Origin of the sequence: Bacillus sp. GB_SG_008 (assembly GCF_052038115.1) — a bacterium.
Classification (GTDB): Bacteria; Bacillota; Bacilli; order Bacillales; family Bacillaceae_G; genus Bacillus_A; species Bacillus_A rhizoplanae.
Map to the genome: position 1 here is coordinate 1 of NZ_JBPZSK010000014.1, position 51,377 is coordinate 51,377.

The 51,377-nt window shown below is 36.7% G+C and carries 48 protein-coding genes, 2 tRNA genes, 3 pseudogenes and 1 riboswitch; of the genes and pseudogenes, 34 read left to right on the plus strand and 19 right to left on the minus strand.

The features are described from left to right. The first annotated feature begins 2 nt into the window (after nucleotides 1-2). The 12 genes and pseudogenes from ACTDJC_RS21355 (at nucleotide 3) to ACTDJC_RS21410 (ending at nucleotide 10,369) form a co-directional block, all read left to right on the plus strand. Nucleotides 3-77, plus strand: a tRNA-Gly gene (locus ACTDJC_RS21355). Between the two features lie 6 nt (nucleotides 78-83). Further along, a tRNA-Ala gene (locus ACTDJC_RS21360) sits at nucleotides 84-156 on the plus strand. A gap of 296 nt (nucleotides 157-452) precedes the next feature. Continuing rightward, the gene (locus ACTDJC_RS21365) at nucleotides 453-1,604 is read left to right on the plus strand and encodes a glycerate kinase (protein WP_098309330.1); all 1,152 of its coding nucleotides are present in this window, start codon (nucleotides 453-455) and stop codon (nucleotides 1,602-1,604) included. Nucleotides 1,605-1,763: 159 nt separating this feature from the next. Further along, the gene (gene rocF / locus ACTDJC_RS21370; protein ID WP_440604623.1) at nucleotides 1,764-2,657 is read left to right on the plus strand and encodes an arginase; all 894 of its coding nucleotides are present in this window, start codon (nucleotides 1,764-1,766) and stop codon (nucleotides 2,655-2,657) included. 205 nt (nucleotides 2,658-2,862) lie between these two features. Next, nucleotides 2,863-3,687, plus strand: coding sequence for a diadenylate cyclase CdaA (cdaA, locus tag ACTDJC_RS21375; RefSeq protein WP_098309328.1), 825 nt, complete (start codon nucleotides 2,863-2,865; stop codon nucleotides 3,685-3,687). Beyond that, on the plus strand, nucleotides 3,680-5,020 hold the full coding sequence (locus tag ACTDJC_RS21380; protein WP_440604624.1) for a CdaR family protein: 1,341 nt from the start codon (nucleotides 3,680-3,682) through the stop codon (nucleotides 5,018-5,020). The genes cdaA and ACTDJC_RS21380 overlap by 8 nt, the downstream gene beginning before the upstream one ends. A gap of 2 nt (nucleotides 5,021-5,022) precedes the next feature. Beyond that, nucleotides 5,023-6,369, plus strand: a complete 1,347-nt coding sequence (gene glmM / locus ACTDJC_RS21385) for a phosphoglucosamine mutase (RefSeq protein WP_440604625.1) — start codon at nucleotides 5,023-5,025, stop codon at nucleotides 6,367-6,369. Between the two features lie 485 nt (nucleotides 6,370-6,854). After that, nucleotides 6,855-8,657, plus strand: coding sequence for a glutamine--fructose-6-phosphate transaminase (isomerizing) (gene glmS / locus ACTDJC_RS21390; RefSeq protein WP_440604626.1), 1,803 nt, complete (start codon nucleotides 6,855-6,857; stop codon nucleotides 8,655-8,657). 208 nt (nucleotides 8,658-8,865) lie between these two features. Beyond that, nucleotides 8,866-9,399 carry a chloramphenicol phosphotransferase CPT family protein gene (locus ACTDJC_RS21395; protein WP_440604627.1) on the plus strand — a complete coding sequence of 178 codons (534 nt, stop codon included), beginning with the start codon at nucleotides 8,866-8,868 and terminating at the stop codon, nucleotides 9,397-9,399. A gap of 262 nt (nucleotides 9,400-9,661) precedes the next feature. After that, a pseudogene (locus ACTDJC_RS21400) lies at nucleotides 9,662-9,790 on the plus strand (SDR family NAD(P)-dependent oxidoreductase); the annotation flags it as partial. Between the two features lie 2 nt (nucleotides 9,791-9,792). Then, nucleotides 9,793-9,975: pseudogene (locus ACTDJC_RS21405) on the plus strand (iron chaperone); the annotation flags it as partial. 22 nt (nucleotides 9,976-9,997) lie between these two features. Continuing rightward, nucleotides 9,998-10,369, plus strand: coding sequence for an iron chaperone (locus ACTDJC_RS21410; RefSeq protein WP_440604628.1), 372 nt, complete (start codon nucleotides 9,998-10,000; stop codon nucleotides 10,367-10,369). 273 nt (nucleotides 10,370-10,642) lie between these two features. Here ACTDJC_RS21410 and ACTDJC_RS21415 read toward each other — a convergent pair whose 3' ends face one another. Then, nucleotides 10,643-12,079, minus strand: a complete 1,437-nt coding sequence (locus ACTDJC_RS21415; RefSeq protein ID WP_440604629.1) for an APC family permease — start codon at nucleotides 12,077-12,079, stop codon at nucleotides 10,643-10,645. A gap of 351 nt (nucleotides 12,080-12,430) precedes the next feature. Between ACTDJC_RS21415 and ACTDJC_RS21420 the strand changes: the two genes are divergently transcribed. The 3 genes from ACTDJC_RS21420 to ACTDJC_RS21430 all read left to right on the plus strand — a co-directional run bounded on the left by ACTDJC_RS21420 (nucleotide 12,431) and on the right by ACTDJC_RS21430 (nucleotide 15,615). Continuing rightward, nucleotides 12,431-13,615, plus strand: coding sequence for an FAD-dependent monooxygenase (locus ACTDJC_RS21420; RefSeq protein ID WP_440604630.1), 1,185 nt, complete (start codon nucleotides 12,431-12,433; stop codon nucleotides 13,613-13,615). Nucleotides 13,616-14,085: 470 nt separating this feature from the next. Next, complete coding sequence (locus ACTDJC_RS21425) at nucleotides 14,086-14,466, plus strand: VOC family protein (protein ID WP_098309319.1); 381 nt, start codon at nucleotides 14,086-14,088, stop codon at nucleotides 14,464-14,466. Nucleotides 14,467-14,757: 291 nt separating this feature from the next. After that, entirely contained in the window at nucleotides 14,758-15,615 is an 858-nt protein-coding gene (locus tag ACTDJC_RS21430) for a putative protein N(5)-glutamine methyltransferase (protein ID WP_440604631.1), read from the plus strand. A 138-nt stretch (nucleotides 15,616-15,753) separates the two neighbouring features. Here ACTDJC_RS21430 and mug read toward each other — a convergent pair whose 3' ends face one another. The 4 genes from mug to ACTDJC_RS21450 form a co-directional block, all read right to left on the minus strand. Continuing rightward, entirely contained in the window at nucleotides 15,754-16,260 is a 507-nt protein-coding gene (gene mug / locus ACTDJC_RS21435) for a G/U mismatch-specific DNA glycosylase (RefSeq protein WP_440604632.1), read from the minus strand. 421 nt (nucleotides 16,261-16,681) lie between these two features. Then, a complete protein-coding gene (gene scfB / locus ACTDJC_RS21440) occupies nucleotides 16,682-18,088 on the minus strand; it encodes a thioether cross-link-forming SCIFF peptide maturase (protein WP_440604633.1) in 1,407 nt (468 codons plus the stop codon). Between the two features lie 103 nt (nucleotides 18,089-18,191). Continuing rightward, nucleotides 18,192-18,341, minus strand: a complete 150-nt coding sequence (gene scfA / locus ACTDJC_RS21445) for a six-cysteine ranthipeptide SCIFF (protein WP_440604634.1) — start codon at nucleotides 18,339-18,341, stop codon at nucleotides 18,192-18,194. Between the two features lie 376 nt (nucleotides 18,342-18,717). Next, nucleotides 18,718-19,788 (minus strand): TRAP transporter substrate-binding protein, encoded by a 1,071-nt coding sequence (locus ACTDJC_RS21450; protein ID WP_440604635.1) that lies wholly within the window; start codon nucleotides 19,786-19,788, stop codon nucleotides 18,718-18,720. Nucleotides 19,789-19,876: 88 nt separating this feature from the next. Here ACTDJC_RS21450 and ACTDJC_RS21455 point away from each other — a divergent pair, with 88 nt between their 5' ends. The 3 genes from ACTDJC_RS21455 to dctP all read left to right on the plus strand — a co-directional run bounded on the left by ACTDJC_RS21455 (nucleotide 19,877) and on the right by dctP (nucleotide 23,566). Next, nucleotides 19,877-21,478 (plus strand): ATP-binding protein, encoded by a 1,602-nt coding sequence (locus ACTDJC_RS21455; RefSeq protein ID WP_440604636.1) that lies wholly within the window; start codon nucleotides 19,877-19,879, stop codon nucleotides 21,476-21,478. Beyond that, complete coding sequence (locus tag ACTDJC_RS21460) at nucleotides 21,468-22,166, plus strand: response regulator (protein WP_098309312.1); 699 nt, start codon at nucleotides 21,468-21,470, stop codon at nucleotides 22,164-22,166. The genes ACTDJC_RS21455 and ACTDJC_RS21460 overlap by 11 nt, the downstream gene beginning before the upstream one ends. A 122-nt stretch (nucleotides 22,167-22,288) precedes the next feature. After that, entirely contained in the window at nucleotides 22,289-23,566 is a 1,278-nt protein-coding gene (gene dctP, locus ACTDJC_RS21465; protein WP_440604637.1) for a C4-dicarboxylate transporter DctP, read from the plus strand. 294 nt (nucleotides 23,567-23,860) lie between these two features. On the opposite strand, the gene ACTDJC_RS21470 is transcribed toward dctP, so the two are convergent. After that, nucleotides 23,861-24,868 carry an alpha/beta hydrolase gene (locus ACTDJC_RS21470; protein WP_098309310.1) on the minus strand — a complete coding sequence of 336 codons (1,008 nt, stop codon included), beginning with the start codon at nucleotides 24,866-24,868 and terminating at the stop codon, nucleotides 23,861-23,863. 307 nt (nucleotides 24,869-25,175) lie between these two features. Between ACTDJC_RS21470 and ACTDJC_RS21475 the strand changes: the two genes are divergently transcribed. From ACTDJC_RS21475 to ACTDJC_RS21485, 3 genes are all read left to right on the plus strand, one after another. Then, complete coding sequence (locus ACTDJC_RS21475; protein WP_440604638.1) at nucleotides 25,176-25,709, plus strand: hypothetical protein; 534 nt, start codon at nucleotides 25,176-25,178, stop codon at nucleotides 25,707-25,709. A 197-nt stretch (nucleotides 25,710-25,906) separates the two neighbouring features. Continuing rightward, nucleotides 25,907-26,230, plus strand: coding sequence for a YbjQ family protein (locus ACTDJC_RS21480; protein WP_098309308.1), 324 nt, complete (start codon nucleotides 25,907-25,909; stop codon nucleotides 26,228-26,230). Between the two features lies 1 nt (nucleotide 26,231). Continuing rightward, nucleotides 26,232-26,456 carry a hypothetical protein gene (locus ACTDJC_RS21485; RefSeq protein WP_098309307.1) on the plus strand — a complete coding sequence of 75 codons (225 nt, stop codon included), beginning with the start codon at nucleotides 26,232-26,234 and terminating at the stop codon, nucleotides 26,454-26,456. A 373-nt stretch (nucleotides 26,457-26,829) separates the two neighbouring features. On the opposite strand, the gene ACTDJC_RS21490 is transcribed toward ACTDJC_RS21485, so the two are convergent. From ACTDJC_RS21490 to modA, 8 genes are all read right to left on the minus strand, one after another. Next, on the minus strand, nucleotides 26,830-27,291 hold the full coding sequence (locus tag ACTDJC_RS21490; protein ID WP_098309306.1) for a YusW family protein: 462 nt from the start codon (nucleotides 27,289-27,291) through the stop codon (nucleotides 26,830-26,832). 227 nt (nucleotides 27,292-27,518) lie between these two features. Then, a complete protein-coding gene (locus tag ACTDJC_RS21495) occupies nucleotides 27,519-29,159 on the minus strand; it encodes an ABC transporter substrate-binding protein (protein ID WP_440604639.1) in 1,641 nt (546 codons plus the stop codon). A gap of 148 nt (nucleotides 29,160-29,307) precedes the next feature. After that, nucleotides 29,308-29,413, minus strand: a riboswitch (SAM riboswitch). Between the two features lie 158 nt (nucleotides 29,414-29,571). Beyond that, a complete protein-coding gene (locus ACTDJC_RS21500; RefSeq protein WP_098309305.1) occupies nucleotides 29,572-30,405 on the minus strand; it encodes an aldo/keto reductase in 834 nt (277 codons plus the stop codon). 1 nt (nucleotide 30,406) lies between these two features. Beyond that, a complete protein-coding gene (proC, locus tag ACTDJC_RS21505; protein WP_440604640.1) occupies nucleotides 30,407-31,210 on the minus strand; it encodes a pyrroline-5-carboxylate reductase in 804 nt (267 codons plus the stop codon). Between the two features lie 135 nt (nucleotides 31,211-31,345). After that, nucleotides 31,346-32,197: a GRP family sugar transporter gene (locus tag ACTDJC_RS21510; protein ID WP_440604641.1), complete on the minus strand. Its 852-nt coding sequence runs from the start codon at nucleotides 32,195-32,197 to the stop codon at nucleotides 31,346-31,348. Nucleotides 32,198-32,637: 440 nt separating this feature from the next. After that, the gene (locus tag ACTDJC_RS21515) at nucleotides 32,638-33,126 is read right to left on the minus strand and encodes an NUDIX hydrolase (RefSeq protein WP_440604642.1); all 489 of its coding nucleotides are present in this window, start codon (nucleotides 33,124-33,126) and stop codon (nucleotides 32,638-32,640) included. Between the two features lie 101 nt (nucleotides 33,127-33,227). After that, a complete protein-coding gene (gene modB / locus ACTDJC_RS21520; protein WP_440604643.1) occupies nucleotides 33,228-33,902 on the minus strand; it encodes a molybdate ABC transporter permease subunit in 675 nt (224 codons plus the stop codon). A gap of 5 nt (nucleotides 33,903-33,907) precedes the next feature. Beyond that, entirely contained in the window at nucleotides 33,908-34,705 is a 798-nt protein-coding gene (gene modA / locus ACTDJC_RS21525; RefSeq protein WP_440604644.1) for a molybdate ABC transporter substrate-binding protein, read from the minus strand. Nucleotides 34,706-34,841: 136 nt separating this feature from the next. Here modA and ACTDJC_RS21530 point away from each other — a divergent pair. The 3 genes and pseudogenes from ACTDJC_RS21530 (at nucleotide 34,842) to ACTDJC_RS21540 (ending at nucleotide 38,326) form a co-directional block, all read left to right on the plus strand. Beyond that, nucleotides 34,842-35,799 (plus strand): annotated as a pseudogene (locus tag ACTDJC_RS21530) (substrate-binding domain-containing protein). A gap of 448 nt (nucleotides 35,800-36,247) precedes the next feature. Further along, the gene (locus ACTDJC_RS21535) at nucleotides 36,248-36,856 is read left to right on the plus strand and encodes a lysophospholipid acyltransferase family protein (RefSeq protein ID WP_440604645.1); all 609 of its coding nucleotides are present in this window, start codon (nucleotides 36,248-36,250) and stop codon (nucleotides 36,854-36,856) included. Between the two features lie 711 nt (nucleotides 36,857-37,567). Next, nucleotides 37,568-38,326, plus strand: coding sequence for a TatD family hydrolase (locus ACTDJC_RS21540; RefSeq protein ID WP_440604646.1), 759 nt, complete (start codon nucleotides 37,568-37,570; stop codon nucleotides 38,324-38,326). Here the strand turns inward: ACTDJC_RS21540 and ACTDJC_RS21545 are convergent. After that, entirely contained in the window at nucleotides 38,314-38,577 is a 264-nt protein-coding gene (locus tag ACTDJC_RS21545) for a hypothetical protein (protein ID WP_440604647.1), read from the minus strand. The genes ACTDJC_RS21540 and ACTDJC_RS21545 overlap by 13 nt on opposite strands. A gap of 272 nt (nucleotides 38,578-38,849) precedes the next feature. Here ACTDJC_RS21545 and ACTDJC_RS21550 point away from each other — a divergent pair, with 272 nt between their 5' ends. After that, the gene (locus ACTDJC_RS21550; protein WP_098309334.1) at nucleotides 38,850-39,383 is read left to right on the plus strand and encodes a transglycosylase SLT domain-containing protein; all 534 of its coding nucleotides are present in this window, start codon (nucleotides 38,850-38,852) and stop codon (nucleotides 39,381-39,383) included. A gap of 18 nt (nucleotides 39,384-39,401) precedes the next feature. On the opposite strand, the gene ACTDJC_RS21555 is transcribed toward ACTDJC_RS21550, so the two are convergent. Further along, nucleotides 39,402-40,169 carry a DUF4931 domain-containing protein gene (locus tag ACTDJC_RS21555; protein ID WP_440604648.1) on the minus strand — a complete coding sequence of 256 codons (768 nt, stop codon included), beginning with the start codon at nucleotides 40,167-40,169 and terminating at the stop codon, nucleotides 39,402-39,404. 34 nt (nucleotides 40,170-40,203) lie between these two features. Then, the gene (locus ACTDJC_RS21560; protein ID WP_440604657.1) at nucleotides 40,204-40,404 is read right to left on the minus strand and encodes a YciI family protein; all 201 of its coding nucleotides are present in this window, start codon (nucleotides 40,402-40,404) and stop codon (nucleotides 40,204-40,206) included. Between the two features lie 245 nt (nucleotides 40,405-40,649). On the opposite strand from ACTDJC_RS21560, the gene ACTDJC_RS21565 reads away from it, so the two are divergent. From ACTDJC_RS21565 to abc-f, 3 genes are all read left to right on the plus strand, one after another. Further along, entirely contained in the window at nucleotides 40,650-40,790 is a 141-nt protein-coding gene (locus tag ACTDJC_RS21565; protein WP_253631210.1) for a hypothetical protein, read from the plus strand. A gap of 315 nt (nucleotides 40,791-41,105) precedes the next feature. Beyond that, complete coding sequence (locus ACTDJC_RS21570; protein ID WP_098309333.1) at nucleotides 41,106-41,240, plus strand: RAxF-45 family protein; 135 nt, start codon at nucleotides 41,106-41,108, stop codon at nucleotides 41,238-41,240. Between the two features lie 132 nt (nucleotides 41,241-41,372). After that, nucleotides 41,373-43,256 carry a ribosomal protection-like ABC-F family protein gene (abc-f, locus tag ACTDJC_RS21575; RefSeq protein WP_440604649.1) on the plus strand — a complete coding sequence of 628 codons (1,884 nt, stop codon included), beginning with the start codon at nucleotides 41,373-41,375 and terminating at the stop codon, nucleotides 43,254-43,256. A gap of 105 nt (nucleotides 43,257-43,361) precedes the next feature. Here abc-f and ACTDJC_RS21580 read toward each other — a convergent pair whose 3' ends face one another. Continuing rightward, nucleotides 43,362-43,562: a hypothetical protein gene (locus tag ACTDJC_RS21580; RefSeq protein WP_377882309.1), complete on the minus strand. Its 201-nt coding sequence runs from the start codon at nucleotides 43,560-43,562 to the stop codon at nucleotides 43,362-43,364. A 283-nt stretch (nucleotides 43,563-43,845) separates the two neighbouring features. Here ACTDJC_RS21580 and ACTDJC_RS21585 point away from each other — a divergent pair, with 283 nt between their 5' ends. The 6 genes from ACTDJC_RS21585 to ACTDJC_RS21610 all read left to right on the plus strand — a co-directional run bounded on the left by ACTDJC_RS21585 (nucleotide 43,846) and on the right by ACTDJC_RS21610 (nucleotide 49,941). Further along, nucleotides 43,846-43,983: a hypothetical protein gene (locus ACTDJC_RS21585; RefSeq protein WP_440604650.1), complete on the plus strand. Its 138-nt coding sequence runs from the start codon at nucleotides 43,846-43,848 to the stop codon at nucleotides 43,981-43,983. 279 nt (nucleotides 43,984-44,262) lie between these two features. Continuing rightward, a complete protein-coding gene (locus tag ACTDJC_RS21590) occupies nucleotides 44,263-45,987 on the plus strand; it encodes an ABC transporter substrate-binding protein (protein ID WP_440604651.1) in 1,725 nt (574 codons plus the stop codon). A 107-nt stretch (nucleotides 45,988-46,094) separates the two neighbouring features. Continuing rightward, complete coding sequence (locus ACTDJC_RS21595) at nucleotides 46,095-47,051, plus strand: ABC transporter permease (RefSeq protein WP_440604652.1); 957 nt, start codon at nucleotides 46,095-46,097, stop codon at nucleotides 47,049-47,051. A 13-nt stretch (nucleotides 47,052-47,064) separates the two neighbouring features. Continuing rightward, nucleotides 47,065-47,988 (plus strand): oligopeptide ABC transporter permease, encoded by a 924-nt coding sequence (gene opp4C / locus ACTDJC_RS21600; RefSeq protein ID WP_440604653.1) that lies wholly within the window; start codon nucleotides 47,065-47,067, stop codon nucleotides 47,986-47,988. A gap of 10 nt (nucleotides 47,989-47,998) precedes the next feature. Next, nucleotides 47,999-48,979, plus strand: a complete 981-nt coding sequence (locus ACTDJC_RS21605; protein ID WP_440604654.1) for an ABC transporter ATP-binding protein — start codon at nucleotides 47,999-48,001, stop codon at nucleotides 48,977-48,979. Beyond that, nucleotides 48,976-49,941 carry an ABC transporter ATP-binding protein gene (locus tag ACTDJC_RS21610; protein WP_440604655.1) on the plus strand — a complete coding sequence of 322 codons (966 nt, stop codon included), beginning with the start codon at nucleotides 48,976-48,978 and terminating at the stop codon, nucleotides 49,939-49,941. Before ACTDJC_RS21605 ends, ACTDJC_RS21610 begins: the two co-directional genes overlap by 4 nt. A 182-nt stretch (nucleotides 49,942-50,123) precedes the next feature. Here ACTDJC_RS21610 and ACTDJC_RS21615 read toward each other — a convergent pair whose 3' ends face one another. Continuing rightward, nucleotides 50,124-50,993 carry a Cof-type HAD-IIB family hydrolase gene (locus tag ACTDJC_RS21615; RefSeq protein WP_440604656.1) on the minus strand — a complete coding sequence of 290 codons (870 nt, stop codon included), beginning with the start codon at nucleotides 50,991-50,993 and terminating at the stop codon, nucleotides 50,124-50,126. Nucleotides 50,994-51,377 lie beyond the last annotated feature (384 nt).

Below are 51,377 nucleotides of genomic sequence, written 5' to 3' on the forward strand. Positions count from 1 at the left end.
TTGCGGAAGTAGTTCAGTGGTAGAATACAACCTTGCCAAGGTTGGGGTCGCGGGTTCGAATCCCGTCTTCCGCTCCAACTTGGGGGGCCTTAGCTCAGCTGGGAGAGCGCCTGCCTTGCACGCAGGAGGTCAGCGGTTCGATCCCGCTAGGCTCCATACACATAAAAGAAAAGCTTGAAGTCCAATATTGGATTTCAAGCTTTTTTTTGTTTATCCCCCGCGACTCGCGTACGGTAAGACTCTCATTTCAAGATTCTAAGAAGTTAAACAAGATATGATAGAGCTTTCAGTCAGTGGGGAATGGAGATTTACTGATGGAAGTTTTACTTTATTCCGCTATCTTATTTATTTTGAAGATGGAGTTTTCTTGTTGATTTTTTGATAAATTAGAACGAGATATATTTTGTAATATGTTTAATGGTTTTTCATACAGTAAAAGGGAGTTGTTTCATGTGAAGATTATCATTGCGTCTGATTCTTATAAAGAAAGTTTAACTGCATTAGAAGTATGTGAAGCAGTAGAGAAAGGTTTTCGCTCTATATATTCAGAAGCAGAGTATATAAAAATTCCTATTGCAGATGGTGGGGAAGGGACAGTACAAGCTCTTGTTGATGCAACAAAGGGAAGAATCGTGAATATTCCTGTTACAGGTCCATTAGGAAATTTAGTAGAAGGATTTTACGGTCTCTCCTCAGATAAACGGACCGCTTTTATTGAAATGGCAGCTGCCTCTGGTTTACACCATGTTCCACTTGATAAAAGGAATCCACTCCTAACGACAACAAAAGGAACAGGAGAACTCATTTTACACGCGCTAGAACAAGGAGTTCATCATATTGTTTTAGGGCTTGGGGGAAGTGCTACAAATGATGGAGGAGCAGGAATGTTATCCGCTTTAGGTGTGCGCTTTTTTGATAGCAATAATCGTGTTATAGAGCCGAATGGTGGGAATTTAGATTCTATTACTTATTTTGATATGTCACAGTTAGATTCGCGTTTAAAGAAGGTTAAAATTGAAGCAGCTTGTGACGTTGCGAATCCGTTAACAGGAGGAACAGGGGCATCGTTTGTATTTGGAAGACAAAAAGGTGCCACAGACGAGATGGTAGAGAGGTTAGACTGTAATTTGAAGCATTATGCCCAATTAATCAAACAAACTCTTCATATTGATATTGAATTTATTCCAGGAGCAGGTGCTGCGGGCGGACTTGGAGCGGCTATCGTCGCCTTTTTACATGGCATCCTTAGAAAAGGTATTGATATTGTACTTGATTACACGAATTTTAATGCTCATTTGCAAGGTGCAGATTTAGTGATTACGGGAGAAGGACGAATTGATGAACAGACAGTGTATGGGAAAGCACCAATAGGAGTGGCAAAACGTGCTAAAGAGCGTAATCTTCCTGTTATTGCAATTGCTGGAGCTGTTCATTCGAATCATACTCCTATTTATGAAGAAGGTGTTGATGCTGTATTTAGCATTGTTTCAGGAGTAATGACATTAGAAGAAGCGTATGAAATGGGAAAAGAAAATATTTATATAACAGCACGAAATATTGCAGCTGTATGGAAACTTGGATTACAAAAACATCTCTATTCGTAAGAGATGTTTTTTTTTATGCATATTTTAACGGGAAAATCTAATTTTATCACTTCTTTATATTGTATTAAGTGTATATAAATACAAAAAAATGTCAAGTTGAGTCAGACAATAGAAAAGATTTAAAATATTTAGTGAAAGCATAAAAGGGGGAGATCATCTATGAAGAAAGAAGTTTCAATTGTGGGAGTACCAATGGATTTAGGACAAACGCGCCGCGGTGTTGATATGGGAGCGAGTGCAATTCGTTATGCTGGAGTTGTTGAAAGAATTCAAAATATAGGATATAACGTGGAAGACTTAGGGGATATATGTATTGAAAGAGAATTTCAAATAAATGAAAATGAAAAGTTAAAAAATCTTGAACAAGTTGTAAAAGTATGTAACGAACTGGCAAGTAAAGTTGATACTATTATTGAGAAAAAAAGTTTCCCGCTTGTATTGGGCGGCGATCATAGCATTGCAATTGGAACACTTGCTGGAATTGCAAAACATTATAAAAATCTTGGCGTTATTTGGTATGATGCGCATGGAGATTTAAATACAGAAGAAACTTCTCCATCTGGTAATATTCATGGCATGTCGTTAGCTGCAAGCTTAGGACATGGTCATTCATCACTTGTTAATTTATACGGTGAGTATCCGAAAGTGAAAAAAGAAAATGTGGTTATCATTGGTGCTCGTTCTTTAGATGATGGAGAGAAAGAATTTATTCAAAAAGAGGGTATTAAAGTTTTCACTATGCATGAAATTGATCGTATGGGAATGACGGCAGTTATGGAAGAAACAATTGCATACTTATTACATACAGATGGTGTACATTTATCTTTAGATTTAGATGGTCTCGATCCACATGATGCACCTGGCGTGGGTACTCCGGTTATGGGTGGATTATCGTATCGTGAAAGCCATTTAGCGATGGAAATGCTTGCTGAATCAGGTATTATTACATCTGCTGAGTTTGTGGAAGTGAATCCAATTTTAGATGAAAGAAATAAAACTGCAATTGCAGCCGTTGCATTAATGGGATCTTTATTTGGTGAAAAGTTGAAATAATTTAAAAAAACAGCTGAAAAGCTGTTTTTTTTATTTTAAAATAAAGGTACAGCAACAAAGAATGTTAATACCTCCCTTTTTAAAGTCTGATATCTAACGATTGTATTGTCAGGTTTAGGAAGGAGGTTTGAAATTGTAGTTCATATAATGTATGTTATAATTAACTAATTGTTGTAAATTACATATAGATGGAGGAAGGGTCAGAATGCCTTTTGGAGATATGAATGTTTTTTTGAAATATCTCAGCACTATAGTAGATATTGGCCTTGTATGGTTTGTTATATATAAATTAATTCTTGTAATCCGTGGTACAAAAGCTGTACAACTTTTGAAAGGGATTACGGTAATTATTATTGTTCGCATTTTAAGTTATGTTTTTGAATTGCATACTTTGCAATGGCTTATGGATCAAGCATTAACTTGGGGATTTTTAGCGATTATTATCATTTTTCAACCAGAGTTAAGACGTGCCCTTGAGCAGCTTGGACGAGGAAGTTTATTTTCACGTGGAAGTAATAAAGAGGATGATGAACAGGAGTCTGTCGTCAATGCTGTTGTAAAGGCAACAGAATATATGGGGAAGCGTCGGATTGGTGCGCTTATTACAATGGCTAGAGAGACTGGTATGGGAGATTACATTGAAACAGGAATCCCACTAAATGCAAATATTTCATCAGAGCTATTAATTAATATCTTTATACCGAATACGCCCCTTCATGATGGGGCGGTCATTATGCAAGGGAATATTATTAAAGCAGCCGGTTGTTACTTACCATTATCAGAAAGCCCGTTTATTTCTAAAGAATTAGGAACGCGTCACCGGGCAGCAATGGGAGTAAGTGAAGTAACAGACAGTTTGACAATTGTTGTATCAGAAGAAACTGGGCAAATTTCCTTAACAAAAAATGGTGAATTACATCGTGATTTGAAAAGTGAACAATTAAAGGAAATGCTTATGAAAGAGCTAAGTGGAAATATAAAAGAATCTTCTTCATCTTTATGGAACTGGAGGAGAAAACGTCATGGATAAGTTAATGGATAACCATTGGTTTTTAAGGGGAATTTCATTATTGTTGGCAATTATGCTTTATATGTCAACAAACCTAGATAAAAATGTATCAGGTGATTTTAATCCATCGCCTTTTCCGGTAGGAGATACAACAGAAACAATATCTGGAGTTCCGGTATCTGCTTACTATGACGAAGATAAGTATATTGTAAGTGGTATTCCAGAAAATGTAACAGTCACTCTTGAAGGACAAAATAATGTTGTAGCTGCAGCTAAAGTAAAACGACAGTATGAGGTATTTGTCAATTTGCGAGGGTATACACCGGGGACATATGAGATCCCTTTAAAATATAGTGGAGTTCCGAGCAATTTACATTTGAAGGTTCAGCCAGCGAAAATAAAAGTTACAATTCAAAAGAAAGAAGTAAAATCTTTTCCTGTAGAAGTAAAGTATTTAAATGAGAACCAACTACAGGCAGGAACGATTGTAGACAAACCTATTGTAAAGCCAAGTACTGTTGAAGTAGCCGGTACAGAGGAAGAGCTTTCGCGAATTGCACTTGTGCGAGCGTATGTCGATTTGAAGGATGTTAATAAAACGATCACAAAAGAAGCGAAAGTTGTATTGTATGATAAAGATGGGAATCGTTTGGATTTGAAAACAGGTTCTTCTACTGTCAATGTCACCATACCAGTTTCATCTTCATCTTCATCTTCATCACCTTCAAAAACGGTTCCCTTGGGTGTAACGAAAAAAGGGAGCTTACAAGAAGGGATATCTGTAACGAATATAAAAGTTGAACCAAGTGAAGTAACGATTTATGGTTCAAAAGAAGTACTTGATAAGATTACATCTCTTGATGGCGTCGAAGTAGACTTAAGTAAAATTACAGAGTCTACAACCTTCGATGCCTCTGTTTCTTTACCAAAAGGTGTTACAAAAGCAGAACCTAGTCAAGTAAAGGTAACAGTTGAAGTACAAAAGCAACAGAGCAAAACAATAGACGGTATTCCTTTGCAGGTAAATGGATTATCGGATTTATTAACAATGAAATTATTAGACCCGGCAAATGGGAAAATCAGTGTTGATATTTTTGGGGATGCAAGTGCTGTAGAAAAGGTAAATGCAGCACAGATTAAAGCATCAATTAATTTAGGAAATATGGATGTAGGAACACATGATGTTCCAATTCAAATTACTGGTCCCGATAATGTCACATTAGAATTAAAACAAAAAAATGCGAAGGTAGAACTTGCAAAGAAAGAAGAAACGGGAAAAGAAGTACAAGGTGAGCCGGTGCAGCCGGTGCAGAAGCCGGATCAAGGAAATGAGCAAGAAAGAAGGAGCGAATAGTAATGGGAAAATATTTTGGTACTGACGGCGTACGCGGTATTGCGAATAAAGAATTAACGCCAGAATTAGCATTTAAAATTGGGCGATTTGGTGGCTACGTATTAACAAAGAATACAGAGCGTCCAAAAGTTATTATCGGCCGTGATACACGTGTGTCCGGACATATGTTAGAAGGTGCTTTAGTAGCTGGATTATTATCAATTGGAGCAGAAGTAATGCGCCTTGGTGTTATTTCTACCCCTGGAGTTGCATACTTAACAAAAGCGTTAGACGCGCAAGCTGGTGTGATGATTTCTGCATCTCATAATCCTGTACAAGATAATGGAATTAAGTTCTTTGGTCCAGACGGATTTAAATTAACAGACGAGCAAGAGGAAGAAATCGAAGCATTATTAGATAAAGAAATAGATGAGCTTCCACGTCCTGTGGGTACAGCATTAGGTCAAGTAAATGACTACTTTGAGGGCGGACAAAAATACTTACAATACATTAAACAAACTGTAGATGAAGATTTTGCGGGCTTACATATCGCATTAGATTGTGCGCACGGTGCGACATCTTCTTTAGCACCGTATTTATTTGCTGATTTAGAAGCGGATATTTCCACAATGGGAACAGCGCCAAATGGTATGAATATTAACGAGGGCGTAGGTTCTACGCACCCAGAAGTATTAGCAGAGTTTGTGAAAGAAAAAGGTGCTGATATCGGTCTAGCATTTGACGGAGATGGTGACCGTTTAATTGCTGTTGACGAAAAAGGAAATATTGTTGATGGCGATCAAATTATGTACATTTGTGCAAAATATATGAGCGAATCTGGAAAATTAAAACATAATACAGTTGTTTCGACAGTCATGAGTAATTTAGGTTTCTATAAAGCATTAGAAGCAAATGGCATTACAAGTGATCAAACAGCTGTTGGTGACCGCTACGTAATGGAAGAAATGAAACGTGGTGGCTATAACCTTGGCGGTGAACAATCTGGTCATATTATTTTCTTAGATTACATTACAACTGGCGATGGAATGTTAAGTGCACTTCAACTTGTTAACATTATGAAAATGACGAAAAAATCATTATCTGAGCTTGCAAGTGAAATGAAAAAATTCCCGCAATTACTTGTGAATGTTCGTGTAACAGATAAAAAACAAGCATTAGAAAATGAAAAAATTAAAGAGATCATTTGTGTTGTAGAGGAAGAGATGAATGGTGATGGGCGTATTCTTGTTCGTCCTTCTGGTACAGAGCCATTAATTCGTGTTATGGCAGAGGCACCAACACAAGATCTTTGTAATCAATACGTAAGCCGTATTGTAGAAGTTGTAAAAGCAGAAGTTGGAGCTGAATAATAGGCGGATTTTATGATAAAAAGGGGCACAAAATGTGCTCCTTTTGCATAGAATGTTTATCTGCAATGAAAAAAAATTCATTGACGATTTATTCCATTTGTTATAAGATGATTTTGTTCTTTTTCTCGGCAAAATAGATTGAAGTAAGAAGCGCCAGAACTACCTGAGACGTAGTTGACGAGGAGGAGTTTATCGAGATTTCGGCGGATGGCTCCCGGTTGTTCATCACAACCGAAAACTTTTACTTAAAGCATTGGGGTGACTCAATGGACAAAGGTGAAAGTGTGATGAGAGAAGAGGAACGGATTACACTAGCAGTATGAAGTATACGGACTGAAACCAAAGAGAGAGGAAGGTGAAAGCCGTTACAAGCTTACAAAGCTAGCGATATGTAAAATCCGTTTTTTGTGTATGAATAATAAGGATCGGAATATGTCGTTACATGTTTATGTGAGAACATAAGTATGTTGTAACGGCGACAAAACATGTGTGGAATCGTAGGATTTATTGGGGAACAAGATGCAAAGGAAATTTTATTAAAAGGTTTAGAGAAGCTAGAATACCGCGGATATGACTCAGCTGGTATTGCAGTGCAAGCGGCGAATGGTGTTGTTGTATTTAAAGAAAAAGGTCGCATTGCAAAGCTTCGCGAAATCGTGGATGAAAATGTAGCAGCTAACGTGGGAATCGGTCATACACGTTGGGCAACTCATGGTGTACCAAGTCAGGTAAACGCACATCCACATCAAAGTGCTTCAGAGCGCTTTACCCTTGTGCATAACGGTGTAATTGAAAACTATGAGCTATTAAAGAATGAATATCTTCAAGATGTGAACTTTGTAAGTGAAACAGATACAGAAGTAATCGTTCAGCTTGTAGAAAAACAAGTGGAGACAGGTTTGACGGTAGAAGAAGCGTTCCGTAAAACGTTAACATTATTACACGGCTCATATGCCTTGGCATTACTTGATGCAGAAAACCCAGACATGATTTATGTTGCTAAAAACAAAAGCCCGCTATTAGTGGGTACTGGAGATAACTTTAATGTTGTTGCAAGTGATGCAATGGCAATGCTACAAGTTACAGATCAATTTATCGAGCTAATGGATAAAGAAATGGTTCTTGTAACAAAAGAAAAGATTACAATTCAAAATTTACAAGGTGAAACGATTGATCGTGCACCATTTACAGCAGAATTAGATGCAAGTGACATTGAAAAAGGAACATATCCTCATTTCATGCTAAAAGAAATTGATGAACAGCCGCTTGTAATCCGTAATATTATTCAAAAGTACCAAAATGAAGATGGCGAAATCGAACTAGATAAAGAGATTCGTGATGCGATTTTAGAAAGTGACCGTATCTATATTATCGCATGTGGAACGAGTTATCATGCGGGTCTTGTTGGAAAACAATTCATTGAGAGTTTTGCAAAAGTACCAGTAGAAGTACATGTAGCAAGTGAATTTTCTTACAACATGCCATTATTAACAGAAAAACCATTCTTTATTTACATTTCACAAAGTGGTGAAACTGCAGATAGCCGCGCAGTACTTGTGCAAACAAATGAAATGGGACATAAAGCATTAACAATTACAAACGTGCCAGGTTCTACACTGTCTCGTGAAGCTGATTATACATTACCATTACATGCTGGCCCAGAAATCGCAGTAGCTTCTACAAAAGCATACACAGCACAGCTTGCAGTACTAGCGATTTTAGCAGCTGACATTACAAAGGCAAAAGGCTTAGCAGTTGATTTTGATTTAATCCAAGAACTTGGTCTTGTTGCAAACGCAATGGAAGTACTTTGCAATCAAAAAGATGAAATGGATGCAATTGCAAAAGAATACTTAGCAACAACACGCAACTGTTTCTTCATTGGCCGCGGTGTTGACTTCTATGTTGGTTTAGAAGGCGCATTAAAGCTAAAAGAAATCTCTTACATCCAAGCAGAAGGCTTTGCTGGCGGAGAGTTAAAACACGGTACAATCGCGCTAATTGAAAAAGGCACACCAGTTATCGCACTTGCTACTCAAGAGCACGTAAACTTAGGTATTCGTGGTAATGTAAAAGAAGTAGTAGCACGCGGAGCAAACCCTTGCATCATCGCAATGAAAGGCTTAGAAATGGAAGGCGACCGCTTCATCGTACCAGCTGTACACGAAGCACTAGCACCGCTTGTAGCAGTTATTCCATTACAGCTAATTGCATACTATGCAGCGCTTCACCGTGAGTGTGACGTTGATAAGCCTCGTAACCTAGCTAAGTCAGTTACTGTTGAGTAAGAGTTTGGTAATTTGATAGATATTTGTGTTGATTTACAATAAAGTTTAATTAAAAGTCCTGTATGATATGCAGGACTTTTTTTGTTCCGCAATCGGGCCATATTCTAGAATAACTCTTGTGAAAATGACATAATTGTTATTAAGTTTAAAGGACAGCATAGCGACATAAGAAGCCCTTAAGCTTATGTTCCAAAGAGAGGTTAAAGGTATGGTAGATGTAATTATTCTGAATGGTGGATCGAGTTCCGGGAAAACCACTATTGCAAAATGTCTTCAAAATTCATTGCCAACGTCATGGTTAAGGTTCAGTATCGACGATTTAATCGACGCCATGCCCGATGCAATGATGGAAGCAGACAGTGGAATTAAATTCGGTGACGATGGGTCTGTCAGTCCAGGTACGGAATTTCGTACATTAGAATCTGCATGGATGTACGGTATTGGTGAGATGGTCCGTAGAGGAGCCCGAGTGATTATCGACGATGTCTTCATTAGCGGAGTAGATTCTTGTAATCGTTGGAAAGCTGCCTTGGAAGGGTTGCAGGTGCTGTGGGTTGGTGTTTTCTGTGACCCTATTATGGCATCCGCTCGTGAGAGGGAACGAGCGGACCGCGTTGCGGGAATGGCAGTTTCACAAGCGACTTCGGTTCACGTTGGCATACATTATGACATCAAAGTCGACACAACAAAGACATCGCCAGAAGAATGTGCCCGAATTATCTGGCAAAAAATCACCCCATGAGAACCTACGAGATGTTTTTAAGCAAACGGGGGCATTTCTGCAATATCTCTCAATTACAGATGTACAGAACGGTCTTCCGCAATCGGGCGCAATTCTTCAATAAGCATTGTGATTTTTCTTTATGTTTAGGGCGCGTTACTTTAAGAACCAGCTGCCAAATTAGGCAGCTATTTTTATTAAAGTAACAGTGGTTATTTAAAAAGGTAAAAGGGTTAGGGGCATGTTACAATTGGTTTCATAGTAGCATTTGAGGTTATATAGAATTGAAACGGAGAAAAAAATAATAACAGGTGCAGCTTCTGGAATTGGAAAAGAAATTGTTAAACAGTGCTTAAGTGAAGGTGCTTCAGTAATTGCATGCGATATTAATGAGCATTCCTTAAATGATTTAAAATTTTACCCGAAGAAGAGACAATGGTGCATTTTGTCGATGAAATCGCCCAAGCTGGCTACAGCGCTTCTTCACGCTTGTTCCGAATTCAATGGACTGAACCAGTTAATTACGAATTGCTAGAGAAGATAATTGAATTTAATATCAAGGATAAGGCTGAGAATTCAAATTTTTGGCGGCAATAGCATAATATCGAAGGAGGAAGACATGGAAGTCTTTGCAAAATATTTAGCAGGTATCGATAACCCTGACCACCGCGACCGAACAGAGGAAATTCTGGCGTGGGTTGCTAATAAATTCCCAAATTTGGAACCGCAAATCAAGTGGAATACGCCAATGTTCTCCGATCACGGCACATTTATCATCGGCTTTTCCACAGCGAAACATCATTTGAGCGTTTCACCCGAAGAAGTAGGCATTGCGCACTTTGCCGATGACATTGCACAAGCTGGCTACAGTGCTACCAAAGGCTTGTTTCGAATTCCGTGGAATGAGCCAGTAAATTACGAATTGCTAGGGAAAATGATCGAGTTTAATATTTTGGATAAGGCAGACTGTTCAACTTTTTGGCGGAAATAAAACAATTGGATTATTAGGGGTGAAACGAGTCTCGAATAGGTCTACTTTTTTTAAAGTGTCCACTATTCGGGGGTCGGTTCAATTAATTTTAATCAAACTTTTTTATAAAACTGAAACTTAAATCTGGGATAAACACTTAATTACTACAATTAATTGTGCGCGAATTCAAGAAAAATGAAACTACCTGTCCACTAAAGAATATAGCGAACAGGTAATTTCAGTGTTTTGATGTTTGTCCATTTTCAGGTTTCACTTCAGTAATGTGGGGATTGCTTACGAGTGCCCTTGATCAATGTTTGTATTTTGAATCCCGATTTTTCCTGCTTTAATCTTGCTTCGGAATAACGCAAAATATACAAGAGTTCCCGTTGCAAATAGTGTTCCGCCTACAATTGCCACTCCATGAAACATATCGGGGATAGTCAATACCCCCATTTCGAACACGAGCCATATTAAAGCGCCATACGTGACAGGTGCTCTCCATTTCCCTAAATTGAACGTCTCCGCGTCAGGCAAATCTTTTCTACGCAAATAGTAAGCCAAAACTGTTATGAAGTATAAAGCGGTAAGAACAACAGATGTTGATCCGACTAATAAAGTTAAAGAATCAGAGAATAGGATCGCTATAATATCGAGAACTAATACAAGCAAAATCGCATTTACCGGTACGGATGTTCCTGGGTTCACCTTTTTAAAAGAACGTGAAGCAAAAAATACATCGTCCCGCGCCATGGCATAAATGATACGGGAAGCGGAAGCCATTCCGATTAATCCGCATGCAAAAATGGAAATGATAACAAGAAGCATAAACAAAGTGCCGATGAATTGGCCGAGCTTTGTTTTAATAATAAGTGGAAGCGGGTTGGCAGAAGCTGTCACACCGGCTAAATCCGTAATGGAAATTGTAACAGTAAAAAGAAAAGCAAACCCAATGATACCACCAATCAGTAACGCGAAAAATACAGCACGTGGTACATTTTTACTCGCGTCAATTGTTTCTTCCGAAAGATTCGCCGCGGCTTCAAAGCCGACCATGGTCCAAGATCCCATTAGCATAGCAATCACAAAGCCGCCAAGGAACGTGCCGCTTTTCTGCTCGCCAATATTTGTTAGCATATCCCAATTCGGAGTTGTGAATAGCGCAACAACAGCAAGAATAACAAGAATGCCCACCATACCGATCACTTCGGTATATACTGCAATGTCATTGAGACGAGAAGCCAGTTTTACGCCAAATATGTTGAGGGCAGCCTGTAGCAGTAGGGTTGCGAGTGCAATATACAAAAGGGTTTTTCCCCCGATATTCCAGCCGAATACATCAGCAATGAGTGGAGACAGGCCGAAATCGACGGCAGGAATGACAATGACAAAAAAGCAAAATCCAAGCCAGCCGGAAAACCACCCTAATCCTTGATTTGCCAGTCGCGTCACCCATTGGTACGAGTAGCCGCTGAGTGGCATTCTTCCTGCCAATTCGGCAATAACAAGAGCGACAAGCAAGTGTCCTGCTAATACGATTGGCCACGTCCAAATACCTGCGGGTCCCGCATTATTTAAAACAAAACCAAAATTTGTGAAAATGCCCGTTGTGATAGACATAAATGAAAACGCGACTGCAAAAGAGCTAAAAAACTTTAAGGACCTCTGTAATTCTTGCTTGTAGTGATATTGCTCCATGTTATTCGTTTCCTGCTTGATTTTTGTTTGCATAAAAAGCCCCCTTTCGATTTTCCTGTGCGTTGTATACTCTCCTAGCTTATTTCCCTCCTTTCCTTCAAGACTGAAAATTCAGTCTTTTTTGAGCAGTTTTATTCACTCTCCTCTATTGCAAGTACCATACCAATTATACAATTCGCGTCATGCTTGAACTTTGTAAGCTCTTCATTGTTTAAAATGTTGTCCCTTTATGAAATTTTGCATAGTTTATTCAAAATTTCATATTCCGTCGTTTTGTTAAATAATTAGATTTCTATTATTTTACTGCGTTACATAAATAAAATAGGCCGTGAATATACTGTGGATATGTTGTATGACTTTAATTAGGATAGGAGTGAACAAACGATGCGCGTCCTTATTTCCGGTGCGAGCATTGCTGGGCCGGCACTAGCTTACTGGCTTCACCGCTATGGTTTCGACGTGACTGTAATAGAACGTGCGCCCGCATTGCGCCCAGGTGGATATGGTGTTGATATTCGTGGTGTAGCCATTACGGTGCTTAAGCGGATGGGGATTCTCGATCAAGTTCGTGCAGCTGACACGCACATGACCGGTGTTTACTTCGTGAACAGCAAAGGCAAAATCGAAGGTAAAATAAGCGAAGCGGGTATGGGAAACCAGCAGGGGCTGGATATCGAAATCATGCGCGAGGACCTTAGTAATATTTTGTACGACTTGACCAAGGATACGGTCGAATATATTTGGGACGACTCGATTACCGCTATACATGAGACTGAAGCAGGTGCAGAAGTCCAATTTATTCGTAGCGAGCCGCAGACATTCGATCTGGTCATCGGTGCGGACGGGCTCCATTCTAATGTGCGCACCTTAATTTTTGGTGACAAAGAACAATTTAAGCATACTCTTGGCTGTTATATCTCGATTTTTACCCTCGAGAATTACCTTAACATCGACCACCGCCAGCTGCTTTATACGATGCCAGGCAAAACTGTAGGTATGTATAGTGCCCGTGATAATACTGAAGCAAAGGGTATGTTCGTGTTCAAATCAGAGGCACTGAAGTACGACCGCTATGACGTGGAAGCCCAAAAGAAACTTGTAGACAATGCTTTCCAAGGTGATACGGGTTGGGAAACTCCGTATCTACTCAAAACTATGGAAGAGGCGACAGACTTTTACTTTGATGAGATTTGCCAGATTCATATGCCGACATGGTCAAAGGGGCGGATTACATTGGTAGGTGATGCGGCGTATGGCCCATCGCCACTTTCGGGTCAAGGCTCTAGCCTCGCACTTGTCGGAGCTTATGTCCTAGCTGGTGAACTGAAAGCCGCGCATGGAAATTACGACCGTGCCTTTGTTGCCTATGAAAAAGAGATGAGAAATTTTGTTGAGAAAAATCAAAAAATAGGGCTAACAGCTGCTGGAGGCATGATCGAAAGCTCAAGCTCCAAAATCTTGCTGCGCAATTTAATGTTGCGTGTCCCCTTCCTTATGAGCGCAATGTTCAAGATGATTACAAAAATGATAGTGAAAGCTTCCAATGAAATTGAACTGAAAGATTATTAATATAGATATTTAGGAAGGGAGTTTCAGTACACCTTTCATAATATTGTTGATTTTCCGTAATCGAGCATTTTAATGGGGGAAGGATTACAAAAATGATCCAATAGAATATTTTAAGAACGTATTTTGAACAAACTTTATTTTAAAGTAACATTTGCATAAAGTCGCGACGTTTTAAAAAATGTTACGATGTTCTAAAGCTTGCTTAGATCCTGTTTTATAGGATCTTTTTTATTTAACTAAAGGGGTAGTTTAGCAGCAAAAGGATTTCACTATAATTACATTGAATTTATTAGGTAAAGTACAGGGCATTATTTTAAGGAGAGAAAATAATTGAACCTAGGTAATTCAATAGCTATAGGGAATACAGCAAAGATATATCAATGAAAGTAATTCTAATTGAAATTGCATTAGAACGTATGTTCTTGTATAATTATTAAGTAAAAACAAATAGAAGAAAGTGGGCAAAGTAAATGATTAATAAAGTCGGTCAAATTATGCTATATGTAAATAATCAAGATGAGGCATTGCAATTTTGGACAGAAAAAGTAGGGTTTAGTGTAGTTTCTGAAGAAGATAACGGCCAAGGATTTAGATGGATTGAAATTTCTCCAACAAAGGAAGCAGGAACGAGTATCATTCTTCACAATAAAGAATTAATTGCTAAAATGCAGCCTGAATTAAATCTTGGCACACCTTCGCTGATGTTTTTTACGGAAAATCTCGATAAGTTATATAAAGATTTATCGGATAAAGAAATCACAGTCGGAGAAATTGTAAGTATGCCTTCTGGTAGAGTATTTAACTTTGCTGATAATGAAAACAATTATTTTGCAGTTATGGAAAAAAAGTAATTCACAAAATTATAGGGAACAAACATGAAAATGAATTTTAGTCATTTTGATGTTGAGGGGCAATAAAGTTATTTAATCTAAAATAAAGTCACTTAAGAACACACCTTTGGGATCTCATGATGACATCTCCTTTGGTGTGTTTTTTTATAAAGAGTAATAAGAAAAATTCCAGTTCCAAGTGTCCGATGAAAATAAAGTTGTAGACTGGAAAAACAGATTAAACTGAACTGCAATTTAATTCATTAAGTAAGCTAACGGACAGATTATGAAGATAGGAATGAGGGGGAACTTATGGACTCAAGGAAAGCATCTTTGAACTTCGAGAAAGTCAATTGTGGCGGTTTTCATGGAGATATCGTCTGTACAGCCATCGTTACTAAGCTTCGGGCTGCTGGTTGTGTTTTCGCCGAAGATGAGGCACGGTTACTCATTTCTACGGCCAGGACGCTGGATGATCTCGCCGCCATGGTGGACCGGCGAGTAGCTGGTTTGCCCCTCGAACACGTTATCGGCTGGACGGAGTTTTGCGGTCTGCGGATAGCGGTGGACCCGGGCGTTTTCGTACCTCGCCGCCGCACAGAGTTTCTCGTCCGCCAGGCCGCCGCCCTCACGCGGCAAGGAGCTGTCGTGGTTGACTTGTGCTGCGGTTCGGGCGCGTTGGGGGCCGCGCTGGCGGCAGTGCAGGAACGGATTGAGTTATATGCCTCCGACATCGACCCCGCCGCGGTGCAGTGCGCCTTGCGCAACGTCGCTGCTACCGGTGGTCACGTGTACGAAGGTGACCTTTACGAGCCGCTGCCTGCTACACTGCGGGGCCGCGTCGATATCCTGGTCGCCAACGTACCTTACGTACCTACTGAGATGATTAGGATACTACCCTCAGAGGCTCGCATACATGAGGCGCGTGTGGCACTTGACGGAGGTGTGGATGGGCTTGATGTCCAGCGACGGTTGGCGGCTGCGGCGCCAGATTGGCTGGCACCTGGCGGTCACTTGTTGGTCGAGACTAGTGAACGGCAGGCAAAGCAAACTGTCGAGATCTTCGCTCGTAATGGGTTGATACCGCAGGTGGCCTGTTCTAATGAACTGGATGCCACCGTTGTCATCGGAACTAGGCCTGCCTGTTTATCCCGCATTAACGGGCGGTAAGACCCCCACCTCAAGATTTAGAGGGAAACAAAGAAGATAGGTGGGGGATAACTGCTGACAAGCCTGTGTATTTTTTGTTGCATTTGTCTATACCCTTATATTGCAAAAAAACGACCGTATTAAATACCTATCGATGTCTTACTTGCATACTAATTTAGCCAACTGCTTATAGATCTTCACAATTTCTTCAAGCCTTATTCTTACCAACCCGCTTGAGGAGGGGGCAACAAAATCGATTGTTCCAGGTATGACTGACTCAGGCTGTTTTCCCCATGGTGCTACCTTTCGACCGCTATATTCTTGATAAACGCCTTTCCCAACAAAACAGACTACTTCGGGCTTTAGCTGTGTAATTTTCTGTTTTAAAATTTCTTTTCCTTTTTTATACTCGTCCTTGGTAATCTCACCTGCTGCTTTAGTTGGTCTTGCTACTATGTTTGTAAGACCCATATCCAAATCCAATAATTTATAGTCTTCCGAAGCATCATATTTTCTCGGTGTTAGTCCCGCCTCATGGAGAATTCTCCAAAAACGATTATTAGGATTGGCGAAGTGATGCCCTGTTTCACTTGAGCGAATGCTTGGATTAAAGCCGACAAACAAAATTTTTAACCCTTTTTTAATATGATCATTAACTGGTTTCAAGAATACACAGCCTCCTTATATGGAATACAAACTGATAAAGTTTTTTTATTTTACCACAACCCTTTTAGTTTCTTCTCAGTGTGTTGGATTAAACTGTCTATAGAAAGATGTAAGGGGGAAGTTTAAGTGAATCAAAAACGAACAAAATTCATGATGCTTCTGGTTGCTATCTTAACGGTATTTTCGATTACACACAAAGTATTTTAGACTATAAAATATTGGACTGTTAAAAAAGTTATAGACTGAAAAAGTGTTTTTATCATTCGTGTTTTTAGAGATAGATTTAGGCTGTTCTAAGGATAGACATATCAGGATGTGAATTCTTGAATTTAAACAAAGACATTGAAATATTTTCAAAAAGGCTGAGCATAAACCAGATTTTTTCTGATTTATGTCTCAGCCTCTTTTGGCATCTTTATGTTTATTCCACTATGGCCTGTTCACTTTGCTCCATACCTCTAATGGATTCAGCTACTTTAACCATCATGGAACATTCGACTCTCTTACGGAAGATGTCACAACTGAAGTCGTAAGTTCCATTGAGGGAGCCGGTTGCATGCAGCGCATTGGCAGGGCAGCCGCCACTGCAGTAGAGTTTCGCCCAGCAGTCTTGGCATTCCGGCTTCGAGTAGCAGTTGTTTTCTTTAAATTGGCATTGCGTTTCTGGTTTTGTAATTCCATCCCAGATGTTTCCCATGCTGTACTCTTCATCGCCGACGAACTGGTGGCAAGGGAAGAGTTCGCCCCATGGTGTGACAGCGAGATATTCCGTTCCTGAGCCGCAGCCGGAAATTCTCTTTTGGATGCAAGGACCTTCTGAGAGGTCAAGCATGTAATGATAGAAGGTGAAGCCATTCCCTTCTTCCGCGCGCTTTAGCATTTCTTTGGCGAGAATTTCGTACTGGTTATAAATCTCTGGGAGGTCCTCATCAGTGAGCGCATATGGTTCACGTGGATCACAGATGACTGGTTCCATCGAGAGCTTGTCGAAACCAAGATCTGCAATGTGAAAAATATCATTGGTGAAGTCGACATTGTTGCGAGTGTAGGTTCCACGTACATAGTATTCTTTGTCTCCACGCTTTTCGAGGAATTCCTGGAATTTCGGAACGATATAATCGTAGCTTCCTTTTCCGGTGACGGTTTTGCGAAGGTGATCATGAACCTCTTTTCTTCCATCAAGACTTAGTACTACATTGTACATTTCCTCGTTCAAGAAATCGGTGATCTCATCGCTCAGCAGCATGCCATTCGTAGTGAAGGTGAAGCGAAAAGTCTTTTTGTGCTCTTTTTCTTTGCTTCTTGCGTAAGCGACAATCTGTTTGACAACCTTCCATGCCATGAGTGGTTCTCCACCGAAGAAGTCGACGTCGAGGTTTCGGTGATGACCGGAGTTTTCTAATAGGTAATCGATGGCTCTTTGTCCAACCTCATAGCTCATGATTGCTCTGTTTCCGTTATATTTTCCTTGGCTGGCGAAGCAGTATTCGCATGATAGGTTACAGGTATGCGCGACATTGAGGCAGAGAGCCTTTACATAAGTTTGACGATTTCTCAAATCGATTGAGAGGTCCTTAAATTCATCCTCAGTAAAGAGTTGTCCATCATTTTTTAGCTCTTCGACATCCGCGATTGTTTCGCGAATGTCCCCCTCGGAGATGTTGGAATCATATTTGTACTTCTCCAGCATCATTGTCACGATTTCTTCTGCAGGAGTATTCTCATAAAGCCCGATGATTTCATAGGCGAGGTCATCGACAACATGCACCGATCCACTATAGGTGTCCAGCACGATGTTGTATCCATTTAATTTATATTGATGAATCATACTTAATAATCAAACTCCTTTTGTCCATAAAGTGAAACTTCTATTAGCGGGATAAAAATTGCCGCCCATCTGGAAAGCAGTTGGGCGGTACATTTCTTATTTCCTATCTGCTCATTGTGTTTTCACACTTCTGATTTGCAACTCCGCAAGACGTTTTGCAAGCTGATTGGCAAGATGTTTGGCATGCACCGCATCCACCGTGTTTTGCGGTATCCTTCAGTTTACGAGTGCTCAGTGTTACGATTCTTTTCATAACGCACAACTCCTTTTTAAAATGTTTTTTGAAGAAATAAGAGTTAAATAATGTGAAACTTTTCACATTAAGAAGTAATATTTGTGAATAATTTCACAATGAAGGTCAAAACTTGTGAATCCTTTCACATTAATTCCAACAATAATTTTAACAACACCGCGGGTTCACGTCAATCATTCCTGATGTCTTGATACTGCGGAAAATCCACTTGATTTCGTTTCTACTTTTTCTTCATCACGATTTGAAGAATTTCGAGAGTGCGTAACGTTCGCATGTAATTATGATTTGGGATTCCCTGTTATAATAAAAAATTCGTCCTTTCTTAAGAAAGGACGAATTTTTTTAGGTATCTATCCTTGAATATTTATGAGTTTTGCTATTGCGGAACATGTGTTTCGTACTTCCGCTGTAATTCCTTCAACTCCTCCATCAAATTCTCCCCAATCGTAGGAGCAAGTTGGTCGTATATAGGTGATAGTGTCTTTTCCCATTCTTTTCGTTGTTCGTCGTTTAATTCATGAATTTGAATTGATGAGTTTTGTTTCATGAGTTCAAGTTGTTCTTTGTTCATTTGAATGGATTGTTGATTATTCCAAGCAGTCGTTTCTTCCATTGCTTCCATTAGTGTTTGCTTTGTTTTTTTCGTTTGTTTGTCCCAGGTTTTTTGATCCATCATGACAACATATCCTAAATACCCATGGTTAGTAATTGTCAAATAGTTTTGGACGTTATAGAATTTTTTAGAGTAGATATTTGAAATGGTATTTTCTTCGCCATCAACTTTTCCTGATTCAATTAATTGATATGTAGAGTTAAATGAATCAGGATATGTGTGAACTTTTAATAAATCAAATTGGGACTTGATTACATTACTTTGCATGATGCGAAAAGATTGTCCCTTTATATCTTCGGGTGTATAAATGGGTCCTTTATTTGAAGTGATTTGTTTAAAGCCGTTGGACCAGTGGGCAAGCCCTTTTATTCCATCTTTTTGTAAGGATTGAAGTAATTGTTCCCCAATTTTTCCGTTTAGGCCTTCTTGTAAGGCTTCATAACTTGAAAAAGCAAATGGTAAATCAAGTACGCCCCATTCAGGGGAGAACGCTCCAAGTTTTGATGTAGAGGGAGCAATAATTTGTACTTGCCCAGATTTTAAAGCACGAAATTCTTCTATATCAGAATATAAACTTCCATTAGGGAAGACTTCTATTTTTATTTTACCATTTGATTTTTCATCAACGAGTTCAGCAAATTTGTTGGCAGCACGTCCTTTTGGTGTGTTTTCGGCTACAACATGGCTAAATTTAAAGACGATTTGGTCTTCTAGTCCCTCTTGTTCATCATCGTATGAGAGTGTATTTTGAGAAAAATAACCCTGATATTTAATAAATAAAGCGCTTGCAATTAAAGTGATGAAAAGGAGTATAAAAGTAGCTGCTTTTTTCATCTTAGTTCTCCTTTTGAGGTTGTTATTGTAAGCATATCGAGAAGATTTCTATTCGTAAAGATGCTTTTTGAGGAAAGGAGGGCCAAAAGTGAGGAAATTACCAATCCGTTGGAAAATTACGATTCTTTCTTATGCAGTAGTTATATTTTCGCTCATGATTAGTGGAGGGGTTATAATCGCAAATATTCAACAAAAAGAAGAGAAAGAATTAAGAATTAGATCTATGAATACAGCGCGAACGGTAGCAGAAATGTCAGATGTAAAGAGGGCTCTTCAAGAAACAAATGGATGGGTTACATTAAATCCTGTTATTGAAAAGATTAGAGTAATTAATGAAACAGATTATATTGTAGTTATGAATATGGAACGAGTTCGATACTCGCATCCTGTGAAAGAAATGATCGGGAAACCTTCAAAAGGAGCAGATGAAGAACCTGCATTTGCAGAACATATTTATTTTTCAAAAGCAAAGGGAGAAATAGGTACTGTAATTCGTGCGTTTATGCCCATTAAAGATCAAGACTTAAACCAAATCGGTGTTGTCGTTGTGGGAAACAAAATACCAAGCTTTTGGGGGATTATGGTTGAATTACGAGGAGAAATTCTTTTTATAGTCATATTAACTTTAATATTTGGATTGATAGGTTCATTAATGCTCGCTAATCATATAAAAAAACAAATGTTTCAGTTAGAGCCATATGAAATTAAACGGATATTTGAAGAAAGGACAGCAACCTTCCATTCCATGAATGAGGGTGTGATTGCGATTGATAATCAAGAAATTATTACGGTTTTCAACGAGAAAGCAAAGCAAGTTTTTCATGTAGATGGAGATGTTGTAGGAAAGCCTATTCGTAAAGTATTACAGGATACAAGGCTTCCAGAAATCGTGGAGAAAAATCAGGCAGTATACAATGAAGAGATAAAAGTCAGCGGGCAGGTTATTTTAAGTAATCGTATCCCTATTAAGAAGGGGAAGGAATTAATTGGAGCTGTGGCAATTTTCCAAGATCGTACCGAAGTAACAAAGCTTGCGGAAGAATTAACTGGAGTGAAGAACTTTGTAGAGGCATTGCGTGTGCAAAGTCATGAGCATATGAATAAGCTTCATACAATAGCAGGTTTAATTCAGCTCGGTAAAGCTGATAAGGCATTACAACTTGCATATAACACTTCAGAAGAACAGGAAAATGTAACAAATTTTTTAAATGAGACAATTAAAAATGATGCCGTTGCAGGTCTGCTTTTAAGTAAGGTTAGTAGAGGAAAAGAGCTTGGAATTCAAGTGGTTATTGATCAAAATAATTATTTGGAGGCTTTTCCATACCAATTAGATCAACACGATTTCGTTGTATTATTAGGAAATTTAATAGAAAATGCATTCGGATCATTTGAACAAATTGAGGCCGCGAATAAAAGAATTGATATTAGTATTGAGCAGTCAGAGGACGTATGTGCAATATTAATTGAAGATAATGGCTGCGGAATAAAAGAAGAGCATTTACCAAGGGTATATGAGAAAGGGTTTACTGTGAATAAGCGTAACGGGACAGGTTATGGTCTTTTTCTAGTAAAACAAATTGTTGAAAAGGGAAGAGGAGAAATTAGGATTTCATCTTTTCAAGATGAAGGAACTTCTTTTATCATTACTTTTCCAATGGAGATGGAGGCGGAATTGTATGGCATGTAAAGAGGAATTTAAAGTAGTGTTGATAGAAGATGATCCAATGGTTCAGGAAGTGAATAAAGAATTTATAAGAAGTGTAGAAGGGTTTCAAGTAATAGCTGTTGCAAGCGATGGTGAGGAGGGGATTCGTTTTGTCAAAAAAATGAATCCAGATCTTGTTATTTTGGATATCTTTATGCCTAAAAAGGATGGTATTAAAGTACTGCAGGAATTTCGAAAGCAAGAATTAGAAACGGATGTAATTGTTGTTTCTGCTGCTAAAGATAGGGAAACAATTAAACTCATGCTTCAAAATGGAGCTCTAGACTATATCATTAAGCCTTTTAAGTTGTATCGTATTCAGCAAGCGTTAGAGAAGTACCGCCAATATAGAACGAGTTTGAGAGATTCTGGGGTTATTTCGCAGGAGCAACTAGATTTATTACTATATTCTGGGCGTTCTGAGAAAACTGTGAGCAATTTGCCAAAAGGCTTGAACGAATTTACATTAAATGAAATTGTAACGTATGTAAAAAAGCAAGAAGAACCTCGTTCTGCCGAAGAAGTGGCACGTGCAATTGGGATAGCTAGAGTTACGGCCCGGCGTTACTTGGATTATTTAGAAAAAAGCGGCGTAATTCATTTGGCAGTTCAATATGGTGGAGTTGGAAGACCAATTAATCGTTATGTGTTTCATGAAATGAAAAACTAAGACCAAAATGAACAAAATATTCGTTATGACCATAAACTTCTCTCTTTTTAATGTAAACGCTATCATTATGTTAGAAACAAAGGGGTAGAAAAGCTTATAAAATTAGAGGAGGGAGAAGAAAGGTGAAACGACTCTTTAAAAATTTAACTTTTCAAGTATTAACGGCTATTGTGCTTGGTGTGTTAGTTGGATTACTTTGGCCAAGTGTCGGTAAACAAATGAAGCCATTAGGCGATACATTTATCAATGCTGTAAAAATGGTAATTGCACCGATTATTTTCTTAACAATTGTACTTGGTATTGCCAAAATGGGAGATATGAAAAAGGTTGGTAAGGTTGGCGGAAAAGCTCTTATTTATTTTGAAGTGGTGACGACATTTGCACTTATTGTTGGTTTAATTGTTGTAAATATTATGAAGCCAGGTGAAGGCCTTAACTTTAATGAACTTGCAAAAGGGGACGTATCAAAATATACACAGGGCGGAGGGAATGGAATTAACTGGATTGATTTTGTAACTCATATCGTGCCTTCTAATATGGTTGATGCGTTTGCAAAGGGTGATATTTTACAAGTATTATTCTTTTCGATTTTATTTGGTATAGGGCTAGCGGCTCTTGGAGAAAAAGGAAAGTCAGTGATTGATTTCTTAGACAAACTTTCACACGTATTCTTTAACATTATTGGCTATGTAATGAAAGCTGCACCGATCGGGGCATTTGGTGCTATGGCATATACAATCGGTTACTTTGGACTTGCTTCGCTTGTGCCACTTGGAAAATTAATGATGTCAGTATATATAACGATGTTCCTATTCGTTTTTGTTGTTTTAAATATTATTTGTAAGATATATGGATTTAGTTTATGGAATTATTTAAAGTTTATTCGGGATGAAATATTAATTGTATTAGGAACAAGTTCTTCTGAATCTGTACTGCCAAGAATGATGAATAAGATGGAGCAATATGGATGTTCAAAATCTGTTGTTGGTCTCGTTATTCCAACAGGTTATTCCTTCAATCTTGATGGTACGTCTATTTATTTATCCATGTCAGTTGTCTTTTTAGCACAAGTATTTGGTATCGATCTAACAATTGGGCAGCAAGTTACAATTATTTTAGTGCTTATGTTAACGTCTAAGGGAGCTGCAGGTGTGACAGGAAGTGGATTTATTGTATTAGCGTCTACTTTATCAGCATTAAAGGTTATTCCTTTGGAAGGATTAGCATTACTTCTTGGAGTAGATCGCTTCATGAGTGAAGGCAGAGCTATTGTAAACTTAATTGGAAACGGGATCGCTACGATGATTGTTGCAAAGAGTGAAAACGAATTTGATGAATCAAAATATGCAGAAGCGGTTTCTGGTATGAAAGTGTTGAAAGAGACGAAGAAAGCTATATAGTGCATAAGCAGTAGAAAGGATTGTTTGTTTTAAAAGGAATGAAGAATATAAGGGAAAAAAACTATCCACTACAATAGGTGGATAGTTTTTTTAAAATTAGCTTATCCGGCTATTTTGGGATAGTAAGACTCCCACTGGCGGAAGTTTCATTTTATCCCGCATTAACGGGCAGTAGGACCCCCACCTCAAGATTCAGAGGGAAGCGAAGAAGATAGGTGGGGGATAACTGCCCGTAAAAGCCCGATTGGTTCAACTAACCATCAGTGGGGGAAAAAACCCCCACTGATAGAAGTTTCACTTTATTGAATCCATTGCATAATGGTTTCTTTCCCCAGCTATCCGTTTTTGGATAAAGTTAATGGTATCCGTTGCAATTCTTTTGCGATTAAGGACAATTCCAGCATGTCCGCCATTATATACATGTCGTGTAGGTTTTCCCCAGGACTGCCATAAGTAATCAGTGTCTTCGATATGGACATACTGATCGTTTTTGGCGGAAATTAACAGGATGTTGTCTTTATTCATTACTGGAACCGTTTGGTTAGGTTCTGTAATTCTCCAATACTGTATTAAATCATTATAAGTAATTCCGTGTTCTTGTAAGTCTGCTTTAATATATTTCCCAGGCTTTGTATTCCAAATGGAATAAGAAAGACGATTGGCATAAAAAATAGAAGCTAGTACATCAATTTGAGATTCAACTAAAGCCATTAAATTTGTAATGAATCCACCTAGGCTAATACCGACTAAAATTACCGGTCCTTGTTTGTTTTTCTTAATCCATTGTATTAATCCTCTTAAATCAGCTACAGCTTGCTGAGATGATTGGACTGTTCGCTCAATGTTGGCGCTAATCATGTATTCTCCGCTATATAGTGAACATTCTGGCTTTCTTTCGAAGTGATATGGTAGCGTAAAATAATACATATTCCATTTCAAATTCATTATTTGATCATGAAATATTTTTTTTACTCTTTCATTTGAATCCATTCTCCAACCATGAACAAAAATAATGTTAGGTGAGGCATCATTTTGGTGTAAAAAAGCCTCTCCAGTCACAATATCATTACATGAAATACCAGATTGAATTGAACTTTTATATTCGAATTTACCGATATTATAATTTTGATTATTAAAATCTTTTATTTTAAATTGAATATTGATTGAATTGGTTTTATAAAACTCTTGGATGTCTTTCGTTTCTAAAACTTTACTAGGAAGAGAAGAAAATTGAAATTCTTTGCTGCGTTTCTTATGCAAACCATATAAGGCATATAAGTCTATTGCTTTCGAAAAGAACAAAATGTCATACCCCCCAATTGTATAAAATAGCATATTGTATGATTTTACAATTTTTTAATTAAAAGGAATAGATTACCCTGCTTTTGTGACTGAATATGCTATATCATCTTTTTGTGTAAGGATGTTCAAACTTTCTTTTTAAAGGTAGTAGTCGTATAGGTTTTTAGTATAAGTAATGTAGATAAGGTGACAATATTGTGAAAAGAATATCGTCATAGGTACAAAAGAAAGCAGAAACGTGTAATTTTCTACTCATTGTCGATATAATATATAGAAGAAATACAGTGGATAAAAGGAGTAGTTTGAAATGAAACAAAAAGCTTGGGGTGCGATTCTGCTTAGTAGTGCATTACTATTAACAGGATGTACTAGTAATAAAGAAGTAAAAAAAGAAACGAAAGAAAACTTAGAACAGATAGATCCAAAAGATCAAAAGGCAGACAATCCGGAAGATGTGAAAGTGTATAATTCCGTACATAGTCAATATGAGAAAAAAATTGATGACGAATTAAATCAGGCTATGGAGCTTTGGAAAGAAGCTAAAGAAGGATCTGCAAGCACATTACAATCTCCGAAGTTTAAAGAAGACGTACAAAAGGTAACAGAAAATACGTTAGCAGATATTGAGAATGTGCGTAAAGAAATTCGGGTTCCAAAATCAAAAGAACGGGAAAACGCCTTGTATGTAGGTTTTTTAGATGAAACAGAACAGGCGATGAAAAAATTAGCGCAATTAGCGAAAGAAGAAAATTCTGCATTAATTCGTGATGTTGAAGTACATTTTTCTACAGCAGTTAATTATTATGATCGTTTTAAAAAAGAAGAGCAGGGAGCGAAATAACTTTGTTTACAAACAAAGTTATATTTTGCACTTAACGACTATAAAACCCGCACCTCAAGATTTTAAGAAATCGAAGATAGGTGGGGGTTTTTTGTTGTTTTGTAAATAAATTTTAAGATAGAGGAATATTTGACATTCTTTGCATATATTATTATCATTATTGATAATAATAATAAATTTTAAAGGGGTTGAACGAAATGATTGTTGTAACAACGGAAAGTGTGCCAGGTTACGAAGTAAAAAAGACGTTAGGAACTGTGTTTGGATTAACGGTACGGGCAAGAGGCTTAGGAAAAGATATTATGGCTGCATTCAAAGGTTTATTTGGCGGAGAGATTTCACAGTATACAGAAATGCTTGAGGATGCAAGAAAATATGCGTTAGATCGTATGATTGAAAATGCTGCAGCGATGGGAGCGAATGCAATTATTATGGTTCGTTTTGATTCAGGCAGTCTTAGTCATAATATGAGTGAAATTGTAGCATATGGTACAGCTGTTATTGTAGAAACGGTTGAATAGTATGTGGAAAGGCATTTTCATATATTTCTGTGTACAGGTGATTATTTTTCTTATTATTTTAATGATTGCTAAAAGAAAAGATAAAAGATTACAAGATAATCATGGCACAGAAGTACCAAATGGGTATTTGTTTACAGGGGAAATATATTTTGATCCAATTACGAGAGAGAAATATGAAGTATACTATAACGAAATGAACGGAAAAAGGTTTCATAAAAAATGTTAGTTTATCCCGCATTAACGGGCAGTAAGACCCCCACCTCAAGATTGAGAGAGAAGCGAGGAAGATAGGTGGGGGATAACTGCCCGTAAAAGCCCGATTGGTTCAACTAACCCTCAGTGAAAAAAGCACTCACTGAGGGAAGTTTCACTTTATTGTTATATGGAATCAATAGAAATAACTTTCACTATATAAAAGCAGCTCTTTTAGACGGAAGCTAAAAGAGCTGCTTTGCTTTTGTTTACCTTATTAACGTGCAGTAACTCCTCAGATTAAGATTTAAGGGAAATGAAGAGTATATAGGAGTAACCGCCCGTAAAAGCCTGATTGGTTTAACTAACCTTCTGGGAAAAAATCGTTCCCAGAAGGAAGTTTCACTTTATTTTGGCATTTTATATTCTTTTTTCGTTCCATCTGTAAAGACAACTTTTAAGTCGAATTTTTGATAATCTTTATCGAGTTGGAATACATCTACTACTTGATCAACGACATCTTGGTCTTTTGTGTCCTTATCGAATTTAAGCTGTTGTAAGAGTGGAGCCAATTTATTCATTGCTTCATCTCCAGCCAACCTTTCATTTGTTTTACTATCGTCTACTTTTGCTTCTGGTTTGTCAGTTGCTTTTTTCTGTTTATATTCTGCTTCGTAGTCTTTCTTTGTATCTTGATAAGTTGCCTTTAAATTGAATTCATTAAAACTTAACTTTAAATCTTGATTTACTGCATCTTTTGTTCCCTCTGTCGTTTTCTTATTAGTAGTTGTATCCTGTTTTGTTGTTGTACATCCTGTCATTGCAGGTACTAGCATGAATGCTAAAAGGATTGAAAATAAGATTCTCATGTTGTATGCCTCCTTATTATTTTTCAATAAAAGTTTTTCCAATTTTTATCTTTTTATGTAAGAGAAAAAAATTGTTTTTTACAATATTGAAAGTAAATTAAAAAGACAAAGGATAATTGCTGTGGTCGGATATAAGATATCTATATCATTGAAGAAAAATCAAACTGTAGTAAGAGGAAATGAAGGATAAAGAAAAAGGTATCCTTTGAGGGGATACCCTTTTTATGTTACTTCTCAATTCTTGCCCATTTGAAGTTTAATGGGCCCGCGAAATCAACTTCAACGATACCTTTTACATAAGAGCGCTGTAAATAAGATTTCCCGTTTTGATATAGAGGTGAGATTACTGCATCTTTAAATAAGATTTTTTCTGCTTGTTTTAAAGCTTCCCAGCGTGCTTTTTCGTCACCAGCAAGGTCTGTTTTTGCTTTTTGAATTAAATCGTCAAATTCTTTATTTGAATAATGATCCAAGTTGTATGGATTACCAGTTGTGAACAATTCTAAGAATGTAATTGGATCAGCAAAGTCTGGGCTCCAGCCGTCTATACCAATTTCGTAATTGCCTTGTAATAATAACGTTACTTGTTGTTTACGAGGCTGTGGTTTTAGTGTAACGGTTAAACCTTCTAAGTTTTTCTCAAGCTGCTCTTTTAAATACGCCCCTGTTTTCTTTGATAAATCCGTATCGTTTGTTAAAAGTTCTAGTGTAATTTTATCCGATCCGAGTTCTTGTTTTGCTTGTTTCCATAACTTTTGTGCTTCTTTAGTATTTTCCTTTGTTAAGTCTCCATTTTCAGTACGGAAGTCTTTTCCACTTGGCCCCTTTACAAAGTTCTTTGGAATAAGTGAGTAAGCAGGAAGAGAGCCGTCATTCAATAGAACATTTACGAAGGATTTTCTATCAATAGACTTATCAATTGCTTGACGAGCATTTACATTTTGTAACACTTTATTTTTTTCGTTCATGCGTAAAAATTGTACGCCGACAGCTGGGCGTTCTTTAAAATTAGAATCTTTACGGTATTTATCAACTAAATCAGATGTTAGAACAACACGATCCAGTTGTTTTGATTCATATAAATTTACTTCTGTGGATTTCTCTTTCACAATATTAAAATTAACTTCTTCTAGTTTCACAACATCTTTATCCCAATAGTTTGGATTCTTCTTGAATTGGAAGCTTTGTTCATGTTTCCAATTCTCTAATGTAAAGGCACCGTTATAAATTAATGTATTTGATTCTAAAGCGTATTTATCGCCTTGTGATTTAAAGAATTCTTCATTAATTGGTAAGAATGTCGGAAACGCAGTTAGGCTAATGAAGTAGGGAACAGGGCGATCTAATTCCACTTCTAATGTTTTATCGTCAATTGCTTTTACACCAAGTTGATCAGGTGAAAGTTCTTTGTTGTTAATCTTTTGCGCATTTTTAATATCAAAGAATAAAAATGCATATTCAGAAGTTGTGGCAGGATCAACAGCATGTCGCCAAGCGAATACGAAATCTTTCGCTGTAACAGGTGTCCCATTTGACCACTTAGAATCTCGTAAATGGAACGTATATTTTGTTTTATCTGCACTAACATCATGAGATTTTGCTACGCCAGGAACTGGTTTATTACCTTCTCCAAGATTGTATAAGCCTTCAAATACGTTTCTCATTACTTGCCCAGAATCGGTATCTGTTGCACGTGCTGAATCCATCGTACGAATTTCAGTAGCAGATGCTAAGTTTAGGATTTGTTTATCAGGTACTTTATCTTTTGCTTTTGCGGTACTTGCATTATCTTTGTAGCTACCGCATCCCGTTAATAATAAGCTTGCCCCTAAAACAGATGCGACAGCAGGTATAAATTTCTTTTTCATTTTAGTTCCTCCCTAAATTGTTTGTCTACTTTGTCTTAATATTTTGTTGGCCAACAATTATGAGGGAAAATAAAAATCCCTCTTTTCATATAAAAAAAGAGGGATTTAAGTGTTTATAACGTGCGCACATTTATAAACAAAGTCCCTCATTCTATCTTTCAAGCAAAATGCTTGCAGGAAGTGGCACAGTATTCGCAAGCGAACCTGTTGCCGAGGTTTCACAGGGCCAGTCCCTCAACCTCTCTTGATACAATGAGTAAACATAATAGACAAGTATTAATTTTTTATTTCTTTAACTATTCGAAATCTTACCATTAGAATGAATGGAGTGTCAATTAGGTAAGGTAAAATTCGTAATTTTCAGTTTTTGGAGACGAAAGAACATCAAGTATATACTTGATGTTCTCATGCATTAAAAATTAAAATTATCTGGGTCCGGCCCAACACGGTGATTCTCATTCAGAGATTGAATTGCTTTCATATCTTCAGCAGTTAATTCAAAGTCAAAGATATCTGCATTTTCAATAATACGATGCTCCTTTACGGATTTTGGAATCGTAACAACCTCATTTTGCAAATCCCAACGCAGGATTACTTGGGCAGTAGATTTATTATACTTTGCTGCAATTTCTTGTAAAGTTGGATGATTAAGAAGCTGACCTTGCATTAATGGTGACCATGCTTCTAATTGAATGCCATGCTCTTTACAAAAAGTATGCAGTTCTTCTTGAGTTAAGCGTGGGTGATATTCTACTTGGTTAATCATTGGTCTAATTTCCGCATCTTCTAGTACGTCTTGTAAATGGTGGACTTGGAAGTTACTAACACCAATAGAACGAACACGACCGTCTTTATAAAGCTTTTCTAATGCTTTCCACGTCTCTTTATATTTACCTTTTACAGGCCAATGTACTAAGTATAAATCTAAGTACTCTAAGCCAAGCTTTTGTAGACTTGTTTCGAACGCTTGTAGTGTAGATTCATAGCCTTGGTCGCTATTCCATACTTTTGATGTAATGAATAGTTCTTCGCGTGGAATACCGGATTCTTGAATTGCTTGTCCAACACCTTCTTCATTTTTATATATAGCCGCTGTATCAATGCTACGGTATCCGTTCTTGATAGCTGCTTTTACAGAATCAATAACCTCTGAGCCGTCTTCTACTTTAAAGACACCTAAACCAAACCATGGCATTTTCACACCGTTATGTAAAGTTGTGCAATCTTGTAAGCTCGTTAATTTCATGTTAATTACCCCTCGCTTTTTTATTTGTTGCTTCAATTGCTTGGTGAATGACCTTTGAGAAATTATACTCATATAAAACTTTTAGACCTTCTGCAGTTGAACCACCTGGCGTTGTCACTTGTTCACGCAGCATAGCTGGATCTTGTTCTTGTTCGAGCATAGCAGCAGAACCAGCAATCATTTGAATGACAAGATGTTTTGCTGTTGCTTCATTAATCCCATAACTTTTTGTTGCTTCAATTAGACCTTCAGCAAAGTGGTAAAGAAAGGCTGGTGCACTGCCAGTAACAGCAGTTAGTTGGTGAATTTCTTCTTCTGTGCAGAGTTGTGATGTACCAATGCCTTTTAAAAGAAGTTGCAGTGTTTCTTGCTGTTCTTCATTTACGGAATGTCCCATTGTATATAAGGAGATAGACTGTCCGATCGTCGCAGCTGTATTTGGCATAATCCAGGCAACTGGTGTACCTTGAGGAAGTTTTTCTTCTAAGTAAGATGGGCCAATTCCAGCAGCAACGGTCACTACAAACTGATGAGCTAGAAGAGGAGATAATTCCGCTAATAACTGTTCATGTGCAGCTGGTGGCATTGCTAAAACGATGGTATCCACAGCTTTGATGTACTGTTTCCAATCATTTGTGGTCGATACGCCATATCGTTGCTCTAATTGCTTAAGTTTTTCTATATCGCTTCGATTGGATACAATAATTTCTTCGATGTATTCTTTACTCGTCTTAAGTAGACCAGTAAATATTGCTTCAGCCATACGGCCTGCACCAATAAATAAAATTCGTTGTTTTTTTTGCATATCCTTTAATCCTTCCTGTAGGAAATGTAGTAACAAAACGATAACATTGATGAAAGATAATTGTAAAAAGAAAAGACTTGCACGTAAAAAAATCCTAGTCTCAGAAAGTATCATTTCCGAAACTAGGATATATAATTAAGATTTTGTCATACCAAGAAGAACTGCACCGCCAATAATTAGTGCACTACCAAGTGCGATAAATACCATTTGGCGTTTTGTTTTCTTTTCACCTAAGAAGATAATTGCACCAAATGTTGAGATAATGATTCCAGTTTGGGATAACGAGAAACTTGTTGCAACACCAACTTTTGGTTGAGAAAGGAATAAGAATAAGTTACCTGTACCCCATAATAAACCAGATAAGATATTACGAACTGCATATTTATTGAAAGGTTTATGTTTAGCTGTTAGTATAACAGCTCCAACGAACATACCAACTGCTTGAGGTAAAATAGCAGCCCAACCATCAACGTTGTACCAACGAATAATGACTACATATACAAGGTAACCGAAGGTAGAAATAATTAGAGTAACGATTCCTTTTTTTAGTTGTCCAGGTGGCTGTGCATTTTCTTTATCATCTAAAGAAGTAAAAACAACACCAATCACAATTAAAAGGATTGCAATCGTTCCCAGAATAATTGTAGTAGTAGTTGCCCATTCATGAAATGCGATAACCCCAAAGATAGTAGTAGCTACAAGCTGCATACCTGTTGAAATTGTAACAGTTGTTGAAACACCCATTCTTTCCACTGTTTTTAATTGATTAACTTGTCCTAAAGCCCAAAATAAACCTGAAATAAAGCCAACAATTAATATGGTTAAAGATAATGCAGGTGTTGTAAATGCATACATGATTATAGCAAAGAATAGAGCGCCAATAGTCATACCTACTGTTTGGCTATATGCACCGCCGCCCATTTTTACACTTACTAATAAAATATTTCCCCATGCTAATGCAGGAAGAAGTGCTAATAAAATATCCATTACAAGACTCCCTTCTTGTTATATCAATAAAATGTATTCCGTTCTAACAATCGGTAATTTCCTACTTAAGAAGTAGAGGATTACCGATTGTTAAAACATGACTCCACATCTATGAAGTAGTGCTGTGAATAAGAAGAGCACTATTATTATATAAATGCGTTTTCAATATAATTTATGCGTTTTCATTTATTCCTTTTTTCGCACCTTCATATAATAACAGGAAAGTATCTCATTTAGAAAGTAAATTCAAATAGAATGTATATTTATATGAATGCGAAAAGTTTTAATATTTTATAAAGGTATAAAAAGGTAGAGAGATTCAGAGAGGAGTGAGGAAAATAGGTAGGGGATAACTGCTGGCATGCGCCCGATTGGTTCAACTAACCATCAGTGGGGATGAAAAACGTCCCCCACTGATGGAAGTTTTACTTTATCAGAGGCTATTTTATATGTGCACATGCTTGTTTTTCGTATTGTGTGAGCTGCTCATTTTGAAAAACGGAAGTATGTTTATATACGCCATCTTCTTGTAAAACCGTGGGTAAAAATTTCTTCGTTAAAGAATTTACTCCTTGATTTTGTTCAGATAAAATCCAAGAAATATGTTTCCAGTCTAAAATACCTTCAGTTACTTTTTTAGGAGTGTGGTAAAGAATATGAGCTGGAAGGTTTGCTGTAAAAAGGTATAATCCCTCGAAGTGTGTATTGTCAATTTTCCATGATAATGTTCCTTTATATGCAACTTCTTGCTTTGCTAAGGATAGGCCTGTTTCTTCCTCAATCTCGCGTAGAATGCATGCGGTTGGTGTTTCAGTTTCTGTCATCTTACCGCCAACGCCATTCCAAAGGCCTTGCAGAGGTGCTTTCTGTCGATTGAGCATTAATATTTCATCATCTTTTCTTATAAAACCAAGCGTTTGATTAAACATGAAATCTCCCCTTTTCTTCTATAATTCTACAAGGAAATCGTCTTTTCATCTCATTTCGCGGGAAATAATAAAAAAAGCAGTAGCTTTGTCGAAAGCTACTGCTAGAAAGATGTTGTTTTTTTATTTATAAACTGAATGAGCAATAAAAAAACGAGTGACATACCAACAGTTGTAAGAACGAGTGCCCACGCAAGTGACATGTTACTCGCATCAATTGCCATGTAGATTGCCGTTGGAATCGTTTGTGTTTTACCGGGAATGTTTCCGGCAAACATAAGTGTTGCACCAAATTCCCCTAGAGCACGTACGAAACTTAAAATCATTCCGCTAAGTAGAGAAGGGAACGCAAGTGGTAATGTTACATGTAAGAACACTTGTATTTCATTTGCTCCGAGGTCTCTGGCTCCATCTTCAATTTGTTCATTAGCAATCATAAACCCTGTTTTTGCTGATTGGTACATAAGTGGAAATGCAACCACAGTTGAAGCGATAACAGCAGCCCAAGATGTGAACATAATAGATTGTTGAAACATAGTTTCTATCCACTGACCAATTGGACTATTTTTTCCAAAGATGATAATAAGGAAAAATCCAATTACAGTAGGCGGGAGTACCATTGGCAATAGGAACAATGTTTCTAATAAAACTTTATAGCGTTTTGTTGAACGAGCTAGAACACGTCCAATAATTGTTCCCAACACCATCACGATTATAGTAGCAAGGGCAGCAACTTTTAGTGAAAGAATGATAGGTGACCAAAATGCATCAAATACCATAATGACTACTGCAGCACTGTAAAACCATATTTTTTAAAGATCGCTAGAGCGTCTTTAGACTGTAAATATTCATAAAAAGCAGTTGCTTCCGCTTTATGTTTTGTTGCTTTTATAATGCCTAGTGGATAGTGGATTGGTTCGTGCGAATTTGTTGGTGCTGTGTTAGCAATGTTTACTTTCTTAGAAATAAGTGCATCTGTTTTATAAACAATCCCTGCATTAACGCTTCCTGTTTCTACGTATGTTAATACTTGGCGTACGTCTTTTGTGTATACTATTTTATTTTGGAGGTCGCTCCAAAGGTTTAAATGAGTAAGAGCCTCTTTTGCGTATTTACCTGCCGGAACAGATTCAGGTGTACCTAATGCAATTTTCGTCACTTGATCTTCTTTTAATGATTGAAAATCTTTTATGTTACTATCTTTTGGAACAACTAATACTAAATCATTGCCGAGCAGATTTTTTCCTTCTTTTTGATCAATGATTCCTTTGCTTACAAGCGTTTCGAATTTGTCTTCTGCGGCCGAGAAAAATAGATCGGCAGGAGCTCCTTGTTCAATTTGTTGCTGAAGAGCGCCAGAACTTCCAAAGTTAAATGACAGCTTTACATTTGGTTCTTTCTTTTCATATTGTGTTTGAATGTCTTTTAGTGCATCTTGTAGACTAGCTGCAGCAGAAATAGTAAGTTCAACGTTTTCCTCTTTAGCAGTTGTTTTTTCTTGTTTATTTGTACATCCCGTACTTATTACGAGAAGTAGCACGAATAAAATACTGCAAATAGAACGAAATATGCGTTTGTTCATCTTTATTTCTCCTTTCTTTCATCCCATTCCAATTATAACTAATTATATCTAATTATAAATAGTTATAATTAGTTATGTTGTGATTTTTCTCACAATAGTAAAAATAAATAGAAGAAAAACTGTTATTTTTGTTACAATGAAGGCAGAAAGCGAGGAATCGGCTTATGGATCATCATTCCTACACAACGGAAGAAGTAGCGAAACGATTAAAAGTATCGAAATTAACAGTGTATGATTTGATTAAAAAAGGTGATTTGCCCTCTTATCGAGTTGGTCGGCAAATGCGTATTGATGCAAGTGATTTAGAGAGATATATTACAGAGATGAAAACAGGGAAGATACAAGCTGATTCATCATCTATACAGGTAATAAATCAAACAAACAAATCCGATTCTTGTATTATTAGCGGACAAGATTTATCTCTAGATATGTTAACGAAACATCTAGAAAGTCATTTGAAAGCTCCTAATATATTAAGGGCATATCAAGGGAGCTTAACAAGTTTGATTCAAATGTATCAAGGAAAAGGAGATATTGTGAGTCTCCATTTGTTCGATGGGGATACAGGAGAATACAACATTCCGTATGTGAAACGAATTTTAGTTGGGCAACCTTGTATTGTTATTAATTTATTATCAAGAACATCCGGTTTTTATGTGCAAAAAGGAAATCCGAAACGTGTAAAGACATTGCATGATTTATGTGATGCATCCATTCAATTTGTAAATAGGGAAAGAGGATCGGGTATTCGTGTTCTTGTTGATGAACAATTGCGTATAAATGGAATATCCAAAAAGAGTATTGTTGGGTATGACTGGGAAGAGTCAAACCATATTGGCGTTGCTTCTCAAGTAGCGAATGGAAAAGCTGATGTAGGGATAGGAGCAGAAAAGGTAGCACAAATTGTAAATATAGATTTTGTTCCACTTATACAAGAGCGTTATGATTTAGTGATTTTAAAAACAGAAGAAAATACTGCGTTGATTGAAACAGTAAAAGAAGTATTACAGTCTCCTGAATTTCAAAATGAACTGCGTGCTATCGGTGGTTATAATATAAGTAAAACAGGTAAAATTATGTACGAAACAAATTAAAAAGAGCTGCTTGTATGATGACAAGCAGCCCTTTTCATTTATCCCGCTATTCGCGGGCAGTAAGACCCCCATCTCAAGATTGAGAGAGAAGCGAGGAAGATAAGTGGGAGCTAACTGCCCGTAAAAGTCCGATTGGTTCAACTAACCATCAGTGGGGAATGAAAAAATCCCCACCGATGGAAGTTTCACTTTATATAAAGGGGAACGGGGAACCTATAGAACATGTACAAGTACACACAATTGTTGAAAGAAGAGCTGCACCGCTTATAAGTCCAACGTAATATGAGGAGAAGTTACTGACGAATTAGCTTACGGTAGGACTATAGCTTTTGTAAGAATAATATTTTAAAATTTGTCACTTATTTTTATTACTAACTATTAATACTTAGTGTTATAATTAAAAGTAAATACAGTTATAAAAATTGAATTGTAGAAGGGAACAGATCGAATGTATACATTCATTACAAGGCTGTTGAAATATATATTTAAAACATTTGGAAAAGTAGAGGTATATGGAAAAGAAAAATTACCGCAAGGCGGAGCGTATGTTGTAGCTTGTACGCATACAAGCTGGATGGATGTTGTAATGTTAGCAACGGGAATGTTACCAACGAAAATTCATTACATGGCGAAAAAAGAATTGTTTCAAAGTAAATTTGGGAATTGGTTTTTTAAGAATGTAAATGCCTTCCCGGTTGATCGTGAAAATCCAGGACCAAGTACACTGAAAATTCCATCTAGATTATTAAAAGAAGGAAAAGTTGTTGGGATTTTTCCGAGCGGAACGAGAACAGCAGAAGCTGTCTCATTAAAAGCTGGCGCTGTTACAATTGCATTTCGTTCTAATGTTCCGTTAGTTCCAGCGGCATATATTGGACCTAAAAGTTTAAAAGAATTGTTTCGCGGAAAAAGAGCGCAGTTAATTTTTGGTGATCCGATTCAAGTGGAGCAATCATCGCAGATGGATCGTAAAGAAGTGATGCAACTAATGACAGAAAAATTAAATGAGACGTTTGCACAGTTAAAAGAAAGATTGCAAGAAGATAAAAAAGCATAATGGAAATAGGAAAAGACGACCTGGCATAGAAGGTCGTCTTTTCAATTTTATCTATATAAGGGGAAAGGGGGACACAAAATTATATAAGATTCATTGCGGCAGTATCATTACTTGTCCAATGTAGTAGAAACAGTTTGATTGGGTGCTGCCTTGTTTCTGACTACATTGTACGAAATATGAGGAGTTATAACTATCGAATTAGCTTACAGCATGATTACATTTTTGTAAGGTACATGTAATGTAACTCGATAGTTGTAATGAATAGTATCACCTATAATAAAAGTAGAAAGAACGAAATATATCTTTCTGCCTAAAGTAATAATGTGATGAAAAGGATTAACGACCAACTAACTGTAAGCCACATCTTAAAAGAGATGTGGCTATTTTTTTAAACCTTACAAAAATGTAAGATTAAAGTAAGCAAATTCGATGGCACTTTTGTCATATTTCACTCATAATACAAATAGACATAGAAGTTAGGGAGATTATAGAAGGGAGACAAGTGGGATGCAAAAAGAAGAAATGGCTAAATTTCCATTCGTAGAATGTTTTAGCTACTTTGGTGTTGCGATTGTATGTATTGGAATTTTTGACGTGATTACAAATTTAATTGTTTAATAAATAGACGAACAAGAAGGAAAGCCTTCTTGTTTTTTTATTTTATATACATTTTAGAAAGTCATATTACAATGAAAGAAAGAGGTGATAGAAGTGAGATGGATTGATAGTCATATACATTTGGATCAATATAAAAAAGAAGAGCAATTACAGTTAATTGAAGATATACAAAAGGTGAAGGAAATAGCAGGAATGATTGCTGTGTCGATGAATTATCATTCTTGTCAACGAACGTTGGAGCTAGCGAAGAATTATCCGTCTATATATCCAGCACTTGGATTTCATCCCGAGCAAGACATTGATTTTGAACAATGCGAAAAAATTTATCAACTGATTGAAAAAGAAGCACATCACATTGTTGCGATTGGAGAAGTTGGTTTGCCTTATTATTTACGGCAAGAGAATCCCAAGTTGTGGTTGAAACCATATATTGAAATACTAGAAAGATTCGTATACTTGGCCCAAAAACATGATTTGCCAATTGTACTGCACGCTGTATATGATGACGCAGAAGTTGTTTGTGATTTACTTGAATCTTATCAAATATGTCGAGCTCACTTTCATTGGTTTAAGGGAAGTCAGCAAACGATGGAGAGAATGATAGGGAATGGATATTACATCTCTATTACACCTGACATTGTATATAAAGAAAAGATCAAGGATATTGCTGCTTTTTACCCGTTATCGCATCTTATGGTAGAAACGGATGGACCATGGAAATTTAATGATGAAATGACACATCCATATATGATTTTACAAGTGTTAAAGAGTATGAGTGAAATAAAAGGACTATCACTTGAAGATACAGCGGAAACTATTTATAAAAACACAGTTCAGTTTTATAAAATATAGCAGAAAAGATTCAGGATTTTCCCTGAATCTTTTCTATTACTCAAATCTTTTGGACGCTTGATTAATAACAAGAAGATAGGAGCCATGCGTCCGATAATGATAAAAAATCCGTATTTTTTCAATAAATCTACAAAATTATCTCCGGTAAATGGCTTATTCACATGAATCCCATGTCGATCCCGTATTAATGGGCAGTAAAACCCCACCGGTGGAAGTTTCATTCTATCAGAAGTAACCTCGATATCATTCATTTTGACTTCGTCTATTTTATTTATATTGAGTGGAATTTTAATTTATAGAAAAATAGTGAATGTAATTCTATAAATGGTATGTGATTTAAGTTAGTTTCAATGATTGATAGAGAAATGTTACATTTTCATGTATGTTTAATATCTTTTGCATCACAAACTCAGACTTAAGAAGGATGGCAGTGTAGAATATTCTTGGTATGATAGAAATGAAGCAATTGTATATGTGTAAGGCTGAAAGGCGACAAATTTCAGCGAAAGAAGAGGTAAGATACGTGAAGAAGTTCTTTGTAGGGTTCTTAATTGTAGTGGGAATATATACGTTTTTTCGGGGCGAGTCAGAAGGAATGGACAGAGTTATAAATTCAACAAGTTATGTTGATTCAGAAGAAGCAAAACAGATGAAACAAATTATTAGCGAAGAGGCTGAGAAATATAATCTTCCAGAATGGATACCTCTTACAATTGCCGAGCATGAGAGTCGTCTAAATCCAAGAGCCGTTGGAGATCATGGAACATCATTTGGGCTATTTCAATTGCATCGGGGGGGTGGAATTGCTCCTGAGAATGTAACAGATGAGCAATTAAAAGATCCGCGAATAAATGCTCAAATTGCTATGCCTCATTTGGCAAAAGGGTATAAAAGGGGTGTAGAGAAAGGTTTAACAGAATTTGAGTTACTAAAATATATAGCAAACACATCCGGCTGGCCTGGTAATCTTGGAACGGAGTGGACGGATAAAAATATGAATTACAATATCGGGTTAGAGAATGCGTATTATAAAAATAAAGGTGTTATGAAAGAGTAGGTTGTATGATGACCTACTCTATTTTTCTATGAAATATGTCCTTAACTGTTCTTTTACTCCCTGTAATTGTGTAGAAACTTGAGGGATGTTATATCCAACGTATAGTGGTGAAACGACAAATCGGGGAACAATTTTACATATGATTTTTCCATCTAAGCTATAAAAGAACATGTTATAACTATTACACCATTTATGAAAATCGTGTAATACGTAGCGTACCGTTTTTTGAATATAATCTGCCATCATATCAATTAAATTCGTATTTTCTATTATAATGTTAAATTCTGTAAAACCGATAATTGGATGAGTAGAAATATTCAACTCGATTCCGTGTTCTTTGTTTACAATGACTCCTTTGAAATGTTCGGTTCTTACATTTTGTCGATAGTCGACATGTTCCATACCAATAATTTGCATATGTGCATGGTGGATTGTTCCCCCTGATAGCGGTCCATGGTTTTTATATAAAATGACAGATTGGAATTTTTCGCTTTCTTCTAATGATAACCAGTGCTTAACTGAAAATCGGATAAGCTTTCGCATATGCTTTTGTGTATAGGTGGCAATATGATCGTAACAATTATCAGTTTCGATAATGACTGTCTGTAATGTATTTTGTAATGTCGGATATTTATTTTTTAGCCAAATAATTGTTTCATCCGTTTCTAAAATATTGCTTAGTTGTGTTTGATCGCAAAATGGGCAGGCTGTTTCTTTATTTTGCATGCTGTTTGGCTTTTGTTGTCCAATCTGATTTAAAAAGAATAGCTGTTGTTGTGTCTCCATTTTTCTCCCCCTGTAACCGTATGTATATGAAAAATTATCCTATATTTGGCGTATCGTTAATGAATATTTGAAAAGGGTCTGTGTATTTTGTTGGTGTAAATTCAATAATTTCATAACGAGCAATGTTATGAATATAAAAAGGATCTTCTGCAATAATTGTTTCTATCTCTTGTTCAGATACAGCATTCATTAAAATGATTCCACCAACGCGAGGGTTACGGCGCCCTGAAAATATAAACTTGTTTAGGTCGTATTATTTATCTAAAAATTGAATATGCTCCTACAGATAATGTTTTACAACCTCAAGTGGTTGGATATAATTTACCATTGTTAAAAACATATTTCTCCCCCTATTTGCCATATTCCAACTAGTACATATTCGTGAAAAGTCATTTTAAATCCTTTATAGTGGGATTAGGGAAAAATTAGAAAATAGAGTTATCATATGAAAGAAGAAAGAAATGTATCGTTTCCAATAAAATGATGTTTGTCATCGCATATCGCTTATCGACAATACTACAAGCAGATCAAATTCTTGTAGTAGAGGATGGGCATATTACAGGTGAAGGTACGCATGAGGAACTGATGGAGAAGCACGCATATTATAAAAAAATTGTATAACAGCAATTTGCGGTAGAGCAAAACAAAGACGAGATACCCTGCCTAATTTAGGATATCTCGTCTTTACTTTTTTCGCCGTCTTTTCATGAATTGTTAATTTCATCAACAATTGGTTTTGCATCAACTAAAATTTGAATAACAGTTTTTACAATATCTATCATGTGCTATGCCTCCTTTTATTTTTGAACCACAGCTGTCTTTTATGTATGAATGTGTCTATTTACATTATTTTCAGAAAAATGACTATCCAAACGTATTTTAGGAGAGTATAATAAAATGGTAAGTATAAAATTCCGTACGAAAGAGGTGAAAGAGATGAATCGTTCTATAGTTGTACGCACGCAATTTTTAGATTTTATCTACATTTGTCGTGCAATTTTTCATCGTGTAGTTGCTAACGGGATACGTATGCCCTTTTTTAGCAATTTCATAACAACTATTGAACGATAGAGGTCTCTTCACCCATTTTATAGAAACGTGTGAAAAGGGAACTATGGTGGTTTCCTTTTCTATTTTGAAATAAAAGCCGTGGGTAAGGTTCTTTACTCATGGCTTTTTTACGTTGAAAGGAGTACGGAAAAGATGATGATTTGTAGTGTAAACAATATAGCGAAGACATTTGGTGGAAATATCATATTTGAAAATATATCGTTTGAGATAAAGGAAGGCGACCGCATTGGTTTAGTTGGTCGTAACGGCAGTGGTAAAACAACAATTTTTCAACTGTTAACGGGAATGGAACATGTGGATGGCGGTGCTATTCATATGAAGAAAGGTACGCGTATCGGTCATGTTGCCCAAATTCCGAAATTTACTGAAGGGGTGACCGTATATGATGTATTAAGTTCTGCATTTGAGAAAGAGCAAGTATTAGAAAGGAGAATGCGGGAGCTCGAACAGAAGATGGCAGAAGAACATGAAGCGAGTGTTACGGAAAAAATGATGAAAGAGTACGGAGAAATACAGGAGCAGTTTTCCTTTTTAGGTGGTTATGAAATCGAAGCGAATATCATGAAAGTCGCTAATGGACTGCAAGTAACAGAATTATTTCCGCGAAGTTTTATAGAGCTAAGCGGCGGTGAACAGACGAAAGTGAGCTTAGCTTATATGCTCCTTAAGAAGCCAGACTTACTATTTCTCGATGAACCGACAAATCATTTAGATTTATTCGCGGTGGAATGGCTTGAGCAATTTTTAAAGGAATACAATGGGACAGTCGTTGTGATTTCACATGATCGTTATTTCTTGGATGAGGTCGTAACGAAGATTTTTGATTTAGAAGATGGGGAATTGCATGTATATCATAAGAACTATTCACAGTTTGTAAAGGAGAAAGAAGAAAGATTACTGCAAGAGTTCCAAGCGTATCAAGAGCAGCAAAAGAAAATAAAGAAAATGAAAGAGGCAATTAAAAGACTTAGGGAGTGGGCTAACCAAGCGAATCCGCCTAATGAAGGATTGCATAAACGCGCCCGCAATATGGAACGTGCTTTAGAGCGTATGGAAAAATTGAAGAAGCCTGTCTTAGAGCATAAGCAAATGGGTCTTCAGTTTGAAGGACAAGAACGCAGCGGGAAAGATGTTGTTATTATGAAAGAAGTCGGAAAAAAATTTGATGAACGTGTCTTATTTCAAGATGTAGAGTTACATGTCCGTTTTCAAGAGCGCGTTGCGATTGTTGGACGTAATGGTACAGGGAAGACAACATTATTGAAACTCTTATTACAAGAAATGAATCCAGATGTAGGTGAAATTCGTGTTGGGAGCGGAGTAAAGCTAGGCTATTTGTCTCAACATATGATCATTAATGACAAACAAACGGTATTAGAAATGTTCAGAGAACAGGTAGCAGTAACAGAAGGAGAAGCCCGTCATATACTTGCTCGCTTTCTATTCTACGGACCAGCTGTATTTAAAAAGGTGAATCAATTAAGCGGGGGCGAGCGAATGCGTTTAAGATTGGCACAGCTCATGCATCAAGATATTAATTTTCTTGTACTCGATGAACCGACAAACCATCTCGATATTGAATCGAGAGAAGTATTAGAAGAAGCGCTTGAACAGTATAATGGAACTATTCTGGCTGTATCCCATGACCGTTATTTCTTAAATAAATTGTTTGCGAAAACGTATTGGATTGATAATCAAACAGTGTATGGATTTGCTGGGAATTATGCTTGGGCACGCGAGAAGTGGCAAGAGAGCAGAGAAAAAGAACAACAAACTGTTGTACAAAAGGAAAAAATAGTAGCTGTGTCAAAACAAATACCTATAGATAAAGACATTATAAATTTGGAAGAACAGCTTATGAATGTGGAGCAAAGTATATACGAGTTAGAATGCAAAATGGCTGAAACTAAAAATGTTTTAGAATTGGAGAAACTATATAAAGAAAAAGAGCAAAAAGAATTATTAAGAACAAAATTATATGAGGATTTAGAGAATAGTATGGATATGAAGAATTAAAAAGCTGGTGTAGGATATATTGGCGTGTTACTTCTGTTTGCTGGTATCTTCTTTGTCATCGGTTTAACAAGAATACGTTATGATTAAACAAAAAGAAAGCAGAATTTACAGCCTTGCGCGCTGAATTCTGCTTTCTTTTTGTTTTTCTTCTGATGGCCCAAGTGAAATGATAATAGCAATCCCGAACATGAAGAGAAACACTAAAAAGAGGACGAGTGTCGGGAAGAAAGGAAATAAGAGTAATGCTCCTAATATAACGAGCATTAAACAAATATAGTTCAAAACATCTAGGAATAACTTGTCCATGTTTTCTCTCCTTTATTAAGAAACTGTTATTATCGTATGCTTGCTTTATAAAAAAAAGAATAAATTTTCAAGTAAGATTTTTGTATGTTGATAGAAAAATAGTTATGTTTGAAAGCGTTTTATATGTTAAATGCGTTTTGTACTATTTTATAAATTGTTTACATATAAGTATGCAAAGGACAATCTGGGGCTTAAATCATACTATTTTTGTGTGATTTATAAGTTTGGTAGGAAAGATATATAGAATTTGTACTGTAAAATACATAGGTTAGGATGGGGAGAAATGAATAATAAACTTACAGCTGCTCTTGCTACATTTCTTAGTACTTCTTTTCTATTAACATCATGCGGGCAAAAGGAAGCAAGTTCAAATGAAAAAGTAAACGTACTAAAAGTAAAGGGTGAGCTAATAGAATTTTAAATAGTTTATCAAAAATAACAATTCAATAAGCCTTTGGAAAAATATGATATAGAAAGAATTGACAAAATAAAGAAACGGATATAAGCTAATTAACATAAAGTCTATCGGAAAAGTCGGAATAAGATAGTTACCCCTCATGAAAAGTTTGTTTTTATAAAATAAAACCCGACTTTTACGATGGAATATAATGTGTGTTTTAGGGAGACATACATAGAAGAAGGAAAATTAGAAGGGGAGTTCATGAGGTGTAATACTCTAAAGAAAGTTAAGGTGGGGACAATGAAGAGAAAATCAAAGAAATGGGCAGGAGTATTTTCGGTTTTACTGAGTAGTTCGCTTCTATTATCGGCATGTGGTCAAGAAGAAAAGACATCTTCAGAGCCTGTAAAACAACAAGATTTAAAAGAAGCGAAAGTAGAAAAGATTGCAGCAACTGATAAATCAAAAAATCCAGAAAAAGCAAAACAGCGAAAAGATACGATTATTGCAGGTATTTCTAAGCCAGGTGGGGTTTTCTTGCCATACTTTCAAGAGAATGGTTGGGATGGAAATGTAACATCAGTTATCTTTGCTTCACTTGTCACAACTGATAAACAAGGAAAGCCAGTCCCAGATCTTGCAGAGAAATGGGATGTATCTTCCGATCAATTAACATATACATTCCACTTGCGTAAAAACTTAAAATTTAGCGACGGTTCACCATTAACAGCAGACGATGTTGCGTTCACATTGACATTACTACATGATAAAGCGTATGAAGGTGACGAAGATATTCTACAGTTTGCGATTAAAGGTGGGCAAGCGTATAAAGATGGAACAGCGACATCAATTGAAGGCATTAAAGTTGTTGATCCACAAACGATTAAAATTACGACAGAAAAAGTAAATTCTCAAGCATTATTGCATCTTGGTGGACCTGTTCTATCAAAAGCATATTACGGAAAAGATTATAAGCAAAATACAAATTTAAATTATTTGAAAGATCTATATGGTAAACCGCTTGCGGCTGGTCCTTATAAATTTGAACAGTATGTTCCGGGTCAAGAAGTTCGTTTCGTAGCAAATGAGAACTATTATGCTGGTAAGCCAAAAGTGAAAAACTTTATTTATAAGATTACAACTGCTGATACAAACTTCCAATTGTTCCAAACAGGTGAAACAGATTACGATGGATTTGCTGCAAATAGAGACAATGTTGAACAATTAAAAAGCTTGGGCTTTGCCAATATTAATCTCGAAACATCTAGTTCATTCTCCTATATTGATATGAACAATAAAAAGCCATATTTACAAGATAAAAAAGTACGCCAAGCATTGATTTACGGATTGGATCGTAAAAAATATGTTGATACATTCTTCCAAGGATATGGATCTGTAGCTAATGTACCAATTTCACCAGTCTCTTGGGCGTATACAGACGAAGGGATAAACAAGTACGAATATAACTTAGAAAAAGCAAAGAAATTATTAGACGAGGCAGGATGGAAAGTTGGTTCTGACGGTATTCGTGAAAAAGATGGACAAAAATTAAAATTAAGTTATTACGCTGCAAGTGGAAGAAAACAGGAAGAGGTATTTATTCCAATTGCGAAAGAAAACTATAAAGCATTAGGTGTGGAATTTAACCCAGAGATGATGGATTTTAACACATTAGTTGCAAAAGTACACAAAGGAGAGTATGACTTAGCAGCCGTTGCAACACCTGGTATCTCTGATCCTAGTGAACCAGTAGCTGACTACTTATCTACAAGTCCGAACAATGGTTCAGGATATAAAAATGCAAAAGTAGATGAACTTATTAAAAAAGGATTAGAAACAGTAGATATTGAGAAACGTAAGCCGATCTATAAAGAACTTTATAAAGAATTAAATGATGATCCACCGGTTATTTTATTAAGCTATCGTAAACTTCTGTATGCACACAATGCACGCGTAAAAGGTATCGATCCAGAAAAATACGATAGCATCATCTCAAACTTACCTGTTTTATCTATTGAAGAATAAAGATATACAAACGTGATAGAAGGCATTTTTTCATACAGTAAGCTAGCGGATGCTGTTGGGAAAATGTTCTTCTATTTTTAAGTATATAAGATTGGAGAGACAAAACGGTGAAGACGTATATCATTCGTAGATTTTTCCAGATGATTCCGACCTTGCTTGGGGCCTCTATTATTATCTTTTTCCTATTTGCACTGCTTCCTGGTGATTACGTGGATTCAAATCCAAAGTTAACACCAGAGAGGGCACAAGAGCTAAGGGAATTATACGGACTAAATAAACCGATTATCGAACGCTATTTTCATTGGCTCGGAAATGCAGTAACAGGGAACTTTGGTTTTTCATTGCAATATCAAGAGTCTGTTACATCTTTATTGAATAAGTTTATTTGGAACTCGTTTATTGTTGCAGCAGCAGCTTTATTTTTTACTTGGTTAATTGCACTTATTATCGGCGTTATTTCTGCAACAAAGCAATATTCACTGTTTGATGGGCTTGTTACACTTGGTGTATTTGCAGCAATGTCGTTTCCATCGTTTTTTATTGGTTTATTTATGATTAAAGTGTTTGCCGTAGATTTAAAATTATTACCAATTGGTGGAATGATTGATATCGGAAGTAACTCGACAGGTCTTACATATATATGGGAAGTTATAAGACATATGATTTTACCTGTATTTATTTTGACTCTTCTTGGGATAGGATCATTAACTCGTTATTTTAGAACAAGTATGCTGGAAGTTGTACGCCAAGACTATATTCGAACTGCAAGAGCAAAAGGATTGAAAGAAAAGGTTGTTATCTATAAACACGCTTTGAAAAATGCAATTTTACCAGCCATTACACTACTTGCTTTTGAACTGCCAGGATTATTTTCAGGGGCAATTATTATCGAACAAATTTTTAACTGGCCAGGTATTGGTCATATTCAATTAGAGGCATTAAGTTTCCGTGATTATCCTGTGTTAATGGCGTTCACGATGTTTCTTTCTTTCTTAACTATTATCGGAAACTTTCTAGCGGATATCTTGTATGCAGTTGTAGATCCGCGGATTCGATTGAAATAAGGAGGAGAATAACATGGAGAGCATAACACAGAGTACAAACAAGAATCTGCAAAAGAAAAGGACAAAATCAGTTTCCCCGTGGCGTCAAGCGTATAGCAGATTAAAGAAAAATAAACTGGCATTATTCGGTCTTTATAGTTTAATTTTTATGTTTGTATTTTCCTTTATTGGCCCATTTTTTTCTCCTTATGTTTCAGGAACTGTACAAGTGGGCCTAATTAATAAGCCGCCAACATTCTCGCATTGGCTTGGTACAGATCAGCTTGGAAGAGACATTTTAACTCGATTAATGTTAGCGGGACGAATTTCATTAACAATTGGCCTCGCATCCATGTTTTTATCTGTTATAATCGGCACGCTATTAGGAGCTATTTCAGGATTTTATCGAGGTGTGGTTGATCATCTTATTATGCGTATTGCAGATGTATTAATGTCTATTCCTGGATTGCCGTTACTTATCATTATGGGTGCAATTTTATCAGAATGGAAATTGCCGTCTGAATATCGGATTTATGTTGTGATGATTATGTTAAGTTTAGTTGGTTGGCCAGGTCTTGCAAGACTTGTACGGGGCCAAATTTTAACCCTTCGTGAGCAAGCGTTTATGCAAGCGGCAGATGTATTAGGATTAAAAGATTATCGGAAAATTTTATATCATTTAATTCCAAATACGATTCCACTTTTAATTGTTGTCGCAACATTAAATATAGCAGGGGCTATTTTAAGTGAGTCAGCGTTAAGTTATTTAGGGTTAGGTGTTGTGCCGCCTACACCATCGTGGGGGAATATGATTAATGCGGCAAATTCATTAATTGATTTTCAAAAACGCCCATGGCTTTGGATACCGCCTGGTTTTGCGATTTTCTTGACAGTTGTATCTATTAATTTACTTGGTGATGCGCTTCGAGACGCATTAGATCCAAAATTGAAGCGGTAGGTGAGAAACTATGAGCAAAACATTGGTAGAACTAAAGGATTTACAGACATATTTTCATACGGAAGAAGGGATTGTAAAAGCGGTTAATCATGTTAGTTTTTCTGTAAGGGAAGGAGAAACAGTTTGTGTTGTTGGTGAGTCTGGATGCGGAAAGAGTGTAACAGCCCTTTCTATTATGGGGTTAATTGCGGATTCAGGAGAAGTGGTCGGTGGAGATATTTTATTTGAAAATCGCAGTCTGCTAGAAATGGATGAAAAAGAGATTCGGAAGCTAAGAGGAAATGAAATAGCAATGATTTTTCAAGAGCCAATGACCTCGCTTAATCCAGTATTTACAGTAGGAGAACAGATTGTAGAAACATTGATCGAGCATGAACTTCTTAGTAAAAAAGAAGCATATAAAAAGGCAATTGAATTAATTCGTAAAGTAGGCATCGCCCGCGCAGATGAAATTGTTCATTCTTATCCACATGAGCTAAGTGGCGGGATGCTGCAGCGGATTATGATTGCCATAGCTTTAAGTTGTAACCCTAAGCTATTAATTGCGGATGAGCCAACAACAGCACTTGATGTTACGATCCAAGCACAAATACTAGATTTACTAAGACAAGTAAAAGAAGAGTTTAACACTTCTATTCTATTAATTACACATGATTTAGGTGTTGTGGCGGAAATGGCAGATTATGTAGTCGTTATGTATGGTGGTAAAGTGATCGAGGAAGCGCCTGTACTAGAGTTGTTCAAAAATCCAAAGCATCCATATACACAAGGATTACTAAAATCAAAGCCTGTTATGGGACAGCGAAAAAATCGATTATATTCGATTCCAGGGCAAGTACCAAATCTAGTAGAATTAGGAGAGTTTTGCTATTTTAGCGATCGTTGTGAGCATTGCATGGAAATTTGCCAAACGCAAACACCACAGCTTCAAGGGCATGAAGAGACTCATAAAGTAGCTTGTTGGTTATATGAGGAGCGTGCAGGGCAATGAGTGAACCATTATTAGAAGTAACAGACTTAAAAACGTATTTTCCGATTTCAGGTGGTATCTTTGGTAGAACGGTAGGTCATGTAAAAGCAGTTGACGGTGTAAGTTTCACTATTAATAAAGGTGAGATATTTGGTCTTGTCGGTGAGTCTGGTAGCGGTAAAACGACAATTGGCAAAACGATTCTTCGCTTAGTTGATAAAACGGAAGGTGAAGTGAAGTTTCAAGGGCAAGATGTACATAAGTTGTCTAAGAAGGAATTACAGCAACTTCGCCCGAATATGCAGCTCGTATTTCAAGATCCGTTCAGTTCATTAAACCCGAGAATGCGAATTGGTGATGCAATTGGTGAACCATTACTTGCACATGGTCTTGCGACGAAGGAAAATGTTCGTGAGAAAGTGCTAGAGGTATTAGAGTTGTGTGGTTTAGCATCGTATCATATCGATCGTTATCCGCATGAATTTTCTGGAGGGCAACGTCAGCGTATTGTCATCGCAAGAGCGATGGCGCTAAATCCAGATTTCATCGTAGCAGACGAACCGGTTGCGGCCCTTGATGTATCAATTCAAGCACAAATTATTAACTTGTTTAGTGAATTGCAGCGAAAAAAAGGATTATCGTATTTATTTATCTCTCATGATTTAAGTGTAGTTGAGCATTTATGTACGAAAATTGGGATTATGTATTTAGGGACAATTGTAGAAACAGCACCGCGTGATGAATTATTTGCAAATCCGCTCCATCCATATACGAAGGCGCTGTTATCTGCGGTTCCTATTCCGGATCCAACGGTAAAGAGGGAGCGTATTATTTTGCAAGGTGATATTCCAAATCCGGCAAATCCACCTGCAGGTTGTCGTTTTCATACACGTTGCCCGTTTGCGACAGATATTTGTAAGAAAGAAGTACCGGAATTTAAATGTGTTGGTAGTGAACATTATGTCGCTTGTCATCATGTATAACGAATGAAAACGGTGAGGGTGAATATGTTGTAACTCCAATACATAATTTAATAGAAACATGAAGGTTATTGAAAAAATGCCTCCTTTAAGTAAGTACTAGAAATTTCATCGATGTACAGAAAATGAAAAAGAAGATAATCATACTATACATAGTAGGTGGTTATCTTCTTTTCTATTTTTTATTATCCTTGTATTGTTTTAGGTAAAACATGTTGCTCGATGGCATAAGCTACACCATTCTCATCGTTTGTCGCTGTTACGATATCACATAGCTGTTTGACAGCGTCCTCTGCATTTCCCATTGCTATTGATAAACCTGCCACCTCTAACATTGGGACATCATTAAAGTTATCTCCAATGGCAACAGTATCTTGTAAAGGAATATGAAAATGTTTTGCCATTTCTTGTAATCCATTGCCTTTATGACCATGTTTGTCCATAATCTCTAAGTTTGTTGGGGCGGAAGCTGTCACCATAATTGCCGCATCTTTCTCTAAAGATTGTAGCAATTGTACACGCTTCTCTTTGTTGAATGTAAGGATAAAAAACTTTGAAATTTCAATGGTTGAGTCGGATACCACATCTTCAATACTTTGAAAAGTTGTAATTAAATTAGCTTTTAGTTGCTTCTCGCTAATTCGTTCAATTTCTTCAATTGTAACATCAAGGGAATCTTTGTTTAATTGAAAAGATTTTGTTACTTGTTCTTTCCAATTATACGGTGCATATACACCCTTATTTGTATAGAGTTTATACGGAAATTCCTCAGCTTCAAGCTGTTTTGCAATTTCATATACTTTTTCTTTTTGCAAAGTGCGCGAATGAATTACTTTTCCATCAGCATATACCACTGCTCCATTACTAGCTCCTAGAGGAAGAGATAAGCGGTATTGCTCGAGCAGTTTTAAAATATCTTCTTTTGCTCTGCCAGAACAAATCATAACGATATGTCCTGCTTCTTCAGCATTGCGTATGGCCTCTAAATTTTCCTGGGAGATTTCTAGATTGGATGATAAGAGCGTACCATCCATATCAAGTGCGATTAATTTCAAGCTGATCACCTCTTTGTCTCAATCATACTAAATTAAATGTTATATCGAAACTGTTACATTGTTGTTACACAAATATACTCATTTATTTTAACCACTTAATATATTTGAGAAGGTCAAAATATGAGGGGTATCGTCTATCTACGCTTTATACTTGTTGAAAAAAATAATAATTTTATACCAACTATTGCTTAAACAAAAAAGTTATGTTACATTAATGTTACAAACATTACATTATATGATTTAATATGACATTAAGTTAAAAACTATAAATAAATTATTTCTTGGGAATTTAATATAAAGATTTATAAAAAGGAGAATGAGAGTAATGGAAACTAAAGAAGTATTACAATTAACAAAAATGGATTTACTAGGATCAGCAGGAGT

What these genes read in the sequence shown, in the direction of transcription:
- rocF (WP_440604623.1), top strand. Translation starts at nt 1,764, where the DNA reads ATGAAGAAAGAAGTTTCAATTGTGGGAGTACCAATGGATTTAGGACAA.
- cdaA (WP_098309328.1), top strand. Translation starts at nt 2,863, where the DNA reads ATGCCTTTTGGAGATATGAATGTTTTTTTGAAATATCTCAGCACTATA.
- ACTDJC_RS21380 (WP_440604624.1), top strand. Translation starts at nt 3,680, where the DNA reads ATGGATAAGTTAATGGATAACCATTGGTTTTTAAGGGGAATTTCATTA.
- glmM (WP_440604625.1), top strand. Translation starts at nt 5,023, where the DNA reads ATGGGAAAATATTTTGGTACTGACGGCGTACGCGGTATTGCGAATAAA.
- glmS (WP_440604626.1), top strand. Translation starts at nt 6,855, where the DNA reads ATGTGTGGAATCGTAGGATTTATTGGGGAACAAGATGCAAAGGAAATT.
- ACTDJC_RS21395 (WP_440604627.1), top strand. Translation starts at nt 8,866, where the DNA reads ATGGTAGATGTAATTATTCTGAATGGTGGATCGAGTTCCGGGAAAACC.
- ACTDJC_RS21410 (WP_440604628.1), top strand. Translation starts at nt 9,998, where the DNA reads ATGGAAGTCTTTGCAAAATATTTAGCAGGTATCGATAACCCTGACCAC.
- ACTDJC_RS21415 (WP_440604629.1), bottom strand. Translation starts at nt 12,079, where the DNA reads ATGCAAACAAAAATCAAGCAGGAAACGAATAACATGGAGCAATATCAC.
- ACTDJC_RS21420 (WP_440604630.1), top strand. Translation starts at nt 12,431, where the DNA reads ATGCGCGTCCTTATTTCCGGTGCGAGCATTGCTGGGCCGGCACTAGCT.
- ACTDJC_RS21425 (WP_098309319.1), top strand. Translation starts at nt 14,086, where the DNA reads ATGATTAATAAAGTCGGTCAAATTATGCTATATGTAAATAATCAAGAT.
- ACTDJC_RS21430 (WP_440604631.1), top strand. Translation starts at nt 14,758, where the DNA reads ATGGACTCAAGGAAAGCATCTTTGAACTTCGAGAAAGTCAATTGTGGC.
- scfB (WP_440604633.1), bottom strand. Translation starts at nt 18,088, where the DNA reads ATGATTCATCAATATAAATTAAATGGATACAACATCGTGCTGGACACC.
- scfA (WP_440604634.1), bottom strand. Translation starts at nt 18,341, where the DNA reads ATGAAAAGAATCGTAACACTGAGCACTCGTAAACTGAAGGATACCGCA.
- ACTDJC_RS21450 (WP_440604635.1), bottom strand. Translation starts at nt 19,788, where the DNA reads ATGAAAAAAGCAGCTACTTTTATACTCCTTTTCATCACTTTAATTGCA.
- ACTDJC_RS21460 (WP_098309312.1), top strand. Translation starts at nt 21,468, where the DNA reads ATGGCATGTAAAGAGGAATTTAAAGTAGTGTTGATAGAAGATGATCCA.
- ACTDJC_RS21475 (WP_440604638.1), top strand. Translation starts at nt 25,176, where the DNA reads ATGAAACAAAAAGCTTGGGGTGCGATTCTGCTTAGTAGTGCATTACTA.
- ACTDJC_RS21480 (WP_098309308.1), top strand. Translation starts at nt 25,907, where the DNA reads ATGATTGTTGTAACAACGGAAAGTGTGCCAGGTTACGAAGTAAAAAAG.
- ACTDJC_RS21485 (WP_098309307.1), top strand. Translation starts at nt 26,232, where the DNA reads ATGTGGAAAGGCATTTTCATATATTTCTGTGTACAGGTGATTATTTTT.
- ACTDJC_RS21490 (WP_098309306.1), bottom strand. Translation starts at nt 27,291, where the DNA reads ATGAGAATCTTATTTTCAATCCTTTTAGCATTCATGCTAGTACCTGCA.
- ACTDJC_RS21495 (WP_440604639.1), bottom strand. Translation starts at nt 29,159, where the DNA reads ATGAAAAAGAAATTTATACCTGCTGTCGCATCTGTTTTAGGGGCAAGC.
- ACTDJC_RS21500 (WP_098309305.1), bottom strand. Translation starts at nt 30,405, where the DNA reads ATGAAATTAACGAGCTTACAAGATTGCACAACTTTACATAACGGTGTG.
- proC (WP_440604640.1), bottom strand. Translation starts at nt 31,210, where the DNA reads ATGCAAAAAAAACAACGAATTTTATTTATTGGTGCAGGCCGTATGGCT.
- ACTDJC_RS21510 (WP_440604641.1), bottom strand. Translation starts at nt 32,197, where the DNA reads ATGGATATTTTATTAGCACTTCTTCCTGCATTAGCATGGGGAAATATT.
- ACTDJC_RS21515 (WP_440604642.1), bottom strand. Translation starts at nt 33,126, where the DNA reads ATGTTTAATCAAACGCTTGGTTTTATAAGAAAAGATGATGAAATATTA.
- modB (WP_440604643.1), bottom strand. Translation starts at nt 33,902, where the DNA reads ATGGTATTTGATGCATTTTGGTCACCTATCATTCTTTCACTAAAAGTT.
- modA (WP_440604644.1), bottom strand. Translation starts at nt 34,705, where the DNA reads ATGAACAAACGCATATTTCGTTCTATTTGCAGTATTTTATTCGTGCTA.
- ACTDJC_RS21535 (WP_440604645.1), top strand. Translation starts at nt 36,248, where the DNA reads ATGTATACATTCATTACAAGGCTGTTGAAATATATATTTAAAACATTT.
- ACTDJC_RS21545 (WP_440604647.1), bottom strand. Translation starts at nt 38,577, where the DNA reads ATGAATGATATCGAGGTTACTTCTGATAGAATGAAACTTCCACCGGTG.
- ACTDJC_RS21555 (WP_440604648.1), bottom strand. Translation starts at nt 40,169, where the DNA reads ATGGAGACACAACAACAGCTATTCTTTTTAAATCAGATTGGACAACAA.
- ACTDJC_RS21565 (WP_253631210.1), top strand. Translation starts at nt 40,650, where the DNA reads ATGATGTTTGTCATCGCATATCGCTTATCGACAATACTACAAGCAGAT.
- ACTDJC_RS21570 (WP_098309333.1), top strand. Translation starts at nt 41,106, where the DNA reads ATGAATCGTTCTATAGTTGTACGCACGCAATTTTTAGATTTTATCTAC.
- abc-f (WP_440604649.1), top strand. Translation starts at nt 41,373, where the DNA reads ATGATGATTTGTAGTGTAAACAATATAGCGAAGACATTTGGTGGAAAT.
- ACTDJC_RS21580 (WP_377882309.1), bottom strand. Translation starts at nt 43,562, where the DNA reads ATGGACAAGTTATTCCTAGATGTTTTGAACTATATTTGTTTAATGCTC.
- ACTDJC_RS21585 (WP_440604650.1), top strand. Translation starts at nt 43,846, where the DNA reads ATGAATAATAAACTTACAGCTGCTCTTGCTACATTTCTTAGTACTTCT.
- ACTDJC_RS21590 (WP_440604651.1), top strand. Translation starts at nt 44,263, where the DNA reads ATGAAGAGAAAATCAAAGAAATGGGCAGGAGTATTTTCGGTTTTACTG.
- opp4C (WP_440604653.1), top strand. Translation starts at nt 47,065, where the DNA reads ATGGAGAGCATAACACAGAGTACAAACAAGAATCTGCAAAAGAAAAGG.
- ACTDJC_RS21605 (WP_440604654.1), top strand. Translation starts at nt 47,999, where the DNA reads ATGAGCAAAACATTGGTAGAACTAAAGGATTTACAGACATATTTTCAT.
- ACTDJC_RS21610 (WP_440604655.1), top strand. Translation starts at nt 48,976, where the DNA reads ATGAGTGAACCATTATTAGAAGTAACAGACTTAAAAACGTATTTTCCG.